The organism is Nodularia harveyana UHCC-0300, from assembly GCF_034931085.1.
Lineage (GTDB): Bacteria > Cyanobacteriota > Cyanobacteriia > Cyanobacteriales > Nostocaceae > Nodularia > Nodularia harveyana.
Genome location: NZ_JAYGHG010000021.1, coordinates 1 through 57,671, shown reverse-complemented (window position 1 = coordinate 57,671; position 57,671 = coordinate 1). Strand labels below are relative to the sequence as shown.

44 protein-coding genes and 1 pseudogene (1 of these 45 running past the window's edge) are annotated in these 57,671 nt (G+C 41.8%); 23 read left to right on the top strand and 22 right to left on the bottom strand.

Annotation, left to right across the window (positions count from 1 at the left end; genetic code table 11):
* The 3 genes from lysS to VB620_RS13290 all read right to left on the bottom strand — a co-directional run.
* Positions 1–856, bottom strand: partial view of a lysine--tRNA ligase gene (gene lysS, locus VB620_RS13300; RefSeq protein WP_323196629.1) — the 5' portion only. 830 nt of this gene lie to the left of the window's left edge; 856 of the gene's 1,686 nt are visible here — the first part of the coding sequence; the start codon lies at positions 854–856; its stop codon lies off the left edge, out of view.
* Positions 857–968: 112 nt separating this feature from the next.
* The gene (locus tag VB620_RS13295; RefSeq protein WP_323196628.1) at positions 969–1,397 is read right to left on the bottom strand and encodes a hypothetical protein; all 429 of its coding nucleotides are present in this window, start codon (positions 1,395–1,397) and stop codon (positions 969–971) included.
* Positions 1,398–1,528: 131 nt separating this feature from the next.
* A complete protein-coding gene (locus tag VB620_RS13290; RefSeq protein ID WP_323196627.1) occupies positions 1,529–2,488 on the bottom strand; it encodes a M48 family metallopeptidase in 960 nt (319 codons plus the stop codon).
* Positions 2,489–2,629: 141 nt separating this feature from the next.
* Between VB620_RS13290 and VB620_RS13285 the strand changes: the two genes are divergently transcribed.
* From VB620_RS13285 to VB620_RS13270, 4 genes are all read left to right on the top strand, one after another.
* Positions 2,630–4,177 carry an ATP-dependent DNA helicase gene (locus VB620_RS13285; protein WP_323196626.1) on the top strand — a complete coding sequence of 516 codons (1,548 nt, stop codon included), beginning with the start codon at positions 2,630–2,632 and terminating at the stop codon, positions 4,175–4,177.
* A gap of 107 nt (positions 4,178–4,284) precedes the next feature.
* Positions 4,285–4,500, top strand: coding sequence for a DUF2839 domain-containing protein (locus VB620_RS13280; RefSeq protein WP_323196625.1), 216 nt, complete (start codon positions 4,285–4,287; stop codon positions 4,498–4,500).
* Between the two features lie 930 nt (positions 4,501–5,430).
* Positions 5,431–5,775 (top strand): DUF1815 family protein, encoded by a 345-nt coding sequence (locus VB620_RS13275; protein ID WP_323196624.1) that lies wholly within the window; start codon positions 5,431–5,433, stop codon positions 5,773–5,775.
* 465 nt (positions 5,776–6,240) lie between these two features.
* Positions 6,241–6,741, top strand: coding sequence for an acyl-CoA thioesterase (locus VB620_RS13270; protein WP_323196623.1), 501 nt, complete (start codon positions 6,241–6,243; stop codon positions 6,739–6,741).
* Between the two features lie 75 nt (positions 6,742–6,816).
* On the opposite strand, the gene VB620_RS13265 is transcribed toward VB620_RS13270, so the two are convergent.
* The 3 genes from VB620_RS13265 to VB620_RS13255 all read right to left on the bottom strand — a co-directional run bounded on the left by VB620_RS13265 (position 6,817) and on the right by VB620_RS13255 (position 10,362).
* Positions 6,817–7,005 (bottom strand): hypothetical protein, encoded by a 189-nt coding sequence (locus VB620_RS13265; protein ID WP_323196622.1) that lies wholly within the window; start codon positions 7,003–7,005, stop codon positions 6,817–6,819.
* 491 nt (positions 7,006–7,496) lie between these two features.
* A complete protein-coding gene (locus tag VB620_RS13260) occupies positions 7,497–8,702 on the bottom strand; it encodes a 1-deoxy-D-xylulose-5-phosphate reductoisomerase (protein ID WP_323196652.1) in 1,206 nt (401 codons plus the stop codon).
* Between the two features lie 109 nt (positions 8,703–8,811).
* Positions 8,812–10,362, bottom strand: a complete 1,551-nt coding sequence (locus VB620_RS13255) for an ArnT family glycosyltransferase (RefSeq protein WP_323196651.1) — start codon at positions 10,360–10,362, stop codon at positions 8,812–8,814.
* A gap of 864 nt (positions 10,363–11,226) precedes the next feature.
* Here VB620_RS13255 and VB620_RS13250 point away from each other — a divergent pair.
* Positions 11,227–12,132: a polysaccharide deacetylase family protein gene (locus VB620_RS13250; RefSeq protein ID WP_323196621.1), complete on the top strand. Its 906-nt coding sequence runs from the start codon at positions 11,227–11,229 to the stop codon at positions 12,130–12,132.
* Between the two features lie 125 nt (positions 12,133–12,257).
* Here VB620_RS13250 and VB620_RS13245 read toward each other — a convergent pair whose 3' ends face one another.
* Complete coding sequence (locus VB620_RS13245; RefSeq protein ID WP_323196620.1) at positions 12,258–16,934, bottom strand: glutamate synthase-related protein; 4,677 nt, start codon at positions 16,932–16,934, stop codon at positions 12,258–12,260.
* A 778-nt stretch (positions 16,935–17,712) separates the two neighbouring features.
* Here VB620_RS13245 and VB620_RS13240 point away from each other — a divergent pair.
* The 9 genes from VB620_RS13240 (at position 17,713) to VB620_RS13200 (ending at position 27,298) form a co-directional block, all read left to right on the top strand.
* Positions 17,713–19,665, top strand: coding sequence for a phosphodiester glycosidase family protein (locus VB620_RS13240; protein ID WP_323196650.1), 1,953 nt, complete (start codon positions 17,713–17,715; stop codon positions 19,663–19,665).
* Positions 19,666–19,957: 292 nt separating this feature from the next.
* The gene (locus VB620_RS13235; RefSeq protein WP_323196619.1) at positions 19,958–20,377 is read left to right on the top strand and encodes a phosphomannose isomerase type II C-terminal cupin domain; all 420 of its coding nucleotides are present in this window, start codon (positions 19,958–19,960) and stop codon (positions 20,375–20,377) included.
* 361 nt (positions 20,378–20,738) lie between these two features.
* A complete protein-coding gene (locus tag VB620_RS13230) occupies positions 20,739–21,077 on the top strand; it encodes a HesB/IscA family protein (protein ID WP_323196618.1) in 339 nt (112 codons plus the stop codon).
* Positions 21,078–21,177: 100 nt separating this feature from the next.
* A complete protein-coding gene (rpsL, locus tag VB620_RS13225; protein ID WP_323196617.1) occupies positions 21,178–21,561 on the top strand; it encodes a 30S ribosomal protein S12 in 384 nt (127 codons plus the stop codon).
* 347 nt (positions 21,562–21,908) lie between these two features.
* A complete protein-coding gene (rpsG, locus tag VB620_RS13220; protein WP_323196616.1) occupies positions 21,909–22,379 on the top strand; it encodes a 30S ribosomal protein S7 in 471 nt (156 codons plus the stop codon).
* Between the two features lie 142 nt (positions 22,380–22,521).
* A complete protein-coding gene (fusA, locus tag VB620_RS13215) occupies positions 22,522–24,600 on the top strand; it encodes an elongation factor G (protein WP_323196615.1) in 2,079 nt (692 codons plus the stop codon).
* Between the two features lie 22 nt (positions 24,601–24,622).
* Positions 24,623–25,852, top strand: coding sequence for an elongation factor Tu (tuf, locus tag VB620_RS13210; protein ID WP_323196614.1), 1,230 nt, complete (start codon positions 24,623–24,625; stop codon positions 25,850–25,852).
* 203 nt (positions 25,853–26,055) lie between these two features.
* On the top strand, positions 26,056–26,373 hold the full coding sequence (gene rpsJ / locus VB620_RS13205) for a 30S ribosomal protein S10 (protein WP_006196404.1): 318 nt from the start codon (positions 26,056–26,058) through the stop codon (positions 26,371–26,373).
* Between the two features lie 277 nt (positions 26,374–26,650).
* Positions 26,651–27,298, top strand: a complete 648-nt coding sequence (locus VB620_RS13200; protein WP_323196613.1) for an LON peptidase substrate-binding domain-containing protein — start codon at positions 26,651–26,653, stop codon at positions 27,296–27,298.
* A gap of 21 nt (positions 27,299–27,319) precedes the next feature.
* Here VB620_RS13200 and pheA read toward each other — a convergent pair whose 3' ends face one another.
* A complete protein-coding gene (gene pheA / locus VB620_RS13195; protein ID WP_323196612.1) occupies positions 27,320–28,228 on the bottom strand; it encodes a prephenate dehydratase in 909 nt (302 codons plus the stop codon).
* A 175-nt stretch (positions 28,229–28,403) separates the two neighbouring features.
* Between pheA and VB620_RS13190 the strand changes: the two genes are divergently transcribed.
* Positions 28,404–29,012, top strand: a complete 609-nt coding sequence (locus tag VB620_RS13190) for a DUF1997 domain-containing protein (protein WP_323196611.1) — start codon at positions 28,404–28,406, stop codon at positions 29,010–29,012.
* A 68-nt stretch (positions 29,013–29,080) separates the two neighbouring features.
* On the opposite strand, the gene VB620_RS13185 is transcribed toward VB620_RS13190, so the two are convergent.
* A complete protein-coding gene (locus tag VB620_RS13185; RefSeq protein WP_323196649.1) occupies positions 29,081–29,686 on the bottom strand; it encodes a ribonuclease HII in 606 nt (201 codons plus the stop codon).
* 45 nt (positions 29,687–29,731) lie between these two features.
* Entirely contained in the window at positions 29,732–32,002 is a 2,271-nt protein-coding gene (locus tag VB620_RS13180; protein ID WP_323196610.1) for an Rne/Rng family ribonuclease, read from the bottom strand.
* 95 nt (positions 32,003–32,097) lie between these two features.
* On the opposite strand from VB620_RS13180, the gene VB620_RS13175 reads away from it, so the two are divergent.
* Positions 32,098–32,271, top strand: a complete 174-nt coding sequence (locus VB620_RS13175; RefSeq protein ID WP_323196609.1) for a hypothetical protein — start codon at positions 32,098–32,100, stop codon at positions 32,269–32,271.
* Positions 32,272–32,632: 361 nt separating this feature from the next.
* On the opposite strand, the gene VB620_RS13170 is transcribed toward VB620_RS13175, so the two are convergent.
* The gene (locus VB620_RS13170) at positions 32,633–35,257 is read right to left on the bottom strand and encodes a TIGR03960 family B12-binding radical SAM protein (RefSeq protein WP_323196608.1); all 2,625 of its coding nucleotides are present in this window, start codon (positions 35,255–35,257) and stop codon (positions 32,633–32,635) included.
* A 658-nt stretch (positions 35,258–35,915) separates the two neighbouring features.
* Between VB620_RS13170 and VB620_RS13165 the strand changes: the two genes are divergently transcribed.
* Positions 35,916–36,116, top strand: coding sequence for a hypothetical protein (locus tag VB620_RS13165; protein ID WP_323196607.1), 201 nt, complete (start codon positions 35,916–35,918; stop codon positions 36,114–36,116).
* A gap of 171 nt (positions 36,117–36,287) precedes the next feature.
* A complete protein-coding gene (locus tag VB620_RS13160) occupies positions 36,288–37,460 on the top strand; it encodes a pyridoxal phosphate-dependent aminotransferase (RefSeq protein ID WP_323196606.1) in 1,173 nt (390 codons plus the stop codon).
* Between the two features lie 63 nt (positions 37,461–37,523).
* Here the strand turns inward: VB620_RS13160 and VB620_RS13155 are convergent, their stop codons facing one another.
* Positions 37,524–37,880, bottom strand: a complete 357-nt coding sequence (locus VB620_RS13155) for a hypothetical protein (RefSeq protein ID WP_323196605.1) — start codon at positions 37,878–37,880, stop codon at positions 37,524–37,526.
* Positions 37,881–38,157: 277 nt separating this feature from the next.
* Between VB620_RS13155 and clpS the strand changes: the two genes are divergently transcribed.
* Both clpS and VB620_RS13145 read left to right on the top strand, forming a co-directional pair.
* A complete protein-coding gene (gene clpS, locus VB620_RS13150; RefSeq protein ID WP_323196604.1) occupies positions 38,158–38,439 on the top strand; it encodes an ATP-dependent Clp protease adapter ClpS in 282 nt (93 codons plus the stop codon).
* An 87-nt stretch (positions 38,440–38,526) separates the two neighbouring features.
* A complete protein-coding gene (locus VB620_RS13145) occupies positions 38,527–39,363 on the top strand; it encodes a CPBP family intramembrane glutamic endopeptidase (RefSeq protein WP_323196603.1) in 837 nt (278 codons plus the stop codon).
* A gap of 10 nt (positions 39,364–39,373) precedes the next feature.
* On the opposite strand, the gene VB620_RS13140 is transcribed toward VB620_RS13145, so the two are convergent.
* From VB620_RS13140 to VB620_RS13130, 3 genes are all read right to left on the bottom strand, one after another.
* On the bottom strand, positions 39,374–40,012 hold the full coding sequence (locus VB620_RS13140; RefSeq protein WP_323196648.1) for a pentapeptide repeat-containing protein: 639 nt from the start codon (positions 40,010–40,012) through the stop codon (positions 39,374–39,376).
* Positions 40,013–40,079: 67 nt separating this feature from the next.
* On the bottom strand, positions 40,080–41,468 hold the full coding sequence (locus VB620_RS13135; protein ID WP_323196602.1) for a DICT sensory domain-containing protein: 1,389 nt from the start codon (positions 41,466–41,468) through the stop codon (positions 40,080–40,082).
* Between the two features lie 145 nt (positions 41,469–41,613).
* Positions 41,614–43,206 carry a photosystem II high light acclimation radical SAM protein gene (locus tag VB620_RS13130; protein ID WP_323196601.1) on the bottom strand — a complete coding sequence of 531 codons (1,593 nt, stop codon included), beginning with the start codon at positions 43,204–43,206 and terminating at the stop codon, positions 41,614–41,616.
* A gap of 848 nt (positions 43,207–44,054) precedes the next feature.
* On the opposite strand from VB620_RS13130, the gene metG reads away from it, so the two are divergent.
* The 3 genes from metG (at position 44,055) to lptC (ending at position 47,716) form a co-directional block, all read left to right on the top strand.
* A complete protein-coding gene (gene metG / locus VB620_RS13125; protein WP_323196600.1) occupies positions 44,055–45,656 on the top strand; it encodes a methionine--tRNA ligase in 1,602 nt (533 codons plus the stop codon).
* A 170-nt stretch (positions 45,657–45,826) separates the two neighbouring features.
* Positions 45,827–46,456, top strand: a complete 630-nt coding sequence (locus tag VB620_RS13120) for a LabA-like NYN domain-containing protein (protein ID WP_323196599.1) — start codon at positions 45,827–45,829, stop codon at positions 46,454–46,456.
* Positions 46,457–46,459: 3 nt separating this feature from the next.
* Positions 46,460–47,716, top strand: coding sequence for an LPS export ABC transporter periplasmic protein LptC (gene lptC, locus VB620_RS13115; RefSeq protein WP_323196598.1), 1,257 nt, complete (start codon positions 46,460–46,462; stop codon positions 47,714–47,716).
* 16 nt (positions 47,717–47,732) lie between these two features.
* Here lptC and VB620_RS13110 read toward each other — a convergent pair whose 3' ends face one another.
* From VB620_RS13110 to VB620_RS13080, 7 genes and pseudogenes are all read right to left on the bottom strand, one after another.
* On the bottom strand, positions 47,733–49,067 hold the full coding sequence (locus tag VB620_RS13110) for a D-alanyl-D-alanine carboxypeptidase (protein ID WP_323196597.1): 1,335 nt from the start codon (positions 49,065–49,067) through the stop codon (positions 47,733–47,735).
* A 237-nt stretch (positions 49,068–49,304) separates the two neighbouring features.
* Positions 49,305–50,375 (bottom strand): LOG family protein, encoded by a 1,071-nt coding sequence (locus tag VB620_RS13105; RefSeq protein ID WP_323196596.1) that lies wholly within the window; start codon positions 50,373–50,375, stop codon positions 49,305–49,307.
* A 276-nt stretch (positions 50,376–50,651) separates the two neighbouring features.
* Positions 50,652–50,996: pseudogene (gene trxA, locus VB620_RS13100) on the bottom strand (thioredoxin); the annotation flags it as partial.
* A gap of 331 nt (positions 50,997–51,327) precedes the next feature.
* Positions 51,328–52,491 carry a GuaB3 family IMP dehydrogenase-related protein gene (locus VB620_RS13095; RefSeq protein ID WP_323196595.1) on the bottom strand — a complete coding sequence of 388 codons (1,164 nt, stop codon included), beginning with the start codon at positions 52,489–52,491 and terminating at the stop codon, positions 51,328–51,330.
* 116 nt (positions 52,492–52,607) lie between these two features.
* The gene (locus tag VB620_RS13090) at positions 52,608–54,560 is read right to left on the bottom strand and encodes a flotillin family protein (protein WP_323196594.1); all 1,953 of its coding nucleotides are present in this window, start codon (positions 54,558–54,560) and stop codon (positions 52,608–52,610) included.
* A 25-nt stretch (positions 54,561–54,585) separates the two neighbouring features.
* Positions 54,586–55,242, bottom strand: coding sequence for a DUF1449 domain-containing protein (locus VB620_RS13085; RefSeq protein WP_323196593.1), 657 nt, complete (start codon positions 55,240–55,242; stop codon positions 54,586–54,588).
* Positions 55,243–55,570: 328 nt separating this feature from the next.
* Positions 55,571–57,070 (bottom strand): family 10 glycosylhydrolase, encoded by a 1,500-nt coding sequence (locus VB620_RS13080; RefSeq protein WP_323196592.1) that lies wholly within the window; start codon positions 57,068–57,070, stop codon positions 55,571–55,573.
* Positions 57,071–57,671: the final 601 nt, after the last annotated feature.

Sequence of the window (57,671 nt, the reverse complement as noted above, 5' to 3'; positions counted from 1 at the left end):
CCATCATATCGTTGTAATCAACGTAGGCTTGGTAAACTTCAATAGAGGTAAATTCAGGATTGTGGCGAGTCGATACGCCCTCATTCCGAAAAATTCGCCCTAATTCAAAGACTTTCTCAAAACCACCGACAATCAACCGCTTTAAATGCAGTTCTGTCGCAATTCGCAGATACAACTCCATATCCAAGGTGTTGTGGTAAGTCACAAACGGACGCGCATCAGCACCACCAGCTTCACTTTGCAAAACTGGCGTTTCAATTTCCAGAAAATCCCGTTCTGTCAAATAGCGACGTATCCCCGCAGTAATTTGGGCGCGGCGGCGAAAAGTTTGCCGGACTTCCGGGTTAACAATCAAATCAACATAGCGCTGACGATAGCGTTTCGCCACATCTGTCAAACCATGCCACTTATCGGGTAAAGGTAACAGAGATTTAGTCAGGATGCTGTATTCTTTGACGTAGACAGATAATTCGCCCTTTTCAGTCCGTTTAATTGTACCTTTGACTCCCAGAATATCACCGGCATCTGTCAGTTGTTTGAGGTGAGTGAAGGCATCAGCATCAGCATCAGCCATGCATTCTTGAATGCGAGTTTTCTCTAAGTAAAGTTGAATAGTGCCAGTTTCATCTTGCAACGTGAAGAAAGCCAGTTTACCGAAAACCCGACGCGCCATAATGCGTCCAGCAACGGCAACATCTAGATCAACTTCTTCACCACTGGGTAAATCGGCAAATTGTGCTTGTAATTCGGCTGTGTGATGGGTCAATTCCCAACGATAGGCGTAAGGATTAGATCCTAGCTGCTTGAGTTGGTTGACTTTTTCCAGCCTAGCGTCACGGATATCTTCTTCCGACATGGTAACGAACTAAATAGGGCAAGATTCATTATAGATGCTGGAACAGTTGGCAATCATAGATATTTGTGATGTGTGAGCTACCTTAACAATGCCAGTCCAGTCTATGAAACCTTTAATTTTGTCCTATTTGTCGCAAATGCCGAGATGAAATAGCTTCCATTTTCAGGTTGGTAAGTTGCATGATTGCATCTACCAGGTTTTTTTGTTCTCGGGGTAAATTTAGTTTTTCTAATCCCTGAGATATATCGTCACCAGAACGCATATTTTTAGCTAGTTTAGATATTTGAGATGAATTTAATACTGCCCCGATTTCTTTATTTCTTCTCTGGCGTACAGCTTGGAGTTGTTGCTGCTGTTGTGGTGTGAGGTTAGTATCCGAAAATAAGCTACTACCAGTATTGTTGTTGGCAAACTGGGCAAGAATGATACTGGGAGTAAGATTGGTGTGAACTGGTGCAGCCAAGGCAATTCCTGGAACAAAGATCACAAAGGCCAGGATACTAGCGAATACAGATAGCCGTTTTATCAGGTGAATTGCCATATTGAGAAATGCCTAAATCAAATTTTCTGCTGAGATATATTTCAGCCTAGAAAGTATTATCCAACGTCAGGGAATATCGCAAGATAAATTATAACTTTCTCCCCATTCCCCATTTCCCAGTCCCCAATCTGCTACTCAGACCCTTTCATTTTGTTAATTTCTTGTTGTAATTCTTCAATTTGTTGTCGCAAATTTTCTACTTCTTCTGGGGAGGGTTCGGCAGTAACATTTACCGCACCGGATGCTGTGCGCTGATAATTTCCTCGGCGAATTTGCTGGTATTGTTCTGATACTGACCATTCCTGTAAATACCGAATACGTTCCACGGGGAAAGGATGGCTCAACATTGTGCCTTGAGCGCCGTTATAAATCAAGAATTTATAAACCTGATTTAGTCCATCTTCATCTAGTGCATGATAATTTTCTGACTGCTTCATAAACTCCGGCAAACTGCACTCATGTGCATATTTGATACTACCGCCAGAAAGTTTCATCATGGATGACATGACAACATTTAAATCATCCATGACTAATAAAGCTGCCCGATCTGCGGTTAACTCAGCTTTACGTCGCCATTCAAAAAAGGCATAAATCAAAGCCTGAGAGACGAAATTACCAATACCAAAGGTTAATTCCCCCAAGACAGAAGCGGCATTCATCGCCCACATCGCCATTTGAATTAAAATAGTATGGCCACATTTAATATGCCCCAATTCATGGGCTAACACCGCCCGAATCTCGGCTTCGTCCAGTAAGTCTAGTATCCCTGTATTGATGACTATGTAAGGATTCTCTTGCCCCAGGGCATAGCTATTTGCTTGGGGATTCTGCGCGACAAACAGTGCTGGTTCTGGGTAAATGTCTAAATCCCGCACACATTCGCGGAACATCTGGTAAATAGTGGAATATTGCCGCGGCCCTACTTGGATGGCGTTGCCCATTAGATAGACTAACTGAGGGCGTTCGTAGACAAATTCCACGAATTTACGAGCTATTAAATCAAATCCGGGTAAATTTCGTAAAGCTTCTTCGGCTTGGCGATCCAGTGGATGTCTGAAGGCTTCGCTGGAGATTCCTGTGTATGTTGGCATAATTTAATCAGTGAACAGTGAACAGTGAACAGTGAACAGTCTAAGTTATTAGTCTCATAACTGGTAACTGATGACTGATAACTGAATAATAGAAATGGGGCAGTTGGAATTAGAAATCACTTTGTATGGGATGAAAAGCTTGTGATTGAGGCTGAAGTTCATTTGTCACTACATAACTTTCTGCGATCGCAGGCGGGGTTTCCTTCCTGGCCCCATCACTTAACGATGGCACGGTTGGTAGCACGCGCGTTGCGGCTAGGACGTAGCGCCTTAATTCAAGTTGGGGCTGTTTCTGGTTATCAAGGTCGATATCGCACGAGTTTTGTAGCATCAGCTTTAATGTGGCATGGCCCTGTGATTATTGTCGCCCCAGAAGCAGTTCAGCTGCGTCTCCTACAAGTGGAAATTCCTCGTCTCCAGCCTTGGCTACAAGTTAACAAACCCATCAGAACAGGTAAAGTTTGGCCAGGATCTGATTTTCAAGGATTACTCCTCACCTCCCCAGAAGCTTGGTTAAAAGGGCAGTTTACATCTACTGATGATTTTCCTCCAGGGATTCCCACAATTATTGATGGGGTAGATGATTTAGAAGATTGGGTTCGTGATCAGCTGACCCAGGAGATTCAACCCCATGACTGGGATCAACTCATGTTAGCTTGTCCTGACAAAGCCGAGATCATTCGCTCTGCACGGGCGCAACTCACACATGAACTGTTTCAACACCCAGCCAATCCCTCGGAGTGCTATTTAATTTCTCCTTCGGAAGTAGATATTTTGGCTGATTTATCTTTAAACCTGGAATCAGAGGCGACATTACCAGATCCCTGGAAAAATTTATGGTCATCATTTCCACCCAGAGAAAATTTCCCTACCTCTCCTCTATTGTGGGCAACAATTGCCCGTCGTCAAGGGTTATTTTATTTACACTCCGCCCCTATTGAATTAGGCTCAAGTTTGAGGGAGATTTGGCAAAGACAACCGGTAGTATTAGTTGGTAGTGCGTTAGAACCGGAAACTGAAGCTCCTCTGTTTCGCCAACGTTTGGGTTTAGATGATGTAACTTGCTTGAAGTTTTCTAATGATCACCAAGGTACACCTATTCAACTGTATGTACCCCATAAGTTACCTCTACCCAATACTCCGGAGTTTCAAGCAGCATTTATTCACAAGGTGCGGACGCTGGTTTGTTTGAGTGCGACAGCCCCAGGTTTGACGGTGGTATTAGTGGGAGATGTGCCACTGAAGGCTCAAGTAGGTGCGATTCTGGCTTCTGAGTTTGGTTCACGGGTACAGGTGGAAAAAACTTGTTTGGATGAAAATGGGATTTTAATCAGTGGGTGGGAATTTTGGCGGGAGCATCAATCGGTTTTACCCGCACCCCATCTGTTAATTATTGCAACATTGCCTTTACCATCTTTAGAAAATCCTCTGGTGGCTGGTAAGGTTGCTCACTACAAGCGATCGCATCAGGATTGGTTTCGGTTATTCTTGTTACCAGCTGCTTTGAATGAATTACAACGGGCGATCGCACCAGTTAGAGAAAGTCATGGTATTGTAGCCCTACTCGATAGTCGTGTAGTGAATCGCAGCTATGGCGCTCAAGTGTTGGCTGTCCTCAGTCCTCTAGCACGCATTAACTACCTTGACCCTAGTTTGTTTTCCCACAGTAGCGAGGAAGATTCCGACTAGTTGAGTATTTACGTTTTGTCAATTCCAGCGCGATCGCCCCATTACAAGCGCTATCATCAACCTTGGAGCCAGTTTGTTCAAACCTCATTCAATTTGAGTTACTGATTATGGGTGAAGCAAAGCGTCGTAAAACCACATTGGGAGATAACTACGGTCAAGAAGACCGCATCTTACCCTGGGTTCCCATCACTAAAACCCAATCTGAACAGTTTATGCAGTTGACTACTCGTAGCACCTGGTTTTGTATTGGTGCTATCGTTGTTGCCTGGATCACTATCCGTTTTATCGGTCCAGCTTTCGGTTGGTGGGAAGTCGTTTATTAAAATCCTCACCGCTATAACTCAGAGTATCAACTATAGCGGTGGTCTCTACCTCTGTCCTCAAAACAGCCAAAAATTTCTCGAAAACTATCGCCACTCACAGGTTTTAGGTAACACATCAAAAGATTGCCAAACTTTACCATCTGGAGTGGCTTTTGGCCTGTCACTTCAAAAAGTGAAAAGAATCCTGTCGAAATGGAAACATACTTATTCTAAGTTCAGTCATTTTCAGTATTAAGCCATAGATACAGAGGATACCCACTTATTACTGTTGTGGAAAACACGGAAATTCTCCGGTTACATAACTCTCAAACAGCTTACATTACGACATCCTCAACCTGAACTACAGCAATTTTTATTGAAAGCAGTTACTAATTTATCTGTGGTTTGTTATTTTTTATCCCCGAAACTCACTCGCACACTGCTATATTCAGCCAACTCTATCCTTCTAGAAGGATTTGACTGTCTGCATTTCAGGGATTTATGCAATAATAAAAAATTTGCATCGCGGAAAACGCAAGTGTAATTAAGCACAAGTATCGAAAGAATACTTAAGTGATATTAAACATCTACCAGAAAATAATTTGGTAATATATGTCAAAAAAAAATAATAACCGTAACTTCTCTGTTGCTGAGTAACACCAAATTTGCGTTACTCTTAAAGCTGAATGTTTTTAGCAAGGAATCCGAGCATACAGAAAAACCTCAGAAAAAGGTTAAGATTATCAAATCTGTATGATCAGTCGAACTTAAAAATTGAATAGTTTGATACCGCAAGCTGAATATTTATCCACTACCCTAAGCAAGGTAGTCAACCTAACGATTTTATTAAATTCTGGTAAATGTAATGAATACCTTACAATACCAGTGGATGAAAAAAGCTAAAGAAAATATAAAAGAGACTAAAATGACTGTGGTGTCTGGAGGAAAAACGTGTTTCTGAGATTAGCGCATCAACATCGACAATTTGTCCAAGACTTGGTAATGAACCTACAAGCCTTGGCAATTGTACTAGAACGACGTGGATATCCTGCGTCCTGTTATACCTGTGGCGACCAAATGAATAGTGCTTCATTTATGGTTAGCTTAGGCGACAATCACTTAATTCGATTCTTGGTATCCGATTACGGAATTACTTGGACAGAAATGCGGGATGACCGCGAATTAATGAAATTAGAGGGTGCAGAAGCAATTAATCAGTTGCAAGAATTGGCTAATTTGATTAAAGAATCTACACCAGCTAGTTCATCTCATAAAACCCTGGCCAAAAAATGTTAGGGCTGACTGTATCTAATGTGGTACTTCAAAACAGGTTCTGATAGTTACTCCTGCATCTTCAGTTTATGGCTAGTAATTAATAATAGGTAATTGTGGCTAGGTTTCCAATTCCACATTACCTATTTAAAGTTGCTACCAATTGACATAACTCCTCTTCCTGAAGGATAAAGGATTCCTTAACGCTTCATTGGGTTGTGCTATACCTATCCCTCGACGTTCGTTTAAAATCTCCCAATGCCTTATGGCGACTAAACTAATTTTACCAGAAAGCCATCCTAAAAACGATGCACTGAGCAGGTCAGCAAGCTCACTGTAACACTTGCCGAAGTGGACGGGGCTTGTATCCCATTATTCTCGGTCAAGTCCTGATTACTGACCTGTGACAGATTTTCAGTGCGTTAATCAAGACCTTATGAGAAAATTCTTTCAGATTTGGAAAATACATAACTGTTAAGAAACTCAAAAATGTCTGAAGAACAAGCAAGACAATCACAATTACCACCAACTAGCGCCATTGATACGCCATCAAGCCAGGAATTTGAAACTTGGTTTGAATATCCAGTCAGAGTACAACCCCATCATACTGATTATGCAGGTATTGTCTGGCATGGTACATACATCGCTTGGATGGAAGAAGCGCGGATAGAATTATTACGGTCTATCGGTATTGATTTTGCTGATTTAGTGACGTTAGGCTGTGATTTACCAGTGGTAGAACTCTCAGTCCGTTATCACCGTGTAATTGAGTTAGGAACGGCTGTAATTGTCAAAACACGCATGACTGAAGTTACTGGTGTCCGCATCAACTGGGATTATGGAATTGTCTCAACTGATAAACAGCAATTGTATACTACTGCCAAGGTGACATTAGTAGCATTAGACCGCGAAAGAGGTAAAATCATGCGTCGATTACCTGCAAGTGTTCAAGACGCATTAACTAGGATTTCCACTGTAAACAATAATTAGCAGCAAGAGGATGAAGAATACAGATGCTTAAAGATTTTATTCTTCATCCTTTGTGATAGTTTAATTGAAATCAACTTACTGGTTTGGTGAAATTATTTGAGCCAATTGGGTCATCTGATGCCAAATATCTTGAGGTGTAATCCCAAAACCAATATTTAATAAAACTAGTATTGCCGCAATTGTCAAAGCATTCTTCAAAGTAGTTTTAAGAATTTTGAACAAGATGACAAATACTATCCAAGCCAGAATTAGGGTAGGAATCATCAATATTAATTGTTTAAAAACATCCCTTATTTAAGGGTAGAAGTCAACATTTTATTCAGGTAACAATTACTCTTATAAAAATAGCTACACCCAAGTTTTAATATTTATTATTAGTAATTATCCAGTAATTGTTATCTGTCAATTCTAGCTCATACTTTTAATATTTATTTTGCTAAATCAACTACTTTTGAGAAGATATGAGTAAATTTTGGTGATTGATTATTAAGGAGATATAAACTTTACCATTCAGTCAAATATATAGCAGGGGAGCAGCACTTCGGCTTACTTCGACTTCGCTCAGTACAAGCCGCTCAGTGTCCGGGGGCAGGGGGGGAGGATTAAAACTCCTGAATTACAAGGGTTTTATGATCCATTTTTGTCCTAACCACCTTGGCGGGTGCTATATCAGTCATCTATAAATAATTTCTTATATTTGCTTACACTAGTGAGGAGGTTTGTATGGAATCAACGACCTCACTAATGTTGTTATATTATCGAGTTGTGGGATGTAGCGAAATTACCTGGGAAGATTGTAAATTGTTAGCTATTGTTAAAACTTCTTGTCTTGCCCATTTATCTGCTGCCAAAATATCATCTAAACCAGGATTTTTACAGTTATGAGTTTGATGGCGATCGCACACTAATTCGATACACCGAGGAATATCTAAAAATTGAATTTTCTCTTCTAAAAATAACGCCACAACCTGTTCATTAGCAGCATTTAACACCGCCGGCATGGAACCCCCAGCCTGACCAGCAGCATAAGCCAACTGCATACAAGGATACTTTTGGTGGTCTGGTTCACGAAAAGTTAAATTACCAGCTTTCACCAAATCCAGCCTTTCCCAATCAGTATAAATCCGCTCAGGCCAAGACAAAGCATAAAGTAAAGGTAAGCGCATATCCGGCCAACCCAGTTGGGCTAAAACCGATGTATCTTGCAACTCAATCAACGAGTGAATAATGCTTTGGGGATGAATGACAATATCAATATCTTCATAATCCAAACCAAACAAAAAGTGAGCCTCAATTACCTCTAGTCCCTTATTCATCAAAGTAGCCGAGTCTACAGTAATTTTCTTCCCCATCGACCAGTTAGGATGTTTAAGCGCATCAGCAACCTTCACCTGGGCTAATTTTTCTACATCCCAATCGCGGAAAGCCCCACCAGAAGCAGTGAGCAAAATTCGCCGCAAACCACCAGAAGGAACACCTTGGAGACACTGAAATATTGCGGAATGCTCAGAATCAGCCGGTAATAATTTCACACCATGTTTTTCTACTAAAGGTAGAACCACCGGACCACCAGCAATCAAAGTTTCTTTATTCGCCAAGGCGATATCTTTACCAGCTTCAATAGCTGCAATAGTTGGTAATAAACCAGCACAACCCACAATACCCGTGACCACGGTTTCCGCATCACCATAACGGGCGACTTCTATTACCCCAGACATACCAGCCAGTAAAATCGGTTGCGGATTCAGGTCTTTGATAGCTGCTTGGAGTTCTGGTAATTTCTCCTCCGCAGAAATCGCCGCAATACTCGGACGAAACTGGCGAATTTGAGCCGCTAACATCTCGACATTACTTCCAGCAGCTAATCCCACAATCCGAAACTGGTCGGGATACTGAGCGACGATATCTAAAGTTTGAGTACCAATGGAGCCAGTAGAACCAACAAGAGTAATAGCTTTCACAATTGCTTTAAAATTTACAAACAACTTCCAGTTTGACATTCTCCCGTACCAGATGGCGGAAGATTCTCAGATCAAATATCATTACTTTTGATAAAACAATAGCCAAAAATTAATTAGGGGATGGCGAAATTAAGGTAAGTTCTTCAGATGTGCCTAAGATTTCACCACCAGGTAAATTGAGATTTTGTAAACTGGGATCATCTAATAGTAAATAAGATTTATCTGACCATCTTTGTTGTAAAACTGTGATATCTGCGGGAATAACTTGACAATCACAGTAAAAATCTAAACTAGGACGACTATAAGCAAAGGAAGTATAAATTTTTGTCCCTGGGGGAATATGGGCGCGAATTAACCCTGCTACTGGCTTGACTGCAAAGGTTTCGTTTAACTCCCAAATCCAGGATTGAGAACTCATTAATAATGCTAAAACTAGATACATTCCAGAAAATAGCACGGGAATAAAACGGCGATCGCACTGTTTAACTAACCATGCTGCTACACTCATACTAATTCCTAAAACCAAACTCATAGTAATTAATACAGGCTGGGGATCAGCCACAGCAAAGTAAACACATCCTCCTACACCTGCGAAAGCAATAATTCCTAAAAAGATTGCCCAATATTTATTAATCAAATGGTTATGCTGCCAAACTTCGCTCAGTTTCGCCCCAATTGCTAAAGCTAAAAAGGGATAAACTGGCATGATATACCAGGGTAGTTTGGTTTGCATTACAGAAATGCTGAGAAAATAAACAATTGTCCCGATGAGAACTAAACGCGCCCAGGTAGTATGACGTTGTTTTATAGCTAGATATAATCCTGACGGTAAAAATATCAGCCAGGGAAAACCGTATTTAATTAACTCTATTAAATAGTACCAAGGCAGACCACTATTACCTTCTACAGATTCTACAAGACGGTTAAAGGTTTGGGTCTGCAAATTGATTTCTAAGAAATTATTCCCATAGTATTGCCATTGAGCAATATACCAAGCCAAAGGCGCAGCAGTACCGCAAAACATTCCTACCCAGAAATAGAGATTTTTCCCCAAAGCTAATTGTCCGTCGGCAATCACAAATAAACAAGCGATCGCCCCCAACAGCAAAACTAGCATCCCCTTCGTCAACGTAATTAGCCCCAGACAAATGCCCACTCCTAGAGCATACCGTTGATTTTCACGGGATTTTAGGATAAAAAATAACATCAATAAAAAAAATGAAATACTCGCACCATCTAGCATTGCGAGTCGTCCATGACGCACCACAGGTAACATAGTTAAATAAACCAAAGCCGCAAACACAGCCGGCAAATGTTGTTTAAACATCAAACGCCCTACCGAGTAAAGCAAAGGTACTCCCAAAGCAGTTAATACTGCACCCGGTAAACGGGTTGTCCATTCATTCACCCCACCCAGAGAATAAGCCCCAGCAATCAATAAATGAATCAGAGGCGGCTTGTTCTGATATGGTTCCCCTCCCAAAACTGGATATAGCCAACGCATAGAACCAACGGGGGCGCGCCAAATTTCCCGCGCAACTTGTGCTACAGTTCCCTCATCCCAGTCACGTAAAGGTAAATTTCCCAAAAATATCAGCCACAGAATTAGAGATACCGCGACTAAGCTCAACAGCCATTCTTTTTCTCGGAATTTGAGCATATTTGAAATTAGCATGATCTTGGCAAACAACCTCTTAGCCTAATAGGGTGTTACAAATGCTCGAAAATATATAGAGATTCTTAAATTATTAAGCAATAATTCATTTAAGTATTTATGATATATGAATATAAATTTAAAAATTTAAACTAATTTAAGGTGTTAATTAGTCGAACTATTACTAACAATAAAATCACTGAATACATCTAAAAATGATTTGGAAGAAATAAGTAAAAAGTATAGAAATTAACGGCTGGGGTTACGTTCTTAATGGGAAACTATATTTAGTTAAGCATCGTCCGTCTACTTAATTGCAGACAGTTGTTTACACACATTCAGTTAAAAATTTAACTGCTGCTGAGAAAATCAATACTGATATTCAGTATTAAAGTATACGCAAATCAGTAAGTAGATGATGATCAAATTTTTTGGATATCACCCATACCCAAAAAATAATCGCTGAGTAGATTGATGTTTATTGTTAAACATCACAAATATAGCTGAGGAATGCACTTCGACTTACTGCGACTTAGTTCGACTTACTTCAACTGCGCTCAGTACAAGTCGCTTAGTGTTTGGGAGTGGAGACCATTTCTCAAAGCCTTATGATGTCTAATTCTCCTATATTTGAGCGCAGCTTTATACAGAATTAGTATAACTTCGTTATCAATTGCCATACAACCATAAGTATTGGTTAAGTGAGGAACTTGATTAACCATAACTTATATGTCGGAAATTTCTATCAATCTGTATCCAAAAGTTCTGGATGAATAGAAAAAATCTGTGTATCTAATATTTAGAAGCAGGTGTGCTATCAAGCACCGTCAGAACTGTGACTGGTGGTTCTACCTTTGAAGGAGCTATGAAGTGGAAAATAATAAGTCGTTTCTGTGGCCGCAAGGCATATTAATTGCTTTGCTGTTTTTGAGTGCTACTTTAAGTACGAGTGTGATGCTGCTGATTAGGCTGAATGCTTCTGAGGCTAAGATCCAACAAAGTAGAGATATCCATAATTTATCTGTGGCTAAAGTTGGAACTCACCAACGAATTGAAGGGTTAAAAGCGACTATGCTTACAAGTTTGCAGCAAGAAGCTAATACTAAGGGTTTTACCTCTGCTGCACCAGCAAGCTTTGAAGGAGTAACTATTAAGGAGGTGAGACTTAGTCCAGATAAAAAAGTAATTGCTCTCACTTTTGATGATGGCCCTTGGCCAGAAACTACTGCACAAGTACTAGATATTCTTAAAAAAAATAATATTAAAGCGACATTTTTTGTTGTTGGTAAAAATGTCAAAAATTATCCCCACCTAGCCAAGCGGGTAATTGCTGAAGGTCATGCTATTGGTAATCATACTTGGCATCATTGGTATCATTATATGAATCCTAAGGCGGCTGCTTACGAAATTGATCACACAACAGAAGTAATTTATAAAACTGTTGGTGTGAAAACGAATTTGTTTCGACCACCGGGGGGAATTATGCACAATGGAGTGGCTGCTTACGCGAGAAACAATAAGTATGCAGTTATTATGTGGTCGTCTGATTCTTTAGATTATTCCCGTCCTCAAGTACCAAACTTAATCAATAATGTGTTTAGAAATGCACAACCTGGTGGTATTGTGTTGTTGCATGATGGTGGTGGAAATCGTTCTCAAACTGTGCAAGCTTTACCGGAAATTATTAATAAGTTTCGTCAGCAAGGCTATAGTTTTGTGACTGTTCCAGAGTTGTTAGCCATGAAAGAAAAGCAACAAAGATTGATGGCAAATTAAAAATCAGGCCTTTGATTAGGGAAGCTTCTCCCAAAGGAAGAAGGAAGAGGGAAAAAGATTTCACTCACTTGACAATTAGTGCGTTGTAAAACTATTCCCTATTCCCTACATTTTGTTGTTGATAATTAGACGGAACTCAACTGTTTTTCTAGGACTGCTTGAGAATTTGCTTCTGGGCTATCAGCTTCAGATGGTGGTACTACTTGCCAGAATTTAGGCAGGTATTCTGACCAATTTTGCAGAATCATTTTCGCTTTTGGTGAACCTGTGCGATCGCCATGAGTTTTAATTAACTCTTGTAGTTGTTTTGCACCAGCATCTGTCACTACGCGCTGAATTTTGACAATTTCGGGATTGATTAATTCCGGGAAGGAATTGTCTTCATCTAAGAAATATGCCAGTCCTCCAGTCATACCTGCGCCGACGTTACGTCCAACTTTACCGAGGACAACAATCACGCCGCCAGTCATGTACTCACAGCAGTGATCTCCAGCACCTTCAATCACTGCCGTACCTTTGGAGTTCCGCACAGCGAAGCGTTCTCCCGCTAAACCGTTGGCAAATAATACCCCACCGGTGGAACCATAAAGACAGGTATTGCCAACTATGACGTTGTGGGCTGGGTCATAAGTGGCATCAGATGGGGGTTTGATGATGATTTCACCACCGTGCATCCCCTTACCTACATAGTCGTTGGCTTCTCCTTCTAGTTTGAGAATCATGCCGGGGAGATTAAAAGCACCAAAGCTTTGCCCTACACTACCTTGGAAATTCAGGTTAATTTGTCCTTTAAAACCACCATCACCATACTGGGAAGCAATCGCCCCAGCTAACCGTGCGCCTACTGTTCTATCAGTGTTAACTACCTGTAAGGTTTTGCTGGCAGTGGATTGATTTTTGATCGCTGTTTGAATTTCCGCATCAGCTAACAATTGGTCATCTAATACCACACCGTTGCTGTGAACTTCTTCATGTACCAACCAGCTACGATCATTTTTAGCATCTGGTAGCTGAAGTAAACAATTAAGGTTGAGTCCTTGGGTTTTGCTGACTTTTGCCCCGGCGCGTGTTTTCAACAAATCAGCCCGGCCGACAATATCTAATAAGGAACGGTAGCCTAGTCTTGCTAGTAGATGACGGACTTCTTCGGCGATGAAGTAGAAGAAATTGACAACGTGTTCTGGCATTCCTGTAAAGCGTTTGCGGAGTTCTTCTTTTTGGGAAGCAACACCCACAGGGCAGTTATTGGTATGGCAAATCCGCGCCATAATACAGCCTTCTGCAATCATGGCGATGGAACCAAAACCAAATTCCTCACCACCCATCAACGCACCTATTACCACATCCCAACCACTTTTTAGCCCGCCATCTACACGTAAAATCACGCGATCGCGCAGGCCGTTTTGCATCAAGACCCGATGTACTTCACTTAAACCCAGTTCCCAAGGTGAACCAGCGTGTTTAATGGAACTCAGTGGCGATGCGCCAGTACCACCATCATGACCAGATATCTGAATAATATCAGCGTTGGCTTTAGCTACACCCGCAGCGATGGTTCCAATGCCAATTTCTGCTACCAGCTTCACTGATACCTGTGCTTTGGGGTTAATTTGGTGCAGGTCAAAAATTAGCTGTGCTAAATCTTCAATGGAATAAATATCATGGTGCGGTGGTGGTGAAATCAGTGTTACACCGGCTTTGGAACGCCGCAGCATGGCAATGTAAGGGCTAACTTTTGCCCCTGGTAGTTGTCCACCTTCCCCGGGTTTTGCACCTTGGGCGATTTTAATTTCAATTTGTCTGGCGCTGCTTAAATATCCTGGTGTTACGCCAAAGCGTCCTGATGCGACTTGTTTAATGGCACTAGAAGCTGTGTCACCATTCCGCAATCCATGTAAATGAGGTAAGGTGGGGGATTTACCTGCTGTATCAACATCATTTAGCACCTCATAACGGACTGGATCTTCGCCGCCTTCTCCAGAGTTAGATTTGCCGCCAATGCGGTTCATGGCGATCGCCAGAGTTTCATGAGCTTCTCGTGACAACGCGCCCAAAGACATTCCACCGGTGCAGAAGCGTTTCACAATCTCGTTAACTGATTCTACTTCTTCCAAAGGAATGGACGGGCGATCGCCTGCAAAATCCAGCAAATCACGCAAAGCAGTTACTGGTCGCCCTTGTAGGTGTTGTTTGTAAACTTCATAATGGTCGTATTGCTTGCCATCCACCGCCTTATGCAGCGCCTTAGCCAATTCCGGATTATTCATGTGGTATTCGCCCTTGGGAAAATACTGCACAAAACCCAGATTTTCCAACTTCTTCGCCGTCAGTTCTGGAAAAGCCTTGTGATGGAAAGATAGTACCTCTTGTGCTAATTCGCTTACACTTAATCCACCAATGCGGGAAGTTGTACCATAGAATCCCAACGCTAATAAATCACCACCGATCCCAATAGCTTCAAAAATTTGAGCTGCTTGATAGCTAGCAAGTAAAGAAATTCCCATTTTCGAGAGAATTTTCAGTAAACCAGAATTTACAGCTTTGCGATAATTGCCTAAAGCCTCTTCTAAGCTAATCGCCGGGAGTTTACCCCGTTCCATAAACTTTTGAGTTTTCGGTTCCCACCACCAATTACGGACAGTATCCAAAGCTGTGTAAGGACAAACCGCATCCACACCATAACCAATCAAACAAGCAAAGTGATGAGTACTCCAGCACTGGGCTGTATTCACAATCAGCGAAGTTTGGGTTCGCAATCCTTCCCGAATCAAATGATGATGTACAGCACCTGCTGCTAACAGAGGAGGAATATAAGTATATTCAGCACTTATATCACTTCCACTACACTCAGTGTTAACATTTTCCCCTGACAGATAGCGATCGCTCAAAATCAAAATCTTGGCACCAGCCTTGACAGATTCCGCAGCTTGTAGTTGTAAAGACCGCACTGCATTTTGTAACCCATTTGGGCCATCAGCAATGGTAAACAACGTTGAGACTACCGCCGTAGCCAACCCCGATAACCGAATCGCCTCCAATTCAGACTCCAGCAATACTGGCGATTCTAACTTCAGTTTCCGGGCGTGTTCTGGCTTCACTTCCAATAAATTACCCCGTTCCCCCAGTTCCACATTTAAAGACATCACCAACTTTTCCCGTAACGGGTCAATAGCCGGGTTTGTCACCTGTGCAAAACGTTGTTTGAAATAGTCATATAACAAGTGGGGTTTTTCTGACAGCACCGCTAAAGGAATATCATCACCCATGCAGAAAGTCGGCTCCTTACCCTCAACCGCCATTGGTTGAATCACCATTTCTACATCTTCTGTGGTGTAACCAAAAGCTAACTGATGACGTAGTAAACTTTGTCCGTCAATTTTGTTCGTCGGAGCATGACCATTACCATTACTATCCTGTGAACTTTCCCCTACTAGGTCTTTAAGTTCCTGACGATATTGTTTTAACCACTTTCCATAGGGATACTGGCTAGCGACACGCTGTTTAATATCCCAATTTTTCAGGACTTCATGTTTAACTAAATCCACAGCAATCATTTGTCCTGGGCCAAGTCTGCCTTTCTCAAGAATGTTGGCTTCTGGGATATCAACTACCCCGGCTTCCGAACCCACAACAATATAATCATCTTTAGTAATTACGTAACGAGCCGGTCTTAAACCATTCCGATCTAAGGTTGCGCCAACTTTTTCACCATCACTAAATACTAAAAGGGCTGGGCCGTCCCATGCTTCTTGCAGACCACTGTAATATTCGTAAAAATCGACAATTTCTGGATATTTCGCTAAAGAAGGCTGATTTTGATATGCCTCTGGCACCATCATCATTAAGGCTTCTAAGGGGCTGCGTCCCGAACGCACCATTAATTCCAGAACGTTATCTAGGGTAGCTGAATCACTATTATCAATGTGAACCAAAGGCTTAAATTCATCAGCCCGATTTCCCCACACCGGATGATTCAAGCTAGCTTCTCTGGCCGTCATCCAGTTAATGTTACCCAATAGGGTATTAATTTCACCATTGTGTCCTAACAACCGCATCGGTTGAGCTAAAGGCCACTTAGGCATGGTATTGGTGCTAAAGCGGCGATGATAAACTGCAAAAGCACTTTTATAAGCCGGATTCTTTAAATCCAGATAAAACTCACTCAAGATTGCTGAACGCACCATGCCTTTATAGACAATTGTGCGGCTGGACAAGGAGCAAATATAAAACTCTTCGGAAATATTTTTCGTAGCTTTGAAGATTCTTCTGCGAGTAATATATAGTTCTCTTTCTAGTTCTTCCCCACTCTTATCAGCTGATGCGAGAAAAACTTGCTCTATTTGGGGTTGATTTTCTCTGGCTTGTTTCCCCAATGAATCAGGTTGCACTGGCACTACTCGCCATCCCAGAACAGTGAATTTCTCTTCTGCGGCTATTTCCTCGAATTTTGCCTTAATTTTTTGCGTAATTTCGGGATTTTGCGGGAGAAATAACATCCCCACCGCTATATTTTCAGAGGAATAGTCTTTTTGGAACAACTCCCAAGGTATAGCTGTCAATATTCCTGCGCCATCTCCAGAATCTTGGTCAGCGCTACAACCACCCCGGTGTTCTAAGCAGGTCAAAGCCGCTAAAGCTTTGCTGACAATTTCGTGGCTGGCATGATTCTGGCGATGAGCAATAAAACCTACACCACAGGCATCTCGTTCTTCTACTAACCACTTTTGTCCCTGATAGTTGTCCTGAGAGTTAATATCGGAAATGTTCATTTTTTGTGATTGATGCATCGCTTGATTTTTCATACCCTGTTCCTGAGATGGTTAGTCACAAATATTGCCAGTATTTGTGAGAAAAATTTGCTAGTCCTGAGCGTAGCCTGATGGCTAAACTTTCTTTCCTGAGAAATACATAAATAACCGAAATTTACGGAAAAAAATTTTAACTTCGGCTTTTTTCTTCTTTGACCATGTTAAAATTATTACGGTACTTTTTTTATATTTTATGTGTTAGTGCTAAGTTAGACAAATTAACTGAGAACTCACAGCCCTTTACTCATATCTTCGTCGCGCAGCGTGGCTTTAGCCATAACTATATTTTTGCTCAATTCTCTATTCCCAAATTCAAATTAGCTTTCAGCTAAAAGTTATTTGGCTGCTGCATAACACAACTTTGTTTCAGATGCCAAATTTATCCTGATTTAGCCACAAAATCAGCGTATTACACAACATACCCATTTGACAATTACTCAAAATATCTGTTGTTGTGTATATATATTGTTTGCTGATTATGTGATTTCTATTGCTACAAGACAAACCTCAGATAAGTTTATGAGGATTCAATATTTTAAACCAGTTTTGAGCAATAGAACCACCGTGCATAGTCACACTGGAACTAATGGTATTTGAAACACCTAGTAACAGTGGTTTTAATAGTATGATTACTTGTTGAACTTGGCAAGAGACAGAGAGCCAATTTATAGCATATCACATTTATTCACAAATGAAGTCACTATTTTGAGGATTTCCCCACAATTAGCCAATTTTTTGTTGGGATAAGAGTTTGCAAAAGTACCTATCAATGATGGTCAAAATGTCTAATCGTCGCCGAAAATATCAGATAACTATTGCCAAAAAGATTAATCAAAATTGGTTTCGTTCGATAAGGGCAACAATTATTTTGGGAATTATATTGTCCTTATCTGTTACCCATGCTCTCAAGGCTCAGGAATCCTCGATGAGTCCTCGACCCCTTCCAGGCTTGATTGTGCAGTCGTTGACCTCTTCCAATGAAACATTAACTTCTGGTAACCAAATTATCCTCAATGGTCGTACTTTGTCGGGGGCTTGGTTACAGGAAAAGGGAACAGGCGATCAAGTTAAAACTCATCTGAGTGACGGCGCATTGAGGCAATTTATCGGAGTAGATTTTTTAAGCAGCAATAGTACATCCAGTCAACCAGTAGAGTGGTTTTCATCAGTTAACCAATCTATGACTTTAGCCACAAGGCTAGTCCCTGGGTATCGCTATTTAGATATTACTAATTTTGCTCAAACAGTAGGTTGGCAATTGCAAGCCAATGGTAATACTCTGGCGATCGCTACCCCAAAATCTCAAATCAAAAATATTCGTCAGAGTCAGCAACCTTCAGGGGTGAAAAATCCTCCTTTTCGGTCAGCTCGCATTGTCCTAGATTTAGATCGTCCAGCACCTTGGCAAGTTTCCCAGGGTTTACCCATAACGCCATCTGCGGACTCCCAGAAACCAACCACACCACCCAACAGAGAGTGGGTAGTAGCCGTGGATGCGATCGCCGATACTACTTTAAGCCAACGATACGCCCCATCAACATCACCTACACAACAAATCGTTAGACAATTAGAGGTAGTCAAAAATCGGACAATTATTAGTCTGAGTGTGCCTTTTGGGATGTCTCCTCAAATCATCACCTTAGCAAATCCCAATCGCCTAGTAATTGATCTTCGCCCCGATGCCTTATCACAACGAGATATTGCTTGGGCGGCGGGATTGCGCTGGAAACAGCAATTTGTGAATTTAGGTACAGAACGTTTTCCTGTGGTTTGGTTAGATATTAATCCCCGTCAAGTTGGGTTAACCTTAAAACCAATTGGCTCAGATGTTAACAGCCAAACGGGGACTACACCACTGATTCAAATGGGACAGCAGTCTTTAGCTGTAGCCGCAATCAATGCTGGTTATTTCAACCGCAATAATCGATTACCTCTAGGGGCGATTCGTCGGGATGGCCAGTGGTTATCAGGACCAATTCTGAATCGGGGCGCGATCGCCTGGAATGATTCTGGGCAATTTTACTTCGGTCGTCTTTCTTTGCAAGAAACTTTAACTGCTTCGAATAATCAGAAGTTGCCGATTCTATTTCTCAATAGTGGCTACGTTCAGAGTGGTATTGCTCGTTACACCCCAACTTGGGGAAGTAGTTATACTCCTTTAACAGATAACGAAAATCTGGTTATTGTCCAAAAAGACCGAGTGACAAATCAGTTACCTGGTGGTAAATCTGGTGAAACAGCCGTTCCCATTCCCCAAGATGGTTACTTATTGACCTTCCGCGCCAATGCTGCTAAAGATGCATCAAAACTGCCCATTGGTACATCAGTTAGTATTACTAGTGCCACTAATTCGGCTGACTTTATCCGCTATCCCCATATTGTGGGAGCCGGACCACTATTAGTCCAAAATAATAAAATTGTCCTTGATGCTGAAAGGGAAAAGTTCAGTAAGGCTTTTATTACACAAAAAGCTAGCCGCAGTGCTATTTGCACAAAAACAAATGGTTCTTTGATGGTTGCTGCTGTACACAATCGTGCTGGCGGACTAGGTCCAACTTTAAAGGAACACGCCCAATTAATGAAGAATATGGGTTGTGTGAATGCTCTAAATTTAGATGGTGGTAGTTCCACTAGTCTTTATCTTGGAGGACAACTACTTGACCGTTCCCCAAATACTGCTGCACGTGTTCACAACGGCATTGGTTTTTTCTTACAACAACGTTAATTAATAATTAAGGGTGATAAACAGGGAATAAGAAGAGAAGATTGTAACTTGCCAATAACTCATGACTCATCGTTTTTTAAAGTTAATCATAAGCTCTCATTTATTGGATGAAGACTTGTCAGAAAAAGGCGATTGTGTAAGGTTTTATTGAAACCTTTAACTTTGATTTTGCTATCTTAAGCAAGGATAAGACTAAATTAGTAAGTTTTACCGTTGTAACAGTGCGCTCAAATTTTCCATTAATGGTTAAGAGCAATGATGACGGTTTGTTATGTAGACCAATGAGGTAAATATGGCTCAAACTCCAGAAACCACACAGACTAATACTCTACCTCTACCGGTGGCGATCGCTAACAAAAGCATTGCTGCAACTGAACTGCGTCCTTGGGGTTCTTTTACAGTTTTGGAAGAAGGCCGCGGATATAAAATTAAGCGCATTGAAGTTAAGCCGGGACACCGTCTGAGTTTGCAAATGCATCATCACCGTAGTGAACACTGGATTGTTGTCTCCGGTACGGCTAAGGTTGTGTGTGGTGAGAAAGAAGTACTGCTCAGTAACAATGAGTCAACCTATGTTCCCCAATGTACATCCCATCGTTTAGAAAATCCTGGTGTAATTCCTTTAGTCTTAATTGAAGTACAAAATGGCGAATACTTGGGCGAAGATGATATTATTCGCTACCAAGATGACTATGCTCGTACCCAGGATTAAGCAAATTTGCGAAATTCCCCATCGCTCTATACAGTGGGGATAAATATCAGTTTTTATACAATTAAGGACTCAATGAGTTTTTGTCATAGGGTTAAGATATACTTCGAGACTAGGCCATCCTAGTTCCAGGAAATATTAGGTAACTCCTAGTATTACTTAGTCTGTTAAAATGACCAGAGTACCGAATCAAATCTAAGTCAAAAGAACAAACAGTGCCTAAATATATAAGGTTATAGTGTTTATTCATGACTAGATGAGAAAAATCTCAGAAATGAGAATCACTAGGAATTCCGAATGGTGCGATCGGGAATCTCCATCCCCATAAGCGGTGGAGCGATTGTTAATTTCCCAAACTAGTTCCATGATTCATTTGAGTCCAGCAGCCATTAGTGAAATTAGGCGATTGCAGTTAAAACAGCAGCCAAAAACTTTATTGAGATTAACAATTAAGCTAGGTGGCTGTTCTGGTTGGTTTTATGATATATCTTTTGATCAAACTGTAAAAGTTGATGATCGCCTTTTTAATGTAAACGGGATCGAAGTTGTGATTGATGATCACAGCTATAGTTATGTACATGAGTTGGCATTGGATTATTCAGAAGATTTGATGGGCGGGGGATTTCGGTTCCATAACCCTCAAGCGATCGCTACCTGTGGCTGTGGTAATTCATTTTCCATTGCTACTGCTAACTCTGTCTAGCTCAAAAAAAATCTATAAGTTTGACATAAAAGCTGAAAAAAAGATATAATCAGGATTTGTTAAAACTTAGACCTATAAGCAGCTTTACGCGCTGTAACTCATGCCAACAATACAGCAACTTATACGTACTGAGCGCGAACAAGCGCGTCAGAAGACTAAATCCCCAGCTCTAAAGCAATGTCCACAACGTCGGGGCGTTTGTACAAGAGTATACACAACTACACCGAAAAAGCCGAACTCAGCTCTACGGAAAGTAGCAAGGGTCAGACTTACCTCTGGATTTGAAGTTACAGCTTACATCCCAGGTATCGGTCACAACTTACAAGAACATTCAGTAGTGATGATTCGTGGCGGCCGGGTAAAAGATTTACCAGGTGTGAGATATCACATTATCCGTGGAACCTTAGACACAGCTGGAGTTAAAGACCGTAAGCAAGGGCGTTCCAAATATGGAACTAAGCGCCCGAAAGCAGCAACTAAATAGGAACTAAACCATTAATCCTAGTTGGGTGGTGACTCAACCTCTTCTCAGGAAGCGCTGGTAAAAACCAAAAGACGACATTTGTTGTTCCCAAAGAAACGCTAAATCCCGCAACAGCCTGGAAAAATTAGCTAACTGTACCCATTATCAAGGGAAGCGGTTGCATCTAAATATGAAAGTTTATGATGTTGTCGCCTTCTCTAGTTGTAGTGAGAAAATTAATCAGTGAGTCCTGACTGACTACAAGATTAGAGAAAAAAGACAAAGTTTAAATGGTGGTTTGATCCAGCCATATATCCAGTGTCTGATAGCATATAATTTTGTGACAAAATCCGAATTCAAGGTGAAGTATGTCTCGTCGTGGTGTTATTCAAAGGCGTCCAGTTCCGCCTGATTCCGTATATAACAGTCGCCTGGTAAGCATGATAATCCGGCGAGTGATGCGTAGTGGCAAAAAATCACTGGCAGCTAGGCTAGTTTATGATGCCATGAAAACTATTGAAGAACGCACTGGTGCTGCTCCTTTGGAAACGTTTGAAAGAGCAGTGCGAAACGCCACACCTTTGGTAGAAGTAAAAGCTCGTCGAGTCGGTGGAGCTACCTATCAAGTACCGATGGAAGTCCGCTCAGATAGGGGTACAACTCTAGCCTTGCGCTGGCTAGTAAAATTCTCTAGGGCTAGACCCGGCCGCACAATGGCAAGTAAATTAGCTAATGAGTTAATGGATGCTGCCAACGAAACCGGAAATGCAATTCGGAAACGTGAAGAAACACACCGGATGGCAGAAGCTAACAAGGCTTTTGCACACTATCGTTACTAAGAAACGTAGCGGTATATCGTGGATATAAAAGCGGTATATCGCCTACTAAAAAAATAAATACGGTTTTCCGTAGAAGTATAGAATCTTAACAAAGAGTAATATACAAGATATCATGAGGCAAAAACTATAATAGGAGGCTACTGTGGCACGTACCATCCCGCTAGAGAAAGTACGCAATATCGGTATTGCGGCGCATATAGATGCGGGCAAGACCACGACAACCGAGAGAATACTATTTTACTCCGGTATAATTCATAAAATTGGCGAAGTTCACGAAGGAACTGCCGTTACCGACTGGATGGCTCAGGAGCGTGAACGGGGAATTACCATCACTGCGGCTGCTATCAGTACCAGTTGGAAAGATCATCAAATTAACATTATCGATACTCCAGGACACGTTGACTTCACAATCGAAGTTGAACGTTCCATGCGTGTTTTAGATGGTGTAATCGCAGTATTTTGTTCTGTAGGTGGCGTTCAACCACAATCAGAAACAGTGTGGCGACAAGCAGAACGCTACAAAGTACCGAGAATAGCATTCATCAACAAAATGGATCGTACAGGCGCGAACTTCTACAGAGTTCATGAGCAAATGCGCGATCGCCTGCGTGCTAATGCTATCGCCATTCAACTGCCCATAGGTAGTGAAACTGAATTTAGTGGCATCGTTGATCTGGTACGGAAATGTGCCTATATTTATAACAACGACGAAGGAACAGATATCGAAGAAACAGATATCCCCGCCGAAATGCAAGAGAAGGTAGACGAATACCGCACCAAGCTGATAGAAGCTGTAGCCGAAACCAGCGACGTTCTGATGAACAAGTACTTCGAGGGAGAAGAACTTACAGAAGCGGAAATTCGCACTGCCCTGCGTAAAGGTACAATTGCAGGTAAGATTGTGCCTGTACTTTGTGGCTCGGCATTTAAAAATAAAGGCGTGCAGTTGATGCTGGATGCAGTAGTAGATTATCTACCAGCACCAACTGAAGTACCGGCAATTCAAGGTACATTACCTAATGGTGAGACTGTTGAGCGCAAAGCTAATGATGACGAACCTCTATCAGCTCTAGCGTTCAAGATTATGGCTGACCCCTACGGTCGTCTCACCTTTGTTCGGGTTTATTCTGGTGTTCTTAAAAAAGGTAGCTACGTCCTTAATGCCACCAAGAACAAGAAAGAACGCATTTCCCGCCTGGTGATTTTGAAAGCAGATGAACGACAAGACGTAGATGAAATGCGGGCCGGCGACTTGGGAGCAGCATTGGGTCTAAAAGATACCTTGACAGGTGATACCATCACTGATGAAGGATCACCAGTAATTCTGGAATCCCTATTCATTCCTGAGCCTGTGATCTCGGTAGCGGTTGAACCCAAAACCAAGAATGACATGGACAAGCTCTCCAAAGCTCTGCAATCTCTTTCAGAAGAAGACCCCACCTTTCGCGTCCACGTTGATCCGGAAACGAATCAAACTGTGATTGCTGGTATGGGAGAACTACACCTAGAGATTCTGGTAGACCGGATGTTACGGGAATTCAAAGTAGAAGCGAACGTGGGTGCGCCCCAAGTAGCTTACCGCGAAACAATTCGTAAACAAGTCACCAAAATTGAAGGGAAATTCATTCGCCAAAGTGGTGGTAAAGGTCAATATGGTCACGTTGTGATCAATTTGGAACCAGGCGAACCCGGTACGGGCTTTGAATTTGTTTCTAAGATTGTTGGCGGTACTGTACCCAAAGAGTACGTTAGCCCCGCAGAACAAGGAATGAAAGAAAGTTGCGAATCCGGTGTTTTGGCCGGATATCCACTGATTGATGTCAAAGCAACTTTGATTGATGGGTCATACCACGATGTAGACTCTTCAGAAATGGCTTTCAAAATTGCCGGTTCAATGGCAATGAAAGAAGCAGTGTTGAAAGCATCACCCGTACTCTTAGAACCTATGATGAAGGTTGAGGTTGAAGTACCCGAAAACTACCTTGGGGATGTAATGGGCGACCTCAACTCCCGTCGTGGGCAAATTGAAGGTATGGGATCTGATGACGGTCTTGCCAAAGTAACTGCTAAAGTCCCATTGGCAGAAATGTTTGGTTACGCTACTGATATTCGCTCAAAGACCCAAGGACGGGGTATCTTCTCAATGGAATTTAGCCACTATGAAGAAGTACCCCGCAACGTGGCTGAAGCAATCATAGCGAAAAGCAAAGGGAACGCTTAATTAAAAAAGGAAACGAGCATTCATGGCACGCGCAAAGTTTGAAAGGACTAAACCCCACGTTAATATCGGTACAGTTGGCCACGTTGATCATGGCAAAACTACTTTAACAGCAGCTATTACTATGACTCTGGCCGCTATGGGTCAAGCTACAGGTAAAGGCTACGACCAAATTGATAATGCTCCCGAAGAAAAAGCACGGGGTATCACCATCAATACCGCTCACGTTGAGTATGAAACTGGCGAGCGGCACTATGCTCACGTAGATTGCCCCGGACACGCTGATTATGTCAAAAACATGATCACTGGTGCGGCTCAAATGGATGGTGGTATTCTCGTAGTTTCTGCGGCTGATGGCCCCATGCCCCAAACCCGTGAACACATCCTGTTGGCAAAACAAGTGGGTGTACCTAGTCTAGTTGTCTTCCTGAATAAAGAAGACATGGTGGACGACGCAGAACTACTAGAGTTGGTGGAATTGGAAGTTCGGGAGCTACTATCTAGCTACGATTTTCCAGGAGATGATATTCCCATCGTTACAGGCTCCGGTCTGAAAGCACTGGAAGCAATGACTGCTAATCCCAAAACTCAAAAGGGTGAAGATCCTTGGGTAGACAAAATCTACGCCCTCATGGAAGCAGTAGACTCCTACATTCCTACTCCAGATCGTGCTGTAGATAAGCCCTTCTTGATGGCTGTGGAAGACGTGTTCTCTATTACAGGTCGTGGTACTGTTGCTACTGGTCGGATTGAACGTGGTGTAGTCAAAGTCGGCGATAACGTTGAATTGGTGGGCATTAGAGATACCCGTAACACCACTGTAACTGGGATTGAGATGTTCAAGAAGAGTCTTGACCAAGGTATGGCTGGAGATAACGCTGGTGTACTCCTACGCGGTATCCAAAAGGCTGATATTGAACGTGGTATGGTGATCGCTAAACCAGGTTCCATTACTCCTCATACTCAATTTGAAGGTGAAGTGTACGTCCTGACAGAGAAAGAAGGCGGTCGGAAGACTCCATTTTTCTCTGGTTACCGTCCTCAGTTTTATGTCCGCACAACTGATGTAACTGGCACAATCACAGCTTTTACTTCCGATGATGGTAGTGAAGCAGAAATGGTGATGCCAGGCGATCGCATCAAAATGACAGTAGAACTAATCAACGCGATCGCCATTGAGCAAGGAATGCGCTTCGCTATTCGTGAAGGTGGCCGCACCATCGGTGCTGGTGTTGTCTCAAAAATCGTGAAGTAACACTTTTTGTCCCATAACAGAGGAGCAGAGATGGTACAATTCGTCTCTGCTCCTTTCTCTTCCTTCTATAACAGGGAGTGAGGAATAAGCTTTGCCGTAAGCGCTAGCCTGACGAGAAGAAGCCGTGCGGTAAAAATAAAATAAGCTACCCCCCATTCCCAACTAACTATTTCCTTAATTAATCAGAACCTGGAAAATTAAAGATGGCAACTCTACAGCAGCAGAAAATTAGAATTCGTTTACAGGCTTTTGACCGCCGCTTATTAGATACATCTTGCGAGAAGATTGTAGATACAGCTAACAGAACCAATGCTACAGCTATAGGTCCAATTCCCTTACCCACAAAACGCAAAATCTACTGTGTGCTGCGATCGCCTCACGTAGATAAAGATGCACGGGAACACTTTGAAACCCGCACCCATCGCCGGATTATTGACATTTATCAGCCTTCTTCTAAAACTATTGATGCCCTGATGAAATTAGATTTACCCTCTGGTGTGGATATTGAAGTAAAACTATAATTTAATCCTTGGTCATTAACATTTATGTAGAGATACGATGGATCGTGTCTCTACTAATGACTCCCCCATTTTACTAATTTTGACTAAAATTAGCGTCACTCATGTTTTCAAAGACAGAATATGCGTTGATTTTATAGTGTTATATTGACCCAACCCTGAAGAAAAATTTCAGGGTTTTTTATTGCCTGGAAAACAAATGATAGAATATAAATAAAGTACAGGAAAAGCAAAGAATATTAATAATAAATTTTAAAATTAAATTTATCCCAAGGTAAGAATGACATCCTCTTCTAAAATTGCAGTTCGTGAACTACCTCTGTTCCCGTTACCCGAAGTAGTTCTATTCCCCACCAGACCATTACCCCTAAATGTCTTTGAATTTCGCTACCGAATCATGATGAACACGATCTTAGAAAGCGATCGCCGATTTGGGGTATTAATGGTCGATCCAGTTGACGGTACAATTGCCAACGTTGGTTGCTGTGCAGAAATTATTCATTATCAACGGTTGCCAGATGACCGCATGAAAATGTTAACTTTAGGACAGCAAAGGTTTCGTGTTTTAGAATATATTCGTGAAAAGCCTTACCGTGTAGGCTTAGTAGAGTGGTTAGAAGACCAGCCACCAACTAAAGATCTACGTCCTTTGGCTAGTGAAGTAGAAAAACTGCTGCGAGATGTAGTGCGTCTTTCCGCCAAATTAACTGAACAAGAGATGGAACTACCAGACGAATTACCCGACCTACCCACAGAGCTTTCTTATTGGGTCGCCAGTAACCTCTATGGTGTGGCTTCAGAGCAACAGGGCTTACTAGAAACACAAGATACCGTACTTCGTCTCGAAAGAGAAGCCGAAATTTTGACTTCTACTCGCAATCATTTAGCAGCTCGTGCTGTTCTCAAAGATACATTTAATAATTCGTAATTAGCAACTACAGGTTAGGATTTAAGTGTTGATAGGCAAAACAAGATAGCTGCCGAAAATTTTGATTACCTCTGTGTGCATAGCTAATTCGGCTAAAGCTAATTGCATCTGTGCTGACTTTATACCTGCTTCCAAATCAATAAAAAACAAGTATTCTCCCATAGATCGCTTTGTTGGTCGTGATTCAATTCGGCTGAGATTAATCCCTAGTTGAGCAAATACTTGTAAAGTTTTAAGCAGCGCTCCAGGTAGATTTGCGGGTAAACTGAAAGCTAAAGAGGTGTGACTAGCATCTCCTAATATATTCGTTAAATTATTAACACTATTAATCATGAGAGCCTCTGGAGTTTCTTGACTTTTACTCACCACCCAGAAGCGAGTACAGTTCTCTGTATAGTCGTTAATATTACTAGCTAATATAGGCAAATTATATAGTTGAGCCGCTCGACTAGATGAGATGCTAGCTGCTGTTAAGTCCTGATCTAATCCCTTAAGTGCTTCAGTTGTAGAATGGGTTGGTATTAGCTGAACAGTTGGGAGAAATTGCCCTAACCATCCTTGACATTGTGCCAAAGCTTGTGGATGAGAATAAACAGTTTGAATACTATCTAAACTAGCTGCACGAGAAATTAAAGCATGGGCAATGGGCATAACCAAAGCCAACTGAATTTCTAAACTATCCAATTGCCACAGTGCATCCATTGTCATAGTTACACTACCTTCAATGGAATTTTCTATCGGTACAACAGCTAACTGAGTTTTTCCATCTGCAACAGCTTTCAGGGATTTTGCAATGCTTTGACAAGGGTATAAAGTACCGCTAAATCCTGTTTTTTGAGTTAGCCAATTAACATAAAAAACAGCCGCTTGTTCGGCATAAGTACCAGACGGTCCTAAATGGGCAATCGATATATTCTTCACGCGGTTCATGGCTTAGAAGTACTTAGAACTATTTCAAAATATGAATGAATCTTCTTGGACTTGACCTATCTAACTCTCAGCTATCCTCAAAGGTCGGTGATGAGTTATCAATCTGGCTCAAGCCTTATCTGGTGAGAGCGAGGTATGCTAATTAATATGAATATTAATTAGAGTGCTTTAATTCATGTCCACTCTTCCACTAGGCTCAGGGGCGACCAAGTTCAGTGCCTCTCAAACCGCAAAAATTAACATCTCATCCCAACCTATCCCCATCGAACACTACCTTCGTCAGCCTCAACGTTTAGTTAATGCCTTAACTGATAGTAGGCGAATACATCAGCTTTCAGAGCAAGTATTTCGCTTAAAAATGCAGCCTCTGACGTTTCTCTCCCTGAATATTCAGCCCACGGTAGATATAAAAGTGTGGGCTGAATCAAATGGCACTATTAAGTTGCGATCGCTTGGTTGTCAAATCCTGGGTTTTGAATATATTAATCAGCGCTTTGCATTAAATTTACAGGGACATTTGTCATTACACCAGAGCAACGGTATTACTAGCTTGCAAGGAAAAGCCGATTTAGAAGTACAGGTAGATATACCACCACCAATTTGTTTCACACCTAGGCCAATTTTAGAAGCCGCAGGCAACGGTTTACTCAAAAGCGTACTAATGACCATCAAACAAAGGTTGCTACATCAACTTTTAGCAGATTATCACTCTTGGGTAAAATCACAAATAGAAGAAAATACCTCAGATAATCATAGCAACCTACCCATTATGAATCCAGAGTGATATCCTCTGAAACTGAATCAAAGGAGTGCAGAGGGAATTTAAACTTCCCTTTCCCCACGCCTATTTTCTCATGGTTGACAAGGCCGAAATGATTTACGATGCAGTCGTGATGGCCCATATTCTTGCAGGGCAATTAAATGTTTTTGGCTACCATAACCCTTATTCTGCTCTAGATTATATAAAGGGTACTTTGATGCTAAACGTATTACTAGGTCATCGCGCCAAACCTTGGCCACAATGCTGGCAGCTGCAATACTTAGCGATCGCTCATCCCCTTTAATAATAGTTTCTTGCGGCAGGCTCAAATCTCTAATGGGCTGGTTACCATCAACTAAACAGAGCATGGGCAATACACGCAACTTCAACACAGAACGCCTCATGGCTAATAGGGTAGCTTGCAAAATATTTAACTGATCAATTTCCGTAGTGGAAGCACAGCCAATAGTCCAGTCCGTAGCTAGTTCACAAATTTGTCGGGCTAGTTTAGTTCTGCGAGAAATAGAGAGTTTTTTGCTGTCTTTAACATCAGCTGCTATTAAGATTGGCAAAGCAGAAGCTGGTAAAATTACCGCAGCCGCCACCACTGGTCCGAATAGTGCGCCTCTCCCCACTTCATCTATACCGGCGACTAACTCAGGTAAGTCCCCAGAACTAGAACACAACTCTCGCCACATAGTCAACAAATACCTCCCCAGTCCAAAGCTTTTTTGATTAGCTAGTTAAGTATCCTCATCAACGGAAGAATCTGACTCTACAGCAGAAGAACGACGGCGACGGCGACGATTGCTCATATCTGTCTTTACTTCCGAACTGCTAGGTTCAGTTGCGTTTTTCAATACAGGTTTCTCATCTGACTCGACCTGAGATGTATTTTCTGTTGAGACATGATTATCTAAATCTGCTGGCTCACTGCTAATAGTCTCTGATACAGGTTCCTGGGTGAGTTCTTCAATCTCACTCTCACTGGTATCAGCAATAGAATCAGGTAGTTTAGTTGCTAAATGCCCAGGACTGACAATATTAATAATGACAGATTTAGAACTTTTCGCCTCCTGTTCTAATTTCACTAAGGGAGAAACTCCCATTAATGCGAACACATCTTGTTCTTCCAGAGTCATTTCCACAGTTTTAATTTCCGGGGGTTCCACTATGGGCTTAATAGGTTCTACCTTAGTAACTTTCGTAGTTCGAGGCAACATAGAGCTAGACTGTTCCGAACCAAAGCTAGAATCTCGGTCTGTTCTTTCTTGCCAACCAGATTTACCCAAACCAGAAGAGACTATATCTCGCGTGGATCTTTCCAAGTCTGTCGATCCTGAGCTTGGCGATGCTCTGAGCTTGTCGAAGGGTCGAAGTTCTGATATGTCCGCCTCTAAATCTGACTCGTTGTCAAAACCTAATGGTAGAGGGGTAATGGGGTTTTCATCTTTCCGATTTACACCATTAATACCAACCCGATTATGACTGCTCTTGCGAACACGACGTTTAGAATCGCGGGCTTCTTGATAGCTGGGATGGTTGATAGAATCAAAACTGCCTAAATCAGAATCCCCGTCAAATACTTCCCCAAAGGCATCATAATTTTCCTGTGGGTCATTGATGCGAGCTATGGGCAACCGTGGTTCCTTTTGGGGTAAGGAGACTTTCGAGGGGGGGTAACCTATATCAAAACGATCTGATAATTCACCTGCTTTTGGCAATATTCCTGGGCTAGTAGGTGAGGCATCGTTTCTAGGTGTGGACCGTCCTTCGGTTTCTCCCGGTAGGTGCATAATATGACCTAAACCACCGCAGGTTGGGCAAGTATCGCCAAATAACTCATAAATATTTTGACCTTGGCGTTTGCGGGTTAATTCTACCAAGCCCAATTCGGTTAACTGAGCAATTTGAGGTCGGGCTTTATCAGCTTTCAGGGCTTTGTTAAAATGTTCCAGAACTTGCAATTGGTCTCGCCGGGATTCCATATCAATAAAATCAACTACTATTACGCCGGCAATATTTCGCAGACGTAACTGACGAGCAATTTCTGTAGCAGCTTCACAATTTGTCCACAAAACCGTTTCTCTGGCTGTGGCGGAGCGGGTAAAGGAACCGGAGTTCACATCTACCACTGTTAAGGCTTCTGTGGGTTCAATAATAATATATCCACCGGAAGGTAAATCTACTCTAGGTTTGAGTGCTTCTTTAATCGCAGCACTAATCCGGAAATATTCTAGGATGGGTGAGCGATCGCGGTGATGGTCGAATAAAACTCCCTGTGGCGTTTGACCCCCACTCCAGTTTTGGAGATATTGCTTAACGCGCTTTAAACCAGAACTGGAATCCACTACAATGCGATTCACATCTGCACCATACATATCGCGCAGCACACGCTGAATAAAATCATCATCCCGATTTAACAAAGCTGGCGCACGAGTAGAATTTGCTTCTTGCTGAATCGCTTCCCATTGCTTTTGCAATAGTTCCAAATCCTCTATAATCGCCTCTTCTGGTTTACCTTCAGCCTCGGTGCGAACCAGCAAACCCATACCAGCTGGCTTAATCAATATGGCCAAAGCCCGCAAACGATTACGCTCACTTTCGCTCTTAATCCGTCGTGATAAATTTACACCCCTGCCATAAGGCATAAGGACAACATAGCGCCCTGGGAAAGTAATATTCCCGGTCAGTCTTGGTCCTTTAGTTCCTGTTGGCTCTTTCATCACCTGCACCAAGACTTTTTGCTGTGGTGCTAACAACTCGGTAATGGCGGCGGCTGTGCGTTTTAGCTTGAGGGGACCTAAGTCTGTGACATGAATAAAACCATTGCGTTCTGGGTCGCCAATGTTCACAAAGGCGGCATCTATTCCAGGTAAAACATTTTCTACCACACCTAAGTAGACATCGCCAATTTGGTGATGACCTGTGGCTACAACCAGTTCTTGTATTTGATCTTCAGAAAATACAGCCGCAATTTGATGCTGCTCTGCTATGATAATTTGCTTTGGCATTCAACTTCCTCAAAATTTGGCAGCACCAACCAGAAGCTTCTGGAAGTTCTTATACCTTTAGCTAATCCAAAAGGTGCTGCTGATCATACAAATAAATGGTCACTTTTTGGCTCAAAATCAAGGAGCCTTATGAATTAAACCGTTGCGTTTATACGCCAGATTATTCCCAAGGGGCTGCGGAAAGTTTTTCGCAAATAAATCAACTACATGAGGTTGATTGTTTATGCCTTATGGTTAGGTCGGGATTAAGCATTCAAGAAGTTGCTTAAAAAGCAGGAAAGATAAATGGCCGCGGCAGTCTATTTTTAAATTACTGGTTCACAAGATGCTGGAAATAAGGAGTGATTTTTTTAATCTGCACTTCGATCCTTCGACAAGTATTACAGTGATCTTGTCGAACTGCTCAGGGCATCGGAAAGCTCAGTGACCACTTCACCTGATTTGAGATTCAATCTTAGAAATCTCATGCTCATATCTTCGCTTTGGCTTTCTGATTACCAAAAGAGTGAACTAGTTGATTTAATGCCAGTCCAAAAAATTCTGTTCATCTGATTTTAACGCAACTTAGTTGAAATTAAATCCCATACTCTGCTGTATTAAGACAACTACTAGCAAGTCGTCTTTCCCGGATTATACCCCTAAAATTAGGTGATTGCGGTGAATGTGCAGAAGTTGAAAATTTTTCCCTGACACTATTTCCAGCATAGACAGAATTTGTTCTGGACGCAAGATGGTTCCATCATGACGACAACTACCGACATAACGCAATTTTACGGTGGTGACTGATGTGGATTCTGCAAAACTTGGAGAACTTTCCACTAACTCCAGTTCAAACAAGCGATCGCGCAGATTTATGAGTTGGCTTTTCCCAGATTTGGTTGTTTTCTCCCACCACAGTTCTGTTTTGGCTTGGATTTGGTCTAACCAGTTTTGCCATTCTGTGTTTTCTACTGATATCTCTGCTGCTACTGTTATTGAATAGTCTGCGGCTGCCATCAGTTGGTTAGCGGCTGGACTCTTTAAATCTATGGCAGCAACGTGATATATGGGGATATCTGTCGGCAGTTCTTTGGCTAACTGTTGCTGGAAAAACTCAGGTTCTACTGCATCGGTTAGCTCAAAGTCTACAATTTCTCCTGTGCTGGTGGCTCCTAGTGTTAAGGCACTGGCGATCGCCATGCGGGGACTAGGATGAAACCCGCCAGTAAAGGCAATGGGCAAACCTGCGCGGCGAATTACTCGGTCAAACAGACGCATTAAATCTAAGTGACCCACTAAAGCCATGCTACCTTGTTTCCCAAACCACATACGTAACCGTTGGGTTTTATTGGTGTTGGGGACGAAGTTGCCGCTAAAGTCGGGGATTGCTGGTGGTGGAATGACAATATTATGTCCGAAGTCAGTGCCGCAGACACCGCAATGTGAACAGTCTGCAAAGGAGCAGTCAGGTACTACAGCCGCCTCTAAAGCCCGGTTTAAGTCTTCCTGGAGCCATTTTTTAGAAATTCCGGTGTCAATGTGGTCCCAAGGTAGGGGACTGGCTTCTGGGAGGGATGAAGAGGATTTTGTTTCCTCAATTTCTGTCTCCTCGACATTAAACAGATTCAACTGTCCCTGTTCTATATGACGGTATTTCCAAGTTAAGCCAGCTTCTGCGATCGCCTGTTCCCAAGCTCCAAAGGCCGCATCTAAGTTTTCATACCAGGAATCCATCCCAGCCCCTAGTTCCCAGGCACGTCTTACTACTTTTCCGAGAGTGCGATCGCCCCTACCTACAAAGTCTTCCATAGCAGAAATGCGAACATCAGTGAAATTCACCTTGACTCCTCTGATGCGGCGAAATTCTTGTCTGAGTAGATTTTGTTTACGTTTAAATTCCGCAGTAGAAACAGAATGCCACTGAAAAGGGGTATGGGGCTTTGGTGTAAAGTTAGAAATTGTCAAGTTGAAGTTTAAGGGTTTTCTGCCTCTAGCTCGGCATTCTCTTTGTAACCAAGCCACTGTTTCGGCAATGCCCACTACATCTGCATCGGTTTCACCGGGCAGACCAATCATGAAATATAACTTAATTTTATCCCAGCCTTGTTCCCAAGCTGTTTTTACACCTCTTAATAATTCCTCATTAGTTAAACCTTTATTGACAATATCCCGCATTCTTTGGGTTCCCGCTTCTGGGGCAAAAGTTAGCCCACCTTTGCGAGTTCCACCCAGAATATTGGCAATATTTTCATCAAATCTATCTACCCGTTGACTGGGAAGAGTAAGGGAAATATTTTGATTTTTTAGCTGATTTTTGATTTCCATGCCCACAGCAGGCAAGGCTAAATAATCTGAACAACTCAGAGACAAAAGAGAAAATTCGTTGTAACCTGTGGCTTGCATTCCTTGGGCGATCGCCTCTACCACGGCCTCTGGTTCCACATCCCTCGCTGGACGGGTTAACATTCCCGGTTGACAAAAGCGACAACCACGGGTGCAACCCCGACGAATTTCCAGACTTAGGCGATCGTGGACTGTCTCCACGTAAGGAACTAAGCCAATGGAATAAGCTGGGATTGGCGTGGCAACGCGGCGCACAATGCGTTCCGGTACATCTGGACGGAGTGGATAAACACCAGCCCTCATTTCGTAAAACTGAGGGACATAGACACCTGGAATCTGCGCCAAATCCAGGAGTAAGCTTTGCCGATCTAAGTTAGTTTGTTTACCTTCTTCCAGTACCAAACCAATTTCTGGTAACAGTTCTTCCCCATCTCCCAGGGCAAAAAAGTCAAAGAAATCGGCATAAGGTTCAGGGTTGGAGGTTGCCGTTTGTCCCCCAGCAAAAATTAACGGGTGATTACCAGCCGTTCTTTCTTGCCATGTAAGGGGGATTCCCGCTAAATCCAACATTTCTAAAATATTAGTTGCACCCAGTTCATAACTGAGACTAAAACCTAAAATGTCAAATTCCGAGAGCGATCGCTTAGATTCTACAGCAAACAAAGGTGTGTCGGTACTCCGCAGTTTAGCCGCCAAGTCAGCACCTGGTAAATAGGAGCGATCGCACAACTGTCGAGGCTGGGCATTCAAAATGTTATACAGAATGATATGCCCTAAGTTGGATGAACCGACTTCATATACTTCTGGGTAGGTTAACGCCCAGCGTATAGTTGCCGTACTCCAAGGTTTATGTACCGCTAAATGTTCGTTACCCAAGTAACGAGCTGGTTTTAAAATATCCGACGTGATTAATTTTTCAACTGCAACAGCCACTATGCTATCTTCTAGCTACCTTAATTACAGCTTACCAAATATAACTTAGCATTGATTTAGGCATTTCAGCACAGCTAATCATATTAACTTACAACTCTTTTACACAAATTTACTTTCTGACTGTTGCGAGACATTATGTGCTATGGGGTACGTTTAATTGTTTGACACCTCATCACCAGTTGGCAGGTTAACACTTCCATATCAGGGGATTTATTCAGTCTGCCAAGTTAATCATGCGTCAAAGATCAACTTTTTTCTGAACTTGATCCAAATTTTCCGGCATCTTTGCTGAATCTTTATTACTTTCATAGGTCTATTTAAAGATTGTTATAAACACAGGGCAAAATGTATTGATATATACTTTTTTCCCACCCCAGTTCCCAAACAATCTATATAGATAGTCGTAGAGCCAAGAAACTAAGCATAATTTGGCTGACAAGGCTTACTTTGTCTAAATTCAGCTAATTTATTCAAACCTGAGCTATAGATTTCAAGACTTGCTTTTCATTCTGATTAGGTTTATGCACCAAGGTTCATAACAAATTATTTTTTACCTCTTGTAGTGATCTATATCACGGTTTTATCAGACTTGAAATCACATTTTATACCAAGGGTGATCCTGGATAATTACTATCAAATATAATTTGGTGTATTAGTTATGAGAACTAAGTACGTTATTCGTCAATTAGTCGCAAAAGCACTTGATATTAAAAAATTAACCCCTGAAATCGAAAATGAAATCAACTCAGAACTAACTCAAATGGGTCATATCTCTGATGTTGATTATGAAGCCCTAGAGTTATTAATGGCAGAAATGGATGCTGGTCGAGTTCAGCTAGTACCTACTTGGGGATATTAGTCTTAGCTTTGCTATTGTGATTTTCAATCGATTTTAACCATAACCAGGAAATTAAGGCTGAAATACAGCACTAATAGCTAGCGTTTCTGTATGAGTTTTCATATTTATCTCACCATTCTGGCGTAAACTATGCTGTTGAGCATCCACAATTTGCATTAACAGTAAACCGCCATGCAGCCCGCTAAACGTTTAGAACAAATTCCTCCCTATTTGTTTGCTGAGATTAACCGCAAACGGGAAAAACTCGTGGCGGAGGGAGTTGATATTATTAATCTGGCACTGGGCGATCCTGATACACAGACTCCAGAACATATCCTTCAAGCTATGCACACAGCCATAGATGATGTTTCCACCCATAACTACCCTCCTTATCAGGGAACCAGAGAATTTCGGGAAGCAGCAGTTAATTGGATGGAAAATCGGTTTGGGGTGACAGGGTTAAATCCAGAGACAGAAGTTATCTCTTCCATCGGTTCTAAGGAAGCAATACACAACACATTTTTAGCTTTTGTTGAACCTGGAGACTATACCCTAATTCCAGATCCTGGTTATCCGGTGTATCAGACTGCGACAATTTTTGCTGGTGGTGAACCTTATACTATGCCGTTGAAGGCAGAAAACAATTTTTTACCTGATTTAAATACGATTCCTGAAGAAATTGCTCGTAAAGCCAAGTTATTGTGGATTAATTATCCTAATAATCCTACGGGAGCCTTAGCTAGCTTAGAATTTTTTGCAGAATTAGTTGATTTTTGTAAGCAGTATAATATTTTACTGTGTCATGACCATGCTTACTCGGAGATGGCTTATGATGGTTATAAACCGCCTAGTGTGCTGCAAGTTCCTGGTGGAAAAGATGTCGCCATTGAGTTTCACAGTTTGTCTAAGTCCTATAATATGACGGGCTGGCGTATTGGCTTTGTAGTTGGTAACGCCATTGGTATTCAAGGCTTGAGACAGGTAAAAACCAACGTCGATTCTGGAGTATTTAAGGCAATTCAAAAAGCGGCGATCGCAGCCTATTCCACTACTGAAGCAGAACTGCAAAACTTAATGTCAGTGTACCAAAAGCGGCGTGACATTATTGTACAAGGATTACAATCTTTAGGCTGGCCAATCGAACCGCCAAAAGCGACACTTTATGTTTGGGTTCCCGTACCACCAGGGTACTCCTCCGCAGAATTTGTTGATTTGTTACTTGACAAATGTGGCATCATGGTTCCTCCAGGTAATGGTTATGGTGCAAATGGGGAAGGTTTTTTCCGCATCGCCCTGACAATTCCCGATGAGCGGATGCATGAAGCTATTCAACGTCTCAAAGATGCCGGCATTCGTTATGCTTGATGGGAAAATGGGCGAAGGGACAAACGGGATATTGGGTATTGGGAAAAATTCACCCCCTGCTCCCTACTCCCCTGCTTCTTCTCCCTCCTGATGTGCGTGCCAAATTTCGTGGATAAATTGATTAAATTCCACCTTAGCAGCAGAATCAGGGTGATTATTTGGTTCTTTAACCAAAACTTGGCTCAAAAAGGTAATTACTTCTGTATCTAAGGCTGGTCGAAACAAATTGACTGGCCAAAGCAAATCAGATGCATCTCGCATATCAGTAACCAGTGGTGACTCCTGGGTCAAGCTAACTAGTAACAAAGGACGTACCCAGCATAACTGACGAGAAACAACTACTTGGATCACTTCTAAAAACAGATTCCTGTCACTATGTTCTAAGGACACAATCTGTCCTGGTTTAAAGTCTAGACTCATGTTCACGGAGTTGGGACAGTGGTAACCAACGATTTTTTCTGCTTCCTTTCATTTTAAAAGCGAAAATGCGCTATCCTTAAACGGAAATACTTTAAAATTAGATTATTTCTTAGGCTTGTCAGATATTGTGACTTGTACGCGAAACTTCTTTAACCGAAAAGCATTGTTAAGCCATCAGGTTTGCATAAGAATGTTATAACATTGAGTAAATAACTGTTAAGTAAATGCTCAACAGTTATCCGGTCGTAGTAAATCATCTAATAAAGAGCCAATAGCCGTGTCAGTCGAAACTATTGAGAAGCGTTCCACCTCCCGCAAGCTCGCGCCTCGGTATCGAGTTTTAATCCATAACGACGACTATAATTCTATGGAACACGTCGTGCAATCACTATTAACTACAGTATCGAGCCTTACACAGCCTCAAGCTGTGAGCATTATGATGGAAGCCCATACTAGTGGTCTGGCTTTAGTCATTACTTGTGAGCAAGAACACGCTGAGTTTTATTGCGAAACCTTAAAAGGTCATGGTTTAAGCAGCACAATTGAACCTGAAGAATAGCTAAAAATATTGTTTAGTGAAGGAAGACAGGACAAATAAATTGCCTCTAACTTGCGACTTTGATTTTGTCCTCTTCCTAAATATTTCATGAAAATTAACCTAACTCGTTTAGCCCAACGCCCTGTCCCCATCAGGCTGGGTTATTTTATTGCATCTTTATTACTGCTATGGTTACCCTTTGCTATCCCGATTTACTTATTAGTTAGTGATTCTAACTTAGTAAGTATATTGACAATGGTGGTGTTATATGTCGAATTTATTTTTCTCTTGCAGCTATGGGGGAAAAATCTCTATCAGCAACCCCAGATACTCAAGCACTATGGTTTGGAAATCACCCAGACAAACGCTGTCGATTTGCTGAGTGGTTTAGCAACTGGGATAATTAGCATTCTCGTAGTGTTTGGACTACAAGGTTTTTTTGGTTGGCTGGTGTGGCAACAACCCCAAGTTTTCTTGCTCAGAATCATTATAGAGGGTTTAATTGTCTCTTTGGCTGTTGGATTTGCTGAAGAATTGTTATTTCGAGGTTGGTTACTGAATGAGTTGGAACGGGACTATAATCCCAGTTTGGCACTTGGGATTAATGCGGTAGTTTTTGCTGTTCTGCACTTTATTAAGCCTTTGCAGGCAATTATTGAAACACTTCCACAATTTCCCGCTTTAGTATTGCTGGGGCTAACGCAGGTATGGGGAAAGCGCTGGCGTAGGGGACGTTTGGGTTTACCAATTGGTTTGCATGGTGGTTTAGTTTGGGGCTATTACATCATTAATGTTGGGGGATTAATTGAATATTCTGGTCAAGTTCCCGATTGGATAACTGGTGTAAATCAGAATCCTCTACAAGGAGTAATGGGGGTCGTGTTTATGGGTATCTTGGCTTTGTGGATGCGGTGGCGAGCAAATACCAAATCTGAAAGTGTATAAATTTTAAAGGTTATTCTCTCATTTGAACTACTGTACCGACCAAGCAAGCTTTATCTAAATTTACTCCGCTTAAATTTGCTCCTTCTAACTCTGCACAGAGTAGATTTGCGCCGGTGAAGTTCGCCCCTGCTAAATTTGCGCCACGTAAGTCGGCTTCTTCTAAATTAGCTTCACTTAACAAAGCCCCTTGCAAATCAGCGCGACTCATATCAGCACCTTTGAGATTCGCCCCTGTGAGGTTTGCACCACGCAAGTCAGCACCGCGTAAGTCAACACCTTGTAAGTTGACGTTCATCAAATTTGCACCACTTAGAAAAGCGCCAGCCAAAGATACATTGCTGAGTCTCGCGCCCATTAAGTTTGCACCGCGCAAATTACTACCCCGCAAGTCAGCACTGGTTAAGTCTGCTTGCATGAGGTTCGCTCCCATGAGGTTGGCCCGCAGGTCGGTTTTTTGCAGGTTTGCGCCCATTAAGTTTGCGCCCTGAAAATGCGCCCCTTCTAGTTGGGAACCGATGAAATTAGTCCCGACTAAGTTAGCCCCTGCCAAATTTATCCGGTTTAAATCCAGTTGGGAAAGTTCTTCATCTTCTAAGTTTGCGCCTGGGAGTTGTTTGAGTTTTCCTGATTTAATGGCTTCGATATTCATTTGGGGTAATTCGTAATTCGTAATTCGTAATTCGTAATTCGTAATTAGGAAACTCAACAGTTTTATCCTATTTACGCTGTGTTGTACTTGTTTTGCTGTGGCTATCCCATTGAGAGTCAAGTAGCCAGAGTCCGGTGCTGACTTTAGGTGATATCAGAGGTAAGTCTAAGCCTTGCTGTAAACCCATGACTAATAAAGCTAGGGCATCTACAAGTTTAGGGTCAAAGCGGGTTGATTGTTGTTGTCTGCATTCGTCTAAGGCTTGACCAAAGATTTCGGTGGGAGTTTTTTCGGATGATTTTATGTTGTTGACTCGCCATTGAAAATCAGCAACTAGAGCCAAAATTCTCGATTCTAAAGGAATTTCATCTCCAGCTAAATTGGCTGGTTCTCCTGTACCGTTCCACCATTCGCTTTGGTGGGTGATAATTTGAGCAATTGCCCTCAGTCTGGGCATGGTTCGTAATACCTGCGCGCCTGGGACTAGGGGACAAGTTAGGGGACAATGGGGGGCTTGTTCTTGATAGGAGGTCGATGTACCCGGAGTTAGGAGGCTTTCGGCATTTTGTAATGGGTCTATCCGATGTAAAAAACCTGCTAGTCGCAATCGTTTAATTTGCCATGCGGGTAGTTCTAAAAGCTGCCCCATTGTTTCGGAAAGTGCTACTACTTCGGAGGCGGCCATGGGATTTTTGACATCTGCCATGTCCATTAATTGCGCCATCCGCAAAAATGCCTGGATTTCGTTAGAAACCAAGTTGCGGTCTAATGCTTGCTGACGCAGGGCTGTGGGGATGGATAAATTGTCCTGTCCTGTTTGGAGATAATCGACGACGCGAGAAACGACTGCACTTAGATGTTCTGGTGTGGTGAAAGTTGACTGTATGGGATTTTGATGGGCTTTGAGTTTTTGTGCTAGTTCTGGGTTATATTTTTTTATGTGAGCGATCGCCAACTGTGCTGTTTCTTGGACTAACTCCGGTTCAAATGTCCATAAGCCATAGAATTTCCGCTCGACATCTGAATCTGGTCTGCCATCTACACCATAATCAGCCTCTGATAATTCTTGACAAAGTACCATTGCTGTGTATTCTGGTGATAAAATAATTAAGTGCCACTCCTGCGCCACTGGGTCGGCTGAATTTAATGCTACTAAATCTACATTAGACAGTTGGCTGGTGGGATGTTCCGCAAAGCCAGCATCCGGTGCTGCCATAATCACAATTTCGCGGCTACACTGAGCGATACTGGCGTATCTTTCGGCTTCTTGCAGATACCATTTACCCTGTTGAAAGGCTGTGATTACTAAGGGTTTACCATCTTCAGTTAAAATATGGTCTTCTAAAGCATGACACAGAGCAACTAAAGTATTTTTGTAATAAACACCAAATCTAATTGGTCTAGTAGTATTGCGGTGTGCTATTTGCAGCTGTTGTAATATTGAACCTTCTAACATGGGTTTTTAATTCGTAATTCGTAATTCGTAATTCGTAATTCGTAAATTTTTAACGATTTCGAGACTAGAGGCGAAGAAGGATACAGGAGATGAAAGAGAAAGACTTTGTGACTAGCCCAAAAATTTCTCCCCTGCGCCCCAGGTGCTATAATTTTCCAGCTAATTGTTTTTCTTTCTTTTCCATAGGTGCAGAAAGTGCGGCTTCTAAATCGGCACAACCCAATTTTTCTTCTAAGATGTTCATAACTTCTCGTCCGAAGTCGTTGGGGTTTTGTCGCCAAGCTTGTAAGCAGACTTCTCCAAAGAAGGAACCCAGGGGTTCAGGATTCCAAAGAAGCTTTTTAGCTGTCCACGGCATTAAGCTCATGGGGTTATACCCTGGTTTTAGGATACCTTCTTTAAAGGCATATTCTTCTAAATGGGTATGAGGTTGTAGTCCAATAAAGAAGATTGCAGGTTCAACTTTATCCGCACCGAATATTTTTTCAAGTTCGCGGTGATAGGCGATGGTTTGACGGATGGTTTCGGGACGTTCGTCAATGACGTTAAAGGAGTAGTTGACGGAAACTAAGTCGTTAAAGCCGGCTGCTTTTAAGTCACGACAGTTTTGTAGAACTGTTCTGAGATTGTAACCCATCCGCATTTTCCGCACCAGTTCCTGAGAACCGCTAGTAATGCCGATTTCAAAGTAATTCATCCCAGTTTTAGCCATCAAATCACACAATTCTGGTGTGAGGTTGTCCGCTCTGATGTATGCTGCCCAGTGAATATCTGTCATCCCAGAATCGACGATTTTTTGCAGGAGTTCTATAGCATCATCCATAAATCTCCGTGCGGGGATGAATTGAGCATCGGTAAACCAGAAATTGCGAATGCCGCGATCGTATAATTGTCGCATCTCGGCAACTACTTCTTCTGCTGGGTTAATGCGTACTTGTTTACCCTCGACAACGGTGTAGACGCAATAACAACAGTTGTGAGGACAACCACGCTTAGTTTGTACGCCGATATAAAAGTCCTGTTCTTGCAGGTAAAAGTTAAATTCTGGCCAGATACTTTCTATATAGTCATAGTTACAGGCGGTTTTTTCTAGGGGGGTGGGTTGTTCATGAATTAATCTTTCTCGTGGTTGAGTTTCTCCGACGATGTAGCAACGTTCATCTTGAATTTCTCTACCACCTAAAAGTTTTTCTAGAAGTGTTTCGCCTTCACCTATAGAAATAATTGTTCCTTGAGGTAAGGTTTTACCCAATTCTTTGTAGAATACGCTGACTGCTCCACCACCAACTACTGCACAAGCTTGATTATGATATTTTTGGGCGCGTTTTAAGCCACGTTTGATTAATCCTTGATTGCGCCACAATTCTACATAGTAAGCAATAAAAATTCGTAACCCACCTAATGCGCCACGTAATTTAATTAGGGGATTTTTGGCGTAATAAAATTCAAAGGCATTTTGTAGTGGGTTCCCACCACGTCCACCTACTGGGGCGTAGATTTGGATATCACGCCAGGAAAATACTAGGAGTGTGGGTTTAAATTCATCAATACAGGTATCTAGGGCGGAGGCGTAATCTAAAGGTGGTACTGTTCCTAAATCAAAGATCCGTTGTTCGATATTGGGGAATAGTTTGTGAACATGGTCGGAAAGATAGACTACCCCAATGGGAAAGATAGGGTTACAGGGAAGGCGAACGTAGAGGATGCGATTTTCCATCATGGTTTGTTTAACTTCCATCTTGCCAATTTATAGGGGATTTGTGGGCTTAATATTAATTTACCAATATTTAATTTTAGTTTGCTGAGGGGATTTTTTTGTCTCTCCGCAATTTTACTTACTGTAATGTAAATAAAAAAATAATTTTAAATTATAATACTTTAACCATTTTTTTTAGGTTAAGTTAAGCGACAGCGCAACCCAACTTACGAATTCAGCATTTTTTCAATTTGGCTAAGGTATTGAAATTGGCGAGTAATTTGTTTGTAGTAAGTATGTCAACATTAAAAAACGTAAAATGCAGAGACTGGGATTGCTCGATTCCACGTCGTTCCACTCGCAATGAAATTGTATATTTAATTAAGTTGACCTACTTATCTGCAAAAAATACAGAGGATATGGACTGGAATTTTATGTTTTTGTAGTGCTACTAATACCAATTAGTTATGAGGCTGCATATTATTTCTACCTCTCCAGTTCCCTCCCTGCAAGCGGAGAGAACTCATCAGGAGCGTTTTCCTCCGGTTGAGGGTGGTGTTCTTTGTCTGCATCTTTACATTAAATTTATATAATCAATATCTAAGTAGAATTATTTCTGTATATAAAGATAGCCCATTTTGCCGATCTAAAACTTATATGATTACAGTTAATATAACAGCAAATATTATAAATTATAATCATTCGTTAACGTATTTCTTATGATTCGGAAATTACCAACCTTATACACATTAATAAACATTTTTTAGCATGAGGAATTTGCTAATATTAATTTACTGTTTGTCAAACAAGTAGTAATATCATATGATTACAAAGATTTGACCGATAAATTAAGAGCAAAAACGTCTTAATAATTTATTTTTTTATTTTGTATGAATTTAGTCGATAAAACAAACAAAAAATTTGCATTGACAACACCTCTATATTATGTAAACGATGTTCCTCACGTTGGCAGTGCTTACACAACGATGGCCGCAGACGTAGTGGCGCGTTTTCATCGGCTGTTAGGGGATGAAGTATTGCTGATTACAGGTACAGATGAACATGGGCAAAAAATTCAGCGTTCAGCCGAGAGTTTAGGGAAAGCACCACAAGAATTTTGTGATGAAATTGTACCTAGCTTTATCAGCCTATGGCAGTTATTAAATATTCAATACGATCGCTTTAGCCGGACTACCGCTCCTCGTCATGCAATCATTGTCGCAGAATTTTTCCAGAGATTATGGGAATCTGGTGACATTTACTTAGGACAGCAAAAAGGTTGGTATTGCGTCTCTTGTGAAGAATTTAAAGAAGAACGGGAATTGTTAGAAGGACATCGCTGCCCCATTCATACTAACAAAGAAGTGGAATGGCGTGACGAACAAAACTACTTCTTCCGCCTATCGAAGTATCAAATTCAACTAGAAGAGTTATACAAATCTCAACCAGATTTCATTCAGCCAGAAAGCCGACGTAATGAAGTTTTAAGCTTCATCAGTCAAGGGTTACAGGATTTTTCGATTTCGCGGGTAAATTTAGACTGGGGTTTTCCAGTCCCAGTTGATCCTCAGCATACGCTTTATGTATGGTTTGATGCGTTACTAGCTTATGTGACAGCATTACTAGAACCAGATGCTGAGGCGACTTTAGCCAATGCAATAAAAACTTGGTGGCCGATTAACTTGCATCTGATTGGGAAAGATATCCTCCGCTTCCATGCAATTTCCTGGCCAGCCATGCTATTCTCAGCCGGTTTACCCTTGCCGGAACGATTATTTGTGCATGGTTTTCTGACTAAAGATGGTCAAAAAATGGGTAAGTCTCAGGGTAACACCCTCGATCCCATAAGACTAGTTGAAAGTTATGGTAGTGATGCCGTTCGTTATTACTTCCTTAAGGAAATCGAATTTGGTAGAGATGGAGATTTTAATGAAGTTAGATTCATTAATGTTTTAAATGCAGATTTAGCTAACGACTTAGGTAATTTGCTAAATCGCACCTTAAACATGGTGAAGAAATACTGCGCTGATGATGGACTAACAATTACAAAGGAAGGGATTAATAATGAAAATCCTTTAAAAGTGATTGGTTTAGGTCTAGGAGACAAGGTAAAACAAGCATATCAAACGCTAGCCTTTAACCAAGCCTGCGAAGCTACCCTGATGCTGGTCAGAACTAGCAATAAGTTTATTGATGAACAAGCCCCTTGGTCACTATATAAACAAGGAAAGCAGCAGGAGGTGGAAACAGTCCTGTACGCAGTTCTAGAATCTGTTAGACTAGCGGCTTATCTTTTGTCCCCAGTCATTCCGAATATCAGTAACGCGATTTATCAGCAGCTGGGCTTTGGAATTGACTTTAATGACCAAATTAACACTGCAATGCTTGCTCCTTTTGCTACCCATGCACAGTGGGGAATACTAAGCAGTGAACAATCCTTGGGTAAACCCCAACCCGTCTTTAAGCGCATAGAAATTCCCAAAAACGATTAGTTTTTTTAATTTTTGATTCTTTTTCGATTCTGTTCAATTTCTTAATTTTCTCAAAAAACTGATCGGGGCTGAACTTATTAGCTCTGAAACCTTATCATAAGCTGTTCTAGCATAAAATCTCGAAAAATTCGTATCAAATATAACAAGCATAATAATGAGGTATGACAACAATGTTGAATAATTTGGAAAGTGACTCCATATTTACGCCGGAACAAGTCTTGGAGAATCGAGGTCGTGTAGCTATATTCATTGATGGCTCTAATCTCTTTTATGCGGCCTTGCAACTGGGAATCGAAATTGACTACACGAAGCTACTCTGTCGATTAACTGGCGGTTCTAGACTATTGCGGGCTTTCTTTTACACTGGTGTAGACCGGACAAATGAAAAGCAGCAAGGGTTTCTGTTATGGATGCGTCGCAATGGTTATCGAGTCATTGCTAAGGATTTAGTACAGTTACCTGACGGCTCTAAAAAAGCCAACCTAGATGTAGAAATTGCCGTAGATATGATGGCTTTGGTAGACTCCTATGATACCGCAGTTTTAGTCAGTGGTGATGGGGATTTGGCTTATGCGGTCAATTCAGTCAGCTATCGTGGTGTGCGGGTAGAGGTTGTGAGTTTGCGCTCCATGACCAGTGATAGCTTAATCAATGTCAGCGATCGCTATATTGATTTAGAAGCCATCAAAGAAGATATCCAAAAAAACCCCCGTCAAAGCTACCCATATCGACCTCTATCCAGCATGGGTTTTCTAGACGATATCAGTGAAGCTGATCAACAGTTAGAAATCCAAGATTAATTAATGAATTATCCCAAATACAGGCAGAAACAGAGACTAACTTGTGCTAAAAAAGGGCAATTTAAGCAAATTTTATCCCAGACATTTTCATTACCATCTCTGAGTTTTTTACAATTGAAAGCAAATTGCTTTTATCTGCCTGTAGTTTGTTTATTGCTAATGGGATTAGTTGCTTGTGGGGGTACATCCCCCACGGATTCTCCATCAAATGAAACTGATTCATCTCCCAAAGAAAGCAATTTAACTTTTTTTGATGTCACATTAGAACAAGCAGACGAAGTAGGAAGACCTGTTTGGAAAGTGCGATCTAAAAAGGCAATATATACTCAAGAAAAACAACTTGGTCAGGCAGAACAACCCGTTGGTGAACTCTACCAAGATGGTAAACCAATTTATCAAATACAAGCAGAAACAGCAGATATTGAACAGGATGGACAAAAGTTATTTCTGAAGGGAAAAATTCTGGCAAAAGATCCTATTAATGGGATTGTATTGCAAGGTAATGAATTAGAATGGTTACCTCAAGAAGATTTATTAATAGTTCGTAACCAAATAAGTGGTACTCATAAACAACTCAAAGCAGTAGCCCAAGAAGCACGGGTTAAAACCAGGGAACAGCGCATAGAATTTACTGGGGGTGTAATAGCACAATCCGTCGATCCTCAAATGCAAATGCGAACTGAGCATTTAATTTGGCAGATTGAGGCAGAAAAATTAATTAGCGATCGCCCAATAGAAATTGACCGTTATAATAACAATCAAATTACTGACCGTGGCAAAGGTGATGCGGCTGAAGTTAATTTAAAAACTAAAATTGCTACTATCCAAAAAAATGCCCAGCTAGAATTGGTAGACCCACCAACCCAAATAGCTAGTGAGTCAATGACCTGGGACATGAACGCAGAAACGGTGAAGACAAATTCCCCGGTCAAAATAGTTCAACGTGCCGAAAACGTGACTGTAACCGCCAATCAAGGCGAAATGAAAATACAACAAAAAATTGTAAATTTAAGCGGAAATGTCATCGCTATAGGGCAACGTAGTCAGACCCTGAAATCTAATCAATTAAATTGGTATTTAGATAAAAAATTATTAGAAGCTCAAGGAAATGTTGTTTACCGTCAGATTGACCCACCAATAAATTTTACAGGTGAAACAGCCGTTGGTAATTTGGAAACAGAAGATATTGTGGTTAAAAGCGGGAATTCTGGCGGTAGAGTAGTAACAGAAATCATTCCTCAAGATCCAGGGATTCGTTAGGGATTGGGGAGTCTGGTCACTTATTCTTAGTGGCGGTGAATAAAATTTCGTTACGACTAGCTGCACCCAATTCCGGTGAAAAATATTTAGGAGAGTGGGGAGTAATTGTAGGAGGAATATTGGGAGCTACTTCTAACTGTTTTACCAGCGCTTGTAACAGCTGATCTTGACTAGCGCGGAAACCGGGAATTTGTGAGCCATGGTTAATAATAGCAAACCACACCAAACCGCGATCGCGTGTAGGAATTACCCCAGCCAAAGCACTCACCTCGCGCAAAGTACCAGTTTTCATCACAGTCGCATAAGGCATTTTTCTCGCTTGCATTGTTCCTCTACGGTCAAATCCAAAAGTAGGAAACAAGTCAGCGACGTTAATTTGATGGGCGGTTGCTTCCCTTTGAATTGCCATTAACATCGCACAGGCTGCCCTGGGGGAAATGCGATTTTCTACCCCTAGTCCTGAACCATTAATTAACTGAATTTCTGCCTCCGGGACTCCAGCCAGTTTAGCGGCTTGGGATTGCATGACAGATGCGCCTCCCACCGATTTTGCCAACATCTCAGCCATGAAATTATTACTGAAAACGTTCATTTCCTTAATCAGTTGCTGCAAAGTTAAAGAACGGCGACGCAGCAGTAGGCTTTGTTGGGGATTTGCTTGAGATACTAATTTCACACTACCCGCAATCACAACTTCGGGCTTGGCTGTCCCCTTCCGCATAATTGAGTACGTGTAATTTGCTGGACGAGTCCAAATCTTGTGATTGAATGCTTCCTTGAGCATTTGACCAGCTAACATGGGATTCGGTTCAAAATTCATAGCGAAATTGTCTGTAACCAACAAATTTCCCTTGACTTCCTTGATACCCATTTTATTGAGAGTATTACCCAGTGCGATCGCTTCTTCCCAAACAAACAACGGATCACCACCACCTGTAATCACCAAATCACCCTGTAACACCCCCTTAACTATGGGGCCTGTAGTGCTGACTAAAGTTTCAAATTGGTGGTCTGGTCCCCAAGTTTTCAAAGCCACCAATGAAGTCGCAATCTTAGTTAAAGAAGCAGCAGGGAGAGGCGTTGTACCTTGATGATTAGCCATTAACATTGGCCCCGACTGCAACCAAATGCCTTGACTCTCAGTTAAATTTTCCGTTACCAACTTCGAGGAAATCAGTTTTTGCAAATATTGTTTAACAGTGGTGTTACCGGCTGGATTCGGATCTGGTGCGAGAACTAAGCCAGGGCTAGTTTGCGAAACTAATGTTTGTAGGGCTTGTGTTGGCTTAATTTCGACTCCAGCCATTTCTAGCCAGAGAGAAATTAAACCTGAACCTAATAATTCCAGCATATTGATTCCCCTATATGTTTACGAGTATCGGCTCAAACCCCCTTATTGATGCGGGAGATATCAGCTAAAATAGTCTGTGCCTCCCGTGGAACAAAGAATCCCGGAATTTTTGGGAGAGTGCCAATTAGCTAATATACAGGCTTTTTCCAGATCATCAGCATTCAAAAATCATAAATAGTCTTTTTCAGACCAGCAGAAAACCAAAAAAATATAGGGTGGTTTTCCCACCCCAAGTAGTTATTTTCTTTCAGGATGTGCCTTTTCTTCCAGGGAAAGCTTACCCATCTGATTAATAGCCGCAATCATTTGATATAAACGACCCAAATCACGTTGGTTAAAGTGCAAAACGAGGCGGGGTAGTTGCGTAGTTTCATCTTGGTTTTCTTGTGGCAGGGCTTGACTTTTGATAATTTTGCCTTTTAAGAGAATGTCGCTAAAGTTAGCATTTAAATTCTCTACCGCAGCATCCGATAAATCTGACGATAAACGAATCACTAATTGATCACCGACGTAGCGGCTGGAGTGATAAACCTGATAAAAACCAGTAATCGCATTACAAGCTACTTCTAGGTTGTCAGTAACTGTATAAAGGCTGGGATCTTCAGGACTCACAAGACCTTTTTTGATCAGTTGCTGATCAATATATTCGCTCCAAGAACGCCAGTAATCGCCACCTGGATGATCAATTAAAACTACCGGAACAGGGCCAAATTTACCCGTCTGGCTTAAGGTCATACACTCAAAAGCTTCATCCTGAGTCCCAAACCCTCCAGGAAACAAGGCCACGGCATCACTTTCTTTGAGGAGGAACAGTTTCCGGGTGAAGAAATATTTAAAATGAATCAGCTTAGGATCACCCTCGATAAATGGGTTCGCTTGCTGTTCAAATGGTAATTGAATATTTAAGCCAAAGGAATGATCTCTGCCAGCGCCTTCATTTCCCGCCTGCATGATGCCGCCACCGCCGCCTGTCATCACCATGAATCCTAATTGAGAAACAGTGCGAGCTAACTTCAAAGCCATCTGATATTCTGGTGTTGCTGGCGATATCCGAGCAGAACCAAATATAGTGACTTTGCGGACGTGTCGGTAGTCATAAAATAGCTGGAAACCTAGTTCCATATCTGCTAAAGCAGATGACAAGATTTTCCAGTCAAGACGTTCAATCTCACCCTCAGCCAGACGTACTATAGTACCTAGTGCTTGCTGAATCAGTTGCTGATTTTTTAATGTTGGTAAACGATCAAATAGTTCAGCAATATCCGCTTGGAGAGTTTCTAATGTTTCAAATGACGCAGATGAAGTCATGAAAACTGTCGCTACAATGGCATTACATTTTACCTAATCTGGCAATGTAATTGATAATTTTGACTGATTAGGGCATAGCCCAAGCTACTCCCACAAATATCAGGGAGATATTACCTCATGAAATTGTTATACAAACTCGATATTTTTCCACAAACTTTTAACACAAAAAAGGTTTTTTGAGACGCGAGTTTTCGCGCCTCGCAAAATTCTTAACAAAGATTTACCTAAATTGAAAGTCAATGGGACACACAAGAGGATTGTGCTAGCAATTGAGTTTCAAAGATATTTTTCTAAGGTTTGGGCTAATGTAGTTTTAGGCACTGCACCAACAACCATATCGACCTTTTGCCCATCTTTAAAAATCATTAAAGTGGGGATACTGCGGATACCGTACTGACTAGCAACTTGAGGATTATCGTCAGTATTGAGTTTGACAACTTTGATTTGACCTTCATACTGATTGGCGATTTCCTCAACTACAGGACCCACCATGCGGCAAGGACCGCACCAAGGAGCCCAGAAGTCCACTAAAACTGGTACATCGCTATCGAGTACTTCTTGCTTAAAACTATCATCTGTAACTTGTGCAGCTGTTGACATTCCTAAAAACCTTTGCCAATTATATTTCTGAGTTTGGTGAAAATTCTACCATAGCAAAAACAGCAACTTAGAAGTTAAGAATGTACATTTGCAACGAAACTAAAGAAATGATGCACAAATAATAAGGAACCGCCCGAACAGTAGTCCGGGCGGAGTGTGGTGTGAGGAGTGAACGGAAACATGTGTCTCCGCTATCTCTATTGTAGGCGACATATCGAATTTTTCCAGAGATTGTTTGTGAGTCTGGAAAAAATTTTCAAATGGATGGGAGTTTATACCTGGGGCATAGGGCATAGTAAAAAATATATTTTATTTATTATTTAGTGATTCCTTACTGCCTATTCCCCATTTTTTATTTACCCATGCCTAATTGTTGGGCTTTTTGGTATACTTTGCCTTCGGTTAGCAGGGAAGGAGCAATTACTACTTCCACTTGCTGCATTTCTTTGATGTTTTTGGCTCCTAATGTACCCATGCTAGTTTTTAAGGCTCCCACAAGGTTATGAGTGCCATCATCTAGTCCGGCGGGACCGATGAGTATTTGCTCTAGGCTACCTGTGGTTCCCACGTTGATGCGTGTGCCACGGGGTAGTAATGGGCTAGGAGTTGCCATACCCCAATGATAGCCTCGACCGGGAGCTTCGGCGGCTCTGGCAAAGGGAGAACCAATCATGACGCTATCTGCACCACAGGCGATGCATTTACAAATGTCGCCACCTGTAATTAAACCGCCATCGGCAATGATGGGAATATAGTTACCAGTTTCTTGATAATAATCATCTCTGGCGGCGGCACAATCGGCGATCGCCGTTGCTTGTGGTACGCCTACACCTAAAACACCACGGGAGGTACAAGCTGCACCAGGGCCAATTCCTACTAATACCGCCGCCGCGCCAGCTTTCAATAAGTTCAAGGTGACTTCATAGGTGACACAGTTCCCTAATGCCACGGGGATGGGCATAGAGCGGCAAAACTCAGCTAAATCTAGGGGAACTATGGAATCTGGGGATAAATGTGCCGTAGAGACTACTGTGGCCTGCACAAAGAATAAATCTGCTCCGGCTTTTGCTACCACTTCACCATATTTGCTGGCGGCGGCTGGGGTAGCACTAACTGCGGCTATACCACCTTGTTGTTTAATTTCCTGAATACGTTTTTCAATTAATTCTGGTTTTATGGGTTCGGCATAAAGTTCTTGCATCAGGGAAACAAATTCGGTTTTCCCTACTGAGGCAATGCGATCTAAAATTGGCTCTGGGTCAGCATAGCGAGTTTGGATACCTTCGAGGTTGATGACTCCTAATGCGCCTAATTTTGACAAATTTACAGCCATTTTGACATCGACTACACCATCCATCGCACTGGCAATGATGGGGATTTCTCGCTCAATATTGCCTATAGTCCACTTAGTATCTGCCAGACTCGGATCGAGTGTTCTGTTACCAGGGACTAGAGCAATTTCATCAATTCCATAAGCTCTACGAGCTGTTTTTCCCCGCCCAAGTTGAATTTCCACGCTTTAACTTTTCTCAAATCTGTTTAAGCTAGGGTATCAAATTGTGAGGGGATTTGCAGCGTTTTTTTTCGTCACTAACGACTAATTTTTCAACAATAAGAGTCTGAGAGAAATTGTTAACCAATTTCGGTGTTGCTTTCGCTGTTATTTGGTGTTGGTTTCTTCGTTAGGGTGGAATTTCTATCTGCGTCAGTTATGACTTGATTATCGCTACGGACTAATTGACTAAATTGACCGATTAATTCTCCTAATTTTCCATCCTCAAGTAAGGTGTTAATTAAGGAAAGTCCACTAGTAGAAAGCATTAATTTGTTAATATCTTGAGCGCCATTACTACCATTAGCACCGGGGAATGAGTAAATACGGGTATCTCCTAAAACCCCTGCTTGTGGGGCGAGGGCTGTGAGAATTTCCGGGAGTTTTTCGGCTAAATCTGGCCAAATTGTGGTTAGCATTTTGGCGGTGAGGTTGGCGTTACTAATTTTGTTTTCGGCAGCAATTTTGACTGTTAAGGCTTCTGCTTCTGCTAAAACTTGGTCACGGTTGGCTGCTGCGAGGATACGAATGGACTCGGCTTCTAATTCTGCGGCTTCTTGGGCGATTTCTGCTTGACGACGACGGCGGAAGACATCAATTTCCACAACGTTGCGATCGCTAATACTGCGTTCTTGGGCTTCTCTTTCTGCGGAAATTGTAGATAAACGCTTGGTACGTTCGGCTTTTTCAATTTCCCCGGCTGTATTAACTGCTTCTTCGGCTTTGGCTTCTTCGGCTTGGGCGAGAAAGGTTTCACGTTTTTTGGCGGAAATACTAATTTCTAAATCTTCTTGAGCAATTTTGGCGAGTTTTTCTGACTCGACTATTTCCATTTCGGCTTTCAGTCTCCCGGCTTCTACTTTCTGTTTGCGAGAAATTTCGGCAATTTCGGCTTCCTGCTTTTGCAAGGCTTGGGAGACTTTTAAATGTTTATTACGTTCTTCTAGAGCAATGTCGGCTTCAATTTGGCTTTCTTGCAAGGCTAATTTTTTGCGAATTTCTTCTTCTTCTACAGATTTTTCTTGTAAGATGCGGCTGCGTTGAATGGCTGCGGCTTCGGTATCTCTGGCTTCTTGAATTTCCCGTTCTCGCCGGGCTTTCATGGCTTCTACTTCTAATTTTTGGGATAATTTGGCGCTTTCTTGTTCCTGGGCAATTTGTAGCGATCGCTTTTGAGCATCTAGTTCTTTTTGTTCAATTGCTACTTGAGTGCTTAATTCAACTTCCCGTTTTTGTTGAATTGAACGTTGAATAATTTCTGTTCTTAACCGCACACCTTGGGCATCAAAGAAGCTATCAGGATCATAGGTAACACTTTCTAAAATTTCCGAAATAGCAATATTATTCAAGGTTAATCCGACTTTTTTTAAGTCTGGCTCTACTAAGTTCAATACTTCTTGAGCAAAACCCAATTTATCAGAATCAATTTCGGCAATTTCTTTGGTTTTGGCTGCGGCTCTAATAGCGTCATCTGCCCGTTTTTCTAAGGCATTTTTAATATCATTTGCACTAATGATGCTGCCATTTTGAGATAATCTGGCTGCGGCTCTCAAAACATCTTCTTCTGAGGAATTGATGCAGACATAAAAGGTAACTCTAATATCTGCTCTCAAATAATCTTTAGTCCGGACAGCCATTTTTCCTGTCCGTTCTACGTCAATGGAAATTTCTCGCAGAGGTACACGGGTGAGTTGATGAAATCCTGGTAAAACAATGCAACCACCATACAGAATTACTGATTTCTTTTTGATAAATAAACCGCCAGTCCTCACGAAGGCTTCGTTATTGGGTGTGACGACATAAATTCTTGTATAAGCATACAAGCTGACTAAAAGTAAGAAAACTAAAGTAACAATGATTCCCGGTAGTACTAATCCGTTGTTGATTTGAGCAATGTTAGGCTGAACAGGAATTTGGGCTACAGTAGGTGATACGCGTCTGGCTTGGTACTGTTTCGGTTCTAATTGACCTATGGGAATTTCTGATAGAGGAATTGTTGGTAATGATTGGATGAAAGTTAACCAAAATGACATGATTTTGCTCCCTGATTATTGATGTTTAAGTTCTCTGGCTGGAGTTAGCCAACCAAGTTTGTTCATCTGGACTATCTTTGGCAATTACCAGATAATTTTGCTGTTGATTTTCAATGACAATCACTTGATCACCTCTTTGGGGTGCAATAGTTGCCCATTCTGGTAAAGCGGCACTTATGGTCAAAAAATTATGTTTTGTATCTATTACATCTACTTGACCAATTTTTCCTTCTTTTTCACTAGGAATATAGAAGGATGTCACATTACCTTCACAACCAATTAGGCGATCGCCACTCGCATCTTCACTAAATTCAGCAAAAATCTTGCCCATGATTTCGGCGATGAATCTTCCCAAGATTAAGCTAAAAATTAACGAAACTAAGAAAATAGCACCAGCCCAAAAAATAGTCACATCTTCACTAAAGTTAATTACTAAACTAGTTAATACCAGACCAAAAAAACCCCAAAAACTCAAATCTATGGCTAGTAATAAAATGAGTGGCGCTTTCCCAATCCCTACCCATCCCAAAAATTGACCAAAGCTCAATTCCCCATCAGCATCCAATTCGATATCACCATCAGCATCCCCGTCTCCCCCACCAGAAATGATCACAAACAAAAATAGAAATACTCCTATACCCAGGAATATCCAATAAGCTAAGTTAGCGGGGTTAAACAGCATAAGGTTCTCTCAATGCTATGTATACAGAATTTTTTTGATAATGTTTTCTCGTTTGATTAGAATGTCTAATGCAGGAATTCGTTTAGACAGCTACAACTCGGTCAGAGTCGATTTCGGAAATATCGCAAATTTATTGCCGAGTAATTATGCTTATTGAAGCTGTATTGATTTGTAGCTGAAGTTTTGCGGAAAATTAAACTGGTTCTTCCGGTATTTTTATTAAGTCTTATTTAAAAAATCAGCCATGAAATTTTTATACAACTCTTCTGACTCAGATTCATTTCAGAGGAAGAAAAAATCTTCCCCTATACCTCTGGTATTTCTAGTTTTAGCGGACTTGGCAGAACTTGCGATCTTTATCATCTTGAGGGTTTTGCCAAGAGTAGGCAAAATGGCTGACACCTGCTAATTGGGGGGAAAGTTGGCGCAGTGCTTGCATTTGCGCTTCTAGTGATGGCCGATTACCGACTGATTTTCCCCAACTTCCGGCTAAAGCTGGAATAACTTTTGTGCCTGGTTTTGCAGCATTTAAAACTCGTTTTACTTCTTGTACAATGCAACTGGTGTTACCACAAGTCGAATAGGACATAGGATGCCATTCTAAAGAATTAGGGAACCTATCCCAAGGTTGCAAGCGGGAATCATAACCTTGTCCGATAGATTCATTACCGTTAGGAAAAAACACGGCTCCGGCGGGTATTCCTTGTTGCTGGGGGGTATAAGCGGCTAAGGCGACAAAATCTAATACACCTTGCATGGCGTGAGCAACTGCTAGTTGCCACAATTGTAATTGCAGTAGTGGTTGTCTTTGGGTGGCAGAGAGGATAGACTTTTGCTCTGGCTGAAGAATCCGGCCTTGCCACATAGGTTCATTTTCGTTGGGATGAAGCTGATCAACTGCGTCAATATCTCCGGCTGTGATGTATCCCTGACCCAAGAAACGCTGAATTAATTCTCTTCCTTTTTTGTTTTCGGCGCGGTTAAATAAAGCTTGTTGAGTGGCTGGACTAAATAGCCATAAATCAGAAACTTTGGTCGCAATGGAATCACTTCCGGCTTGTCGGGGATAGCGCACGTAGTCAAATAGGACTCCATCGGGGCGACGGCGGACTATTTCCTGTACCATTTGATAGTAGTCGCGTTTGGCTTGTAAATTATAGGGGTCAATGAATAGTTGAGAGCCATTATCGGTGACAGCTAGGCTATTTTGACCTTTGCCATTGCGCGCGATCGCATCTGCCCGATCTGGGCGTTGCGCGTAAGTATAGCCGAAATTCTTGGTGAACATCCAGGCGTAAACTTTTAAACCACGTTGTCGCCCTTTTTCAATAGCTGTAGCTAGTAAATCAATGTTTTCGGCTCCTGGAGTCCGGATTGCAGAAGGCCAGACGGTGGGATTAGCGGCGGCTGGTAATAATACTTGTCCGTCATAGAATACTTCCACATAAACTTGATTGTAGCCATCATTGACAATCCGATCCATTACCCTGTCAATTGCTCCTGGCTGAATATCACAGGGATATAAACGTAACCAGATTGCTTGGTTTTGCGGCCAAGTGCGTGTGCGACAATTTTGTAAATCTTCGGCGTGTTGTTTCAGCAGTTGTTGGTAGCGATTCTGATCATCCTGATTGCCTTTGATTGTTGACAAACGTAAGTCTTCTTTAGCTTTAACTGCTGCTGGGGATAATTGACAATATTCTGTGATTTGTGCCTGTGCGGGTGGGCTAGTAAATAGTGAAATCAACAAAGTACTAGTAGAAAGGCTAGCCAGCAGACAGCGCCAAAATAAAATTTTTCTGGCAACATTCAAAGGGAAGTTAAACATAACTGAAAATAGAACCACAAATTAGTGAGCAAGCCTAATCCGAATAAATTTGAGCGACAGGTATCAACTATAACAGTTGATTATCGAAAGTTGTTTAGGTTATGACTCCTAAAATTCCATTTGTGTGGCTAGGTTTTATCCCAAATTTTTGCATAACAGACACTAGAATATTCAGTTAGCTCATGTTCTAGGTACACAAATCACTCTGCACCCTGATAGAGAAACTGTATTCTCTAAATTTATATTTATAGCAACCGCCAAGGTGGTTAGGACACAAACGGATCATAAAACCATTGTCATTAAAGAGTTTCAAGACTTCCCCCTGCTCCCGGACACTGAGCGGCTTGTACTGAGCGAAGTCGAAGTAAGCCGAAGTGCTGCTCCCCTGCTCCCTGCTATATCTGTGGTGGATGATTCTTTGAGTGTACTAAGGGAATTACCAAGCCTTAAAAGTCAAGAGTCAAGAATCAAGAGGTGAACTACCCACACTGACTTGGAGTACCAAGTACAGTGTTGGCTTCTGTAATCACGGGGGAATGCCGCAACTTGGACTTTCGCCCTAGTTTTGGTCTTACTTCCCCTCCTACAGCAGAGACGGCTG

Bases quoted from the DNA above. Each gene is read 5' to 3' on its own strand.
- VB620_RS13295 (WP_323196628.1), bottom strand. From the start codon at position 1,397: ATGGCAATTCACCTGATAAAACGGCTATCTGTATTCGCTAGTATCCTG.
- VB620_RS13290 (WP_323196627.1), bottom strand. From the start codon at position 2,488: ATGCCAACATACACAGGAATCTCCAGCGAAGCCTTCAGACATCCACTG.
- VB620_RS13280 (WP_323196625.1), top strand. From the start codon at position 4,285: ATGGGTGAAGCAAAGCGTCGTAAAACCACATTGGGAGATAACTACGGT.
- VB620_RS13270 (WP_323196623.1), top strand. From the start codon at position 6,241: ATGTCTGAAGAACAAGCAAGACAATCACAATTACCACCAACTAGCGCC.
- VB620_RS13265 (WP_323196622.1), bottom strand. From the start codon at position 7,005: ATGATTCCTACCCTAATTCTGGCTTGGATAGTATTTGTCATCTTGTTC.
- VB620_RS13255 (WP_323196651.1), bottom strand. From the start codon at position 10,362: ATGCTCAAATTCCGAGAAAAAGAATGGCTGTTGAGCTTAGTCGCGGTA.
- VB620_RS13245 (WP_323196620.1), bottom strand. From the start codon at position 16,934: ATGAAAAATCAAGCGATGCATCAATCACAAAAAATGAACATTTCCGAT.
- VB620_RS13240 (WP_323196650.1), top strand. From the start codon at position 17,713: ATGGTCAAAATGTCTAATCGTCGCCGAAAATATCAGATAACTATTGCC.
- VB620_RS13235 (WP_323196619.1), top strand. From the start codon at position 19,958: ATGGCTCAAACTCCAGAAACCACACAGACTAATACTCTACCTCTACCG.
- VB620_RS13230 (WP_323196618.1), top strand. From the start codon at position 20,739: ATGATTCATTTGAGTCCAGCAGCCATTAGTGAAATTAGGCGATTGCAG.
- rpsL (WP_323196617.1), top strand. From the start codon at position 21,178: ATGCCAACAATACAGCAACTTATACGTACTGAGCGCGAACAAGCGCGT.
- rpsG (WP_323196616.1), top strand. From the start codon at position 21,909: ATGTCTCGTCGTGGTGTTATTCAAAGGCGTCCAGTTCCGCCTGATTCC.
- tuf (WP_323196614.1), top strand. From the start codon at position 24,623: ATGGCACGCGCAAAGTTTGAAAGGACTAAACCCCACGTTAATATCGGT.
- rpsJ (WP_006196404.1), top strand. From the start codon at position 26,056: ATGGCAACTCTACAGCAGCAGAAAATTAGAATTCGTTTACAGGCTTTT.
- VB620_RS13200 (WP_323196613.1), top strand. From the start codon at position 26,651: ATGACATCCTCTTCTAAAATTGCAGTTCGTGAACTACCTCTGTTCCCG.
- pheA (WP_323196612.1), bottom strand. From the start codon at position 28,228: ATGAACCGCGTGAAGAATATATCGATTGCCCATTTAGGACCGTCTGGT.
- VB620_RS13190 (WP_323196611.1), top strand. From the start codon at position 28,404: ATGTCCACTCTTCCACTAGGCTCAGGGGCGACCAAGTTCAGTGCCTCT.
- VB620_RS13185 (WP_323196649.1), bottom strand. From the start codon at position 29,686: ATGTGGCGAGAGTTGTGTTCTAGTTCTGGGGACTTACCTGAGTTAGTC.
- VB620_RS13180 (WP_323196610.1), bottom strand. From the start codon at position 32,002: ATGCCAAAGCAAATTATCATAGCAGAGCAGCATCAAATTGCGGCTGTA.
- VB620_RS13175 (WP_323196609.1), top strand. From the start codon at position 32,098: ATGGTCACTTTTTGGCTCAAAATCAAGGAGCCTTATGAATTAAACCGT.
- VB620_RS13165 (WP_323196607.1), top strand. From the start codon at position 35,916: ATGAGAACTAAGTACGTTATTCGTCAATTAGTCGCAAAAGCACTTGAT.
- VB620_RS13160 (WP_323196606.1), top strand. From the start codon at position 36,288: ATGCAGCCCGCTAAACGTTTAGAACAAATTCCTCCCTATTTGTTTGCT.
- VB620_RS13155 (WP_323196605.1), bottom strand. From the start codon at position 37,880: ATGAGTCTAGACTTTAAACCAGGACAGATTGTGTCCTTAGAACATAGT.
- VB620_RS13145 (WP_323196603.1), top strand. From the start codon at position 38,527: ATGAAAATTAACCTAACTCGTTTAGCCCAACGCCCTGTCCCCATCAGG.
- VB620_RS13140 (WP_323196648.1), bottom strand. From the start codon at position 40,012: ATGAATATCGAAGCCATTAAATCAGGAAAACTCAAACAACTCCCAGGC.
- VB620_RS13135 (WP_323196602.1), bottom strand. From the start codon at position 41,468: ATGTTAGAAGGTTCAATATTACAACAGCTGCAAATAGCACACCGCAAT.
- VB620_RS13130 (WP_323196601.1), bottom strand. From the start codon at position 43,206: ATGGAAGTTAAACAAACCATGATGGAAAATCGCATCCTCTACGTTCGC.
- metG (WP_323196600.1), top strand. From the start codon at position 44,055: ATGAATTTAGTCGATAAAACAAACAAAAAATTTGCATTGACAACACCT.
- VB620_RS13120 (WP_323196599.1), top strand. From the start codon at position 45,827: ATGTTGAATAATTTGGAAAGTGACTCCATATTTACGCCGGAACAAGTC.
- lptC (WP_323196598.1), top strand. From the start codon at position 46,460: ATGAATTATCCCAAATACAGGCAGAAACAGAGACTAACTTGTGCTAAA.
- VB620_RS13110 (WP_323196597.1), bottom strand. From the start codon at position 49,067: ATGCTGGAATTATTAGGTTCAGGTTTAATTTCTCTCTGGCTAGAAATG.
- VB620_RS13105 (WP_323196596.1), bottom strand. From the start codon at position 50,375: ATGACTTCATCTGCGTCATTTGAAACATTAGAAACTCTCCAAGCGGAT.
- VB620_RS13090 (WP_323196594.1), bottom strand. From the start codon at position 54,560: ATGTCATTTTGGTTAACTTTCATCCAATCATTACCAACAATTCCTCTA.
- VB620_RS13085 (WP_323196593.1), bottom strand. From the start codon at position 55,242: ATGCTGTTTAACCCCGCTAACTTAGCTTATTGGATATTCCTGGGTATA.
- VB620_RS13080 (WP_323196592.1), bottom strand. From the start codon at position 57,070: ATGTTTAACTTCCCTTTGAATGTTGCCAGAAAAATTTTATTTTGGCGC.